This is a genomic window from Paenibacillus sp. GQ49 (genome assembly GCF_059759055.1).
The window spans coordinates 1-57671 of sequence record NZ_JCAXEL010000011.1 but is presented as its reverse complement, the minus strand read 5'-3'; the positions used below and the strand labels follow the sequence as shown (position 1 = coordinate 57671).

Genomic DNA, 57671 nt, shown 5'->3' with positions numbered 1-57671 from the left:
CACTTGTGTTGGCTTTTATCCTGAATGATAAGCTACTCAAAGGACGGGACTTTTTCAGAGCCGTATACTTTTTTCCCAACATCGTTACGGCGGCATCACTTGGATTGCTTGTCAGCCTGATTTTTGACTGGCAGTCTGGCGGACTGAATCATTTTTTGGTGCAGACCGGCATAATACAGGATCCAATTAACTGGAAAAATGATCCCTGGTTTATGCGTCTGATTGTATCATCCATTTTGTTTTTTCAATACTTCGGCTATTCCATGGTCATCTACCTTGCAGGTCTTCAGGGCATTGATCCTTCATTGCTGGAAGCTGCCCAAATGGATGGCGCGAAAAAGAAACATATTTTCATTCATATTATCGTGCCGATGCTCCGTCCAATTATTCTGTTTCAGATGATTACATCCATTATTGGTGGCATCCAGATTTTCGATCAGCCATTTACACTAACCAACGGCAATGGCGGTCCTGACCGGGCAGCCATGACGAGCATTATGTATCTCTATAATGTAGCATTTCAGAGCACACGATTTGGTTACGGTGCTGCCATCGCATTTTGCCTGTTTATTATCATCATATTGTTGTCCGTTGCATCCTTCATCATGACCAAGCGGAAGAGCCGTTCATAGGGAGGGGAGTTCTTATGCAAACTGCAAAATCAGTTGAACAACCAAATGCGGCGATTCAGCAATATGCCAATACAAGGGGGCTGACGGCAGGCAAAATCATCATCTATCTGTTGCTGACAGGTCTTGCCGTGCTCTGCATTATTCCATTTTATCTGATGCTCATCTACTCCACACATAACAATGCAACGATTGCTTCAACGTTCACCTTTCTTCCCGGATCATTCTTGATTGATAACTATATGAACATGGTATCCAAAATCAACATATGGCGTGGGTTTGCCAACAGCATATTTATTGCCGGAACATCGACCGTACTGTCTCTGTATATTGGGGCCTTAACTGCGTATGGATTTGCCAAATTTAAATTCAAAGGACGAAACGGGTTGTTCCTGTTTCTGTTAGCAACCATGATGGTACCGGGTCAACTGGCTTTGATTGGCGTATATCGACTATTCAGCATGATGGGACTTCTGGATAGTTATGCCGCAATTATTTTGCCTGCTGCGGCTAACGCGTTTAATGTATTTTTTATCAAACAGTTCATGGAGAGCAGCATCCCGGATGAGATTATTGAATCTGCTCGGGTGGACAGTGCCGGTGAGTTCCGGACGTTCAATCAGATTGTACTGCCTATTCTGGGGCCGGCAATCGCCGCCCTTGGCATATTCACGTTTATCGGATCATGGAATAATTTCCTGACACCGCTGGTACTATTTTTCTCCCTGGATAAATATCCGCTTCCGGTATTGGTTGCGCTAGTGCAGGGGTACTATGGAATGGATTATGGGCTCTTGTATTTGGGTGTAGCGATCTCAATCCTGCCTATTATCATTGTATTCTCTATATTTTCCAAACAGATTATTGGGAGTGTTGCTTTGGGTGCTGTGAAAGGATAGTTTACAAATAGTAAATAGAGAATTGCAATGAGCAAGATCTCCGGATTCATAGGGAATGAATAGCGTTTTATATCATCAGGGCCGCCCAAGAGGGCGGTTCTTTTGCTATTCAATATTTTGCGTATATATCCCAACTTATAAGTAAAGGATACCTTTAACTGAGAATATCTGGACGGAGCGTTTACGGAAAGGGGAGGCGTCATGGACACATCAACGATAACACAACAGGACCTGCCATTAACCGGAAATCTTGCTATTGATCAAGAAATGTTACGCTCCGTTTTTGCGGGTTGCTCGGACGTTGTATTTCATACATTCCAAACCGCGTGTCTTACATCAGCATTATGCGTATATTGTGTTGGTGTATGCGATACGGAGCGACTGGAACGCCAGGTACTAACGCCCCTTCAGGAAACGGGGATCGAAGCTGCGCAAGTTCCTCTAGCTTCTGTTAAGCATGTTGAAACGACCACTCAAGCAGTACAGGCCATATTTGAAGGAGAAGCTCTGTTACTACTGGATGGTTCAATAGGAGGAACTACATACCCTCTATACCAAGCTGCAAATCGTTCAACGGAAGAACCGTTAGCTGAATCGACCGTGCGTGGTGCACGGGATGGGTTCACAGAATCGTTGACCATGAATATGTCATTACTGCGCAAACGTCTCAAGACACCTGCACTGAAGATTCATACACGTAACATGGGAGATCGTACAAACACCAGTATTTCACTTGTATACATGGAGGGGATTATTGATCCCAAACTTGTAAAGGAAGTGGAGACACGACTTGGCGATTTAAAGCTCCAGGACGTACTGGAGAGTCAATACATTGAAGAAGGCATTATCGATGAGCGATATTCACCATTTCCACAGATGATTGCGACGGAGCGCCCGGATGTCGTTGTTTCCAACTTGCTGGAAGGTCGATTTGCTATTCTCGTTGACGGAACGCCATTTACCCTTATCGCGCCAGTAACCATTTTTTCCATGTTACAATCCCCTGAAGATTATTATCAAAATGTGTTCATGAGTGTTTTTGTACGCTGGCTGCGATACATTTTTTTTGTTTTATCCATGCTGCTTCCATCGGCTTATGTAGCCATAACGACGTTTCATCAAGAGATGGTTCCTACCGTATTACTTCTCAGTATTGCGCGGGCGAGAGAAGAGATCCCATTCCCTGCACTGGTGGAAGCACTCATTATGGAAATTGCTTTTGAAGCACTGCGGGAGGCTGGCGTCCGATTGCCGAAACAGGTGGGGTCAGCGGTCAGTATCGTGGGAGCATTAATTATTGGGCAAGCGGCGACGACTGCAGGTATTGTGTCAGCTCCCATGATTATCATTGTTGCGATTACCGGTATCGCCTCGTTCATGATCCCTCGCTATGCTGCCAGTATAGCAACCCGACTGCTACGTTTTCCCATGATGTTTCTGGCAGGAACGCTGGGACTCACAGGTGTCATGTTGGGCGTCATTTTGGTTGTCATTCATTTGAGTAGTCTTCGTTCATTTGGAACACCTTATCTGTCACCTGTAGCCCCCACGATGAGCAAGGAACTCAAGGATGTATGGTGGCGACCAGCACCAAGGAACAAACCGGATTAGGACAATCTATACTCAAGCAATCAAGGGAGCGGGATTACACATGTTAACTGACAAAGGGAAAATATCGGTGACTCAATTGGCCTTTATGGTCTTTCCCGCCATTTTCGCGACGGCTATCCTGTCTGTGCCGGGAATTACAATGCATTATGCAGGACATGACATGTGGATGACTCCAATTATAGGTTCTATCGTTGGTTTGGCTGCCATTGGTATTTCCGTTGGACTTGATCGTCTGTACCCTGGAAAAACCCTCATACAATCCAGTGTGTTGATTGCAGGTCGGATTCCGGGTAAGTTACTCGGTCTGATCTATATCGCTTTCTTACCTCACCTGACGGGCTTGATTATTCGGGAATACGGTGAATTCATTGTCAATAATGCACTTCCACGTACACCTTTGTTTGTGGTGATGGGTACGATGGTTGTTGTATGTGCGATTAATGTCAGACTCGGGATCGAAGTTGTTGGACGAACCTCTCAGGTGTTTGTCACCCTGCTGATCGTGCTGCTGGCTTTGATCTTTATATTGTTGATTGGTGAACTGAATCCTGCCGAGCTGTTTCCTTTCATGGAGAAGGGTCCAATTCCCATTATTACGGGGGCTGCTGCACCTGCTGCATGGTTTAGTGAATATATCGTGCTGGCTTTTCTGCTACCTTATGTGAATGAAAAAAAACGAATAACCCGGGTCATGCTGGGTTCCCTTGTATTTACGACAACTGCAATGACAGTTACCAATCTGTTTTGCCTGTTTTTAATTGGTGATTTGACGGATACATTTGTATTTCCGGTCATGATCGCAGCAAGATACATAACTATTGCGGACTTTCTGCAGCATATCGAATCCCTTATTATTGCCATCTGGATTTTCGGTATTTTTGTTAAAATTTCCGTCTTTCTATATATCTTTGCTACATCAACCGCAGAATGGTTTGGTTTGCGGGACTACAAACCTGTGGTTGGTCCACTTTCGTTCCTGTGCATGGTATTTGCTTATTGGGTTGTGTCCGGTGGATCCGGTATTTCCAGTTTGGTTAGCGCTTCAGCCAACTTGTATACGATCAGCATTTTATTAATCCTTCCGGCTATGATCTACGGTGTCGCATGGCTGAAGAAAGGGTGGGCACATTTTCGGAAGAATCGAGCGAACACCTGATTGATGGGGGAGGAGCACTTGCGAATATTTAGAGTACTACTAATGCCAATATTGTGTTGTGTGCTTTTAAGTGGATGCTGGGATCGTATCGAGATTAACGATTTGGCTATCGTGCTGGCTACAGGGATAGATTATGAAGATGGTAAAGTACAATTGACTTCACAGATTTTCATTCCGCGGAAGGCGAGTGCAGGAGATAGCAGTGGGAGTGGAGGCAGTCCAAGCGGGGTTACAATGATTCGAACAGCGGAAGGAAGTACAATTGCCGAGGCATTGAATCGGTTACAACGTAAAGTTCCCCGGAATATGTTCTGGGGCCACTGCGAAGTTATCATCATTAGTGAGCAAGCCGGCAAACGCGGTATCCGCGAGTATATCGATTTTTTCCTGCGTTACCCTCAGTTCAGGGAGCATGCATATGTTTTTTCCAGCGAAAAGGCTTCGAAAGATATCCTTGCATTGCTTGATCCACTGGAGCGAAGTTCTGCTGAATCGCTGCGTGAGATGGCCAATCTGAAGTTAGGTACACGTGTTACTGCCCTTGAACTGGCTAAATCTATTGAAGGTCCGAGCAGTTCCGCCATTTTGTCTCGCATGTTAATCTTACCTCCGGAGCCCGATCAGGATAAACTGACGACTACGCCATATGTGAAAGGTCTGAGTATGTATAAGAAGGATCGTTATGTCAAGACGATCAAAGAACCACTAAGCGTAGGTGTATTACTACTTGCAAAAGAACTGAACAACATTATTATGCCTGTTGAGATTAAGCCGTTAAAGGGTTCTTTCTCGATAAGACTCATTGAAAATAAAACCTCCTTGAAACCGCGAATTGTAAACCAACAGTGGAGTATGAAGGTCGACATCCAAACCAGGGGAGAAGTGGTGTTAAATACGACAGATGCCAATCTGACGGATCCCGCAGTATTAACAAAACTGGAAAAGGAATGGTCGGCTAAGCTCACATCTTTGGCTCATGATGCTTTAGCCATGTCCCAGAAAGAGCTGCGCTCCGATTTCTTCAAATTCGCAGTTGAATTCCGCAGATTTTATCCGCATCAATGGAAGGCGCAGGAGAAGAACTGGGAAACCATCTATCCTGAATTGGACGTGGAAGTCAAAGTAGATGCACACGTAGAACGTACCGGAAAATCAACAGGACCACAGGGGATACCTGATGAGGACGAAAGTTGAACACAATTGGCTCCTGTTACAAGCCTGAGAATAGAGGTGATTGCATGAAACTAGGCTCAATCCTTGGGATTTTGATGCTGGCGACTGCGATAGTGTATGGAGAGTGGAAGAATAGCAAAGAGAAGCGAGCCAGAGTAGTAAGCGCGGGAATTACCGCAGTGGCGGCAGTACTTGGGATCATTCTTCTCTTTCAGCCCCGTTTGCCTGGTCCTACCCAGTTTGTGAAGCTTATATTTGGAAGTGTGGATAAATTTATGAAGTGAGATGATGGGAAAAAGAAGGACCGTGTCTCTGCGTACCAGAAGCGCGGTCCTTCTTTTATTTAAGTGAGCTGTATCCAGTCAGAATGTTTACTCTTTAATAACAGAAGCGTTCACGGCATCTTCCATCTTTGTATTGTAGGAACGGAACAGACCCAGACGCCAGAACGCGGCTCCTTTGAGGTTATAACGTTTGGCGAGACCGAGCTTATCATCAACAGAGGACGGCGTTTCACTGCTCAGACTGATACCGAGCAGAAGTTTGTTCTTTGGGACACCGACCTGTATGGCTAATTGGATCGCCTGATCCACAAGACTATTTGGCTCAGGTACCTGAGATTTGGTGCCAACCGGATTATACTGATAGGCCATAATGATAAGATCATCTGCAATAGAGGCGAGTGTTTTGTAATCATAACCTTTATATGCACTATTTAGCGGCGGTACCGCCAGAGATAAAGCTGTGTCCTGGGGCAAGGAACTCTTTAATTGTTTCACGTAAGCATTGAGCAGCTTCTGTTGTTCTACCGCATCCAGTTTAAAGCCCAGTCCTTCAAAATCCAGAATAACTCCGCCAAAACCATGCTCTGCTACAGCAGCAGTTATACCTTCAATCGATTTCTGCCGCAGACTGCTGTCGCTCAGAACTTTGGTTAGTTCGCCGTTTCCATCCAATGCATACACCATGAGCTGTGGTTGGATCTGTTGATCTGATGCGTCAGCAACGATGGACTGCGGTGTAATATCACCTGCAGCAGCAGGGAGACGATACTCATCCCCTTGGAGCGTGAACTGACCTTCACGATCAATGCGGCTCCAGCCAAAGGCCACGGAATTCATGGAAGTAATAAGGTCCTTTTCTTGAAAGGATTGCAATGCATAGAAGGCTCTCAGGTGCATCTCGCGTTGTTGGGAGACAAGGGAGACCGTCTTGGTTGCTGGATTCCAGCTTACTTGTACACCGAATTGGTTACTGAACGAACTTAGTGGAATAAGTACGCGGCCCTCCCGCTGAACGGGTGCTGCTGCGAGTGTAACTTTTTTTCCATTTACGGTCGCTGTGGTGCTGCCAACTTGTAATAGTACCTCGGTAGTTTGTCCTTTCACCGTGTTCGTCGCTTTTACAGTTTGTGATTTGCTGTTCCAGGTAATATCAATACCTAGGGCTTCACCGACTGTCCGAAACGGAACGTAAGTGACACCTCTATCAATACGTGGAGCTGCATCAAATGTCAGGGGAACATCATCCAATTGAACTGAGATGGCCGGGGCAGCATAGGCTCCACCGATATTGGGGGTACTTCCAAGGATAGAGAGAGCAATTACAGTAACCGCAGCGATTTTTCCTGCTCTTTTAATAAGCATCATTTGTGTCCTCCAACTCTGTACATAATAGTAGAATTATATTTTGAACAGAATCTAGTAATCTAACATATGTAGCATAACAAAATTTTCATATTGTTCCAATCCTGTCCGTGTTGGTCCCGAGAATTTTGATGGATTTGTGGTCTCTGATTAATAGCTCTCTCTAAAAATAGTTATGTTAATCGTAAAAACACCCCCATACCTCTAATCTACGGGAAACCGATTAGAGGTATGGGGGTGTACGTGTTTTTTTAATCTGAAACGACATATCCGTCGAAACTCTCGGGTCCCACCCGAGTAGTACCGAGCAGGTTTGTACTGATAAATGCGGTATAGGTTAATTGGGGCATGGGCGGTGGGTTATAGTCAGTGGAAGAGAAGACAATCACTTCAGGGTTAAGCAGACCATTCAGACCATATGTGTAGTTTCCCGAGTAAACTATTGGATCGGTTGCGAATGTTCCTCTTACAACAGTAATCCTCACTATAAAAAGTGCACGCGGCAATTGCACCGTGATGGTTCCTTTTAATGATACTCTTAGATTGGTTCCGGCTCCAGCGGTGATGAGACCAATCTGGCCGAATAATTGTGGCGTAAAAATCACTGGAATCGATATGGAGATAGAATTAAACAAGGCGGCATTTTGCGATGATCTTGCATCCAGAAATTGAGTCAACGTATATACCTCCTATCTGTTTCAGATAGAATAATATATTCACTATTTAGATATTCGTATGGACGTTGGGTGAAGCGCTGGAAATATTAAAGACAAACCGACTGCCCATAGGACTGGACTCTTTAAGCCATACAACGCCACCCATTAATTCAGCGAGTTGTTTACAGATGGACAAGCCCAGCCCCGCTCCGCCATACTTTCCTGAATTACCATGAATCTGGGAATAGGATTTGAACAACAGATCCTGACGATCCTGCGGGATGCCGATGCCTGTATCCTTTATTTCGTAGGATGCATGGAGAGTACCTTTTGTATCAGCAGATACCTCGGTAGAGATGCATACTTCACCTTTCTCCGTAAACTTAAGCGCATTTCCAACGAGATTGATTAGAATCTGACGAACTTTGTGCTGATCGCCCATAAGCATCAGATGATCAGTAATATTATATTCTGCGTACAACTTAATTCCTTTTTTCTGTGCTTCAGAAGAGAATAATTGTAATACATGTTCAACTGTTTCAGTGACACTATAGGGCTTGATCTCCAGAGAGATCGCACCAGCTTCTGCTTTGGAATAGTCCAGAATTTGATCCATCATCGACAGAAGGCTGGTGCCACTTGACTCAATGACATTAACATATAACGATTGATCCTCATTCAGTCTGGTCGATTGCAAGAGATTGGCCATGGCAAGAACACCATTCATTGGCGTCCGGATTTCGTGGCTGAGAACGGCGAGCAGATTTTTCTTTTCTTCAAGCACTTTTGCAGCGGTCTCTTCCGCCTGTTTTAACTGTTGCAGAGTTGTTTCCATCTCAAGAAGACTCGTGAAAAATGAAGATAAGGAGAGTAATAAATCCACGTCCTTTTGTTGATAGGAATAGAAATCCTGATCAAATGAGCAAAGGGAGCCGTAAATTTCTCCGTTCTCATTATGTATAGGCACACCGACAAATGAGCAGCCACCTACGAATTCAGTTGCGTCCATATGTCTGGTTAATGGATGAGTCAGATTATTATTGATCACCAACGGACCTTGGGTATGTTCTGTCACAAGTGCACAGTATGACTCGGCGTTATCAACGACCAGCCCTTCACCCAGGATTAGTTTGTCGCGATTATATACGTTCAGAACTTTGGTGGATAGATGATCCAACTGGGCAATACAAAACGTATTTGCAGGAATTAATCTGCTTGCCGTGTCCATAACGTTAGCAGCCGAATCATATAATTTATGTGAGACAATGGATAGTACATCAATGAATTCTGTTTTTAACATATTGATCTGACTCCTCCTGATTGTAGAAATTCGTTGTGCACTGTATTCAGTATATATGAATTCGAAGAATCGATCATGTATGGTTTTGACAGTGGAAGACGGAAATGAGAAAATATAATGCTGTGGAACATGTATATATTAATAAAGTTTTGGAGGCAAATCAATGAATCAGCGTTTTCGAATTACCCGATCCATGCAAGAAAGCAATGCGGAACAATCCATCTCGCTGGAAGAGTGCAAACTTTACTTTGAATCCCAACCCGATTTTACCTATTCACCGGTTCTTAACATTGTAGGAGCTGAAAGCACCATGACCATCGAGGGGGACTTTTTTATGTGGGACCTTGAGGGTGCACAGATTGCTTTTCGTTTGTACATGGGGGATCTGTATGTAGCTATTTCTAACGAAGCAATTGTACCCAAAATGGTCGAGATTGCAACGGATCTACGTGCAGATATCGTTGAAGGATAAGAAGTAGAGAACTAGAGTTTGATAAAATGTAATGATGTTAGTGGTAGTCTACTTTAGACATTCCTGTAAAAATGAGACTAAAGATTCATTTATATTCCATATGTTAGATTGTAATATATGGAATATAAAACATTTTACAGGAGGGTGAATGAAGTGAAAAAGACCAAATTAATACTTGTTGTATTCATGAGTATGATCCTTGCCTTATCGGTACCTGGAATAGGATCGAGTACAAAGGCTTCTGCAGCTACGGCGCGTACACCTATTGTATTGGTACATGGATTGACCGGTTCAGATAGCAATTTTACAGCAATTGAGAGTTATTTGCGTAGCCAAGGGTGGACAAGAGACGAACTATTCGCGATTGACCTTCCTAGCAAACAAGGAAACCAGCTTTTGAACTCCGCAGCAATTAGTCGATTCGTAGATGATGTTCTAAACCAAACGGGTCATACGAAAGTGAATATTATAGCTCATAGCATGGGTGGTGCTAATAGTCTCTATTACATACTTAACCGTGGAGGCGCTTCCAAAGTGGACAAGTTGATTACCCTTGGCGGGGCTAATCGATTGACCACAACGACAGCTCCGAGTGGAATAAAGGTGACTTCGATCTATTCCACCAGTGACACGATTGTGTCCCCGGTACTTTCCCGCTTGAACGGGGCGAACAACGTTTCGGTTTCCCTCGTATCCCATATCGGTCTGCTGTTTAACTCACGGGTGAATGCCCTGATCAAAACTGCATTGAATGAGTAGCTGAACCTACAAAATGTGCATTCTTTCATAATATTCTGAATGATTGACTTGAACACGACTGACCATTCATGGTTAGTCGTGTTTTCGTATTACCCGGAAATGGCTCGCTGAGGTAAGTTTCAAAAATAGGTACATCCATTCTATAATTAGAAATCAGAATAAAAATGGAACAAGTTAAAGGAGTCTGTATACATGCAACCTCAACCGAATGATCGGATTAAAGTTCATCCAGGCTTTTGGGCTGGATTACATCAATTAGGGATTGGTGCTGATGACATCGCTCGTACAGCACAACTATCTCTTGAGACAATAAATAAACCTGTAGTGACCCAATCTCAGTACTTTGCAATCTGGCAGGCCTACTCTGATCTTATTGGGGACACTGCCGAAGGCATCATCAAACTTGCAACCGGATATGAAATATCGAAGTATCCTCCGCCTGTACTGGCGATGTATCATGCTCGTGATTATCGTGATGCGTTGAATCGCATGGTGCGTTACAAGCAAATGTGTCCTCCCGAAAGTTTGCAGATTACCGAAGCAGGGGAGGAATGTATCATTGAACTCGAATGGTTACATAAGGGTCAACAAGGTCCGCCACTACTGGTCGGTATTACGCTGGCATTTCTAATCGAACTTGGACGGAGGGGCACAGGACAGCCTTTGACTGCAAAACGGGTTGAGTTCTCCCAACCGATGGGTGACGTAGCCACCCTTGAGGCTTACTTCGGCTGCCGAGTCGATACGAATTCCAACTATAATCGGTTGACGCTGGGACGGAAAGATCTGAGTCTTCCATTTCTATCGTATAACGAGGAGTTACTGGAGATTCTGACCCCGGCACTGGATCGGTCGCTGGACGAACAAGAGAGCAATCGTTCCATTACTGAAGTGGTCAAATGGATCATGAAACGCAGCCTCACAGGAAAGCGCCCTGACATCCAGACGGTCGCCAAAGAGCTTCGCATGAGTGATCGTACTTTGCAGCGGCGACTGACGGAGGAGAACACAAACTTCAAGCAATTATTAACCGAGGCCAGACGTGAGCAGGCCCGAGAGTACCTTGCAGATCCTTCGCTTGATATCAAAGAAGTGGCATTTCTGGTTGGATATGAAGACCAGAATTCGTTCTATCGTGCGTTCCGAAATTGGGAAGGGGATACACCTTCCAATTGGCGTGTAAGGCAATAACTCTGGCGCAAAGTGCTAGTTACTAGACCCTTCAGACTGCGTAATATTATATCTATCCGGTGCTGACGGATAGTTGTAATCATGAAGGAGAAATGCAGGATGGATATGGGACTAAAAGAGAAAACAGCCTTAGTTACAGGATCAACAAAAGGAATCGGTAAAGCAATAGCTTTTGAACTCGCTCGAGAAGGTGTTCACGTTCTGATTAATGGACGCAATGATGAAGAGGTGGAACAAACCGTTCGCGAAATCAAGTCCACTTTTCCGGAGACCTCTCCGCAAAAGGTTACCGCTGATCTTGTGGATCTGGCGCAACGCCAAGTTTTATTCGAGAAATTTCCTGAAGTTGATATATTAATCAATAACATGGGGATATATGAAATCATGAGTTATGAAGACATAAATGATGAAGTGTGGGAGAAATATTTCCGTACTAATGTGTTGGCTGCCAATGGCTTGTCCCAATTTTATTTACCTAAAATGGCGAAGAACAATGACGGGCGTATTATTTTCATCGCAAGTGAAGAAGCCCTTATGCCTTCAGGCCAGATGCCCCAGTATTGCATGACCAAGTCAATGCTGCTGTCATTATCCAAAAGTTTGTCCAAACTGACAGCAGGGACCAAGGTTACGATCAATACGATCCTGCCAGGTCCAACACTGTCCGAAAACGTACAAAAAATCATTGAGGGCATATATCCTGATGAGACGTTGACTTTCGAGGAAAAAGAGAAAGATTTTATGAAGAGTAATCTGCCACAGTCCGAATTACAGCGATTCATCAAGCCAAGTGAAATAGGCAGAGTCGCTGCATTTGTATGCAGCCCATATGCTTCAGCCTTCAGAGGCTCTCCCATCCGGATGGACGGGGGCATGATTCCCACCATATTTTGAAATTGTTCAGGATACAGGATAGGTATCCATAAGATGTCGCCAGCATTGGCGACTTTTTTATTTGTAAATGATCTATGCGAGGGCGTCAATCGAGTTTATAATACAGGTATGATTTTCGAAAACGGTTTCTGTCCATTGGAAGCGATTACTTTTTATCGATTATATGACTCTAAAAGGGGACACTATCATGATAGCAGCAATAAATCTGGAAGGCCTATGGAAACTCCAACTCGATGAACATAAGGTGGAACGTGGTCTGAATTTCTCAGACGTTATTACATTGCCAAATACTACATCTCATGCGGCCAAGGGCAAGAAAAACGAGAATGTGTTAATCGGTGCGCTGACGGATGAGTACTTATTTGAGGGTTATGCCTGGTTTTCACGAGAGATTGAAATTCCCGAACACTTGGCTGGAAAATGTTGCTTTTTGCATCTGGAACGAACACGAGTAACCACAGTTTGGATCGATGGCATTGAAATGGGAACACAAAACAGTCTGAACACACCTCACCGTTACGAGATTGAGGCAGGGCTAACCGCTGGGACTCATACAATTACCATTCGAGTGGACAATACCAATTATCCAACCAAAGGTGGTCACCTTACATCCGAAGACACACAGACGAATTGGAACGGCATCACCGGGAAATTGGAACTTCAATTTTTCGAGCGTGTTTTTCTGGATAATGTTCAGGTCTATCCAGATCTTGCGACTCGATCTTTTGAGATCAAGGCAGCACTTGTTGGTGACCTGCAAGAAGTACGAATCGTGGTTTCGGCTGTTGCAGTCAGTGCAGATCCGGTATATACGACCGAGGAACAAATTTTCGTCCCGGATTCGCAGGAAATCCAGCTGACGTACCAGATTGGCGAAGATGTGATGTTATGGAGTGATGATGAACCTAACCTGTATCAACTTCATATTCATCTGCAAGATCAGGACGGCGAAGTGCTGGATTCCACCGAAGTATGGACGGGATTACGGGAATTCCGGGCTGCTGGAGACAAATTCACCATTAATGGTCGCAAAACGTTTCTTCGAGGCAAACATGACGGGCTGATCTTTCCGCTCACGGGATACGCGCCAACAGATGTGGATGAATGGGTTCGTATTCTCGCTATCTCCAAGTCCTACGGTATCAATCACTACCGTTTCCATACCTGTTGTCCTCCGGAGGCTGCTTTTATTGCAGCGGATCTGCTCGGCATCTACATGGAACCTGAACTTCCGTTCTGGGGAACCATTACGGATGAATCATCGGATGGGCATAATCAAGCAGAGCAGGATTACTTGATTAGCGAAGGATTTGCGATGCTGCGTGCTTTTGGTAATCATCCTTCGTTTGTCATGATGTCCATGGGGAATGAACTATGGGGAAGCAAGGACAGATTGAATTCGATCCTGAAGGCATACAAAGCATATGATCATCGTCATCTATACACCGAAGGTTCGAATAACTTTCAGTTTGTGCCGGACATTCTGGAGGAAAGTGAATTCTTCTGCGGGGTTCGTTTCTCCAAAGAGCGCCTGTTCAGAGGTTCATATGCGATGTGTGATGCTCCGCTCGGTCACGTGCAGACCGACCTGCCAAATACATTGAAAGATTACGATTTAAACATTGTACCTGAGCAAGGCAGCGATGCTGACCCTTCTGGTCAGACTGGGGACAAAGAGATTCAGATTCAGTATGGGACAGGTTCCAAAACAGTGCAGGCCGAAGCTGGAAGTGACCAACTTGTCTCACACGTACCAATCATTTCGCATGAAATTGGACAGTACGCCACGTTTCCCAATTTCGAGGAGATCAACAAGTATACGGGTTCTCTCAAAGCCAAGAATTTCGAAGTGTTTCGAGAGCGTCTGAATGCCAAAGGACTGGGACATCTGGCGGAAGCATACTTCAGAGCCTCTGGTAAACTCGCCGTCGCATGTTACAAGGAAGAACTGGAAGCTGCTTTTCGTTCGCAGCAACTAGCCGGGTTCCAGCTGCTGGATCTCCAGGATTTCAGTGGTCAGGGAACAGCGCTGGTGGGTGTACTGGACGCATTCATGGATTCCAAAGGCATGATTACACCTGAGGAGTGGAGAACGTTTTGTTCCGACGCTGTGTTGTTGGCGAGATTCCCCAAATATAATTATCAAGCGGGTGAATTGTTCGAAGCACGCATTGAACTAAGTTACTTTCGGAGACAAGCATTGGATGGACTTCAATTGAAGTGGGAAATTCAAAGCGAGCAGATCGAAGGAAGCTTCCTATTGGAAGGGAAAGCAGACCTGCCAGCGACCCATGGAGAACATTATGTGAATGTCGCGGATCTCAGCATTTGCATTCCTGAAGTCTCCAATATGACCAAAGTGGAGCTTAGACTGTCCATTCCGGGTACGGATATCCGTAAGTCTTACGACCTGTGGATCTACCCGAGTCAGGAGGAAGTGGACCTGACCGGTTTGAATCTATTTACCGAACTCTCGGAACAGGCGTTGGCGCTGCTTGAGCAGGGCGAGGATATTTTACTTTTCCCGAATCCCAATCAGCTTCAACACGCGATCCAAGGTTTCTATAGCACCGATTTCTGGTCTTACCCTATGTTCCGATCCATCTCGGAGAATATGAAAAGAGAAGTTCCTGTGGGCACAATGGGCTTGTTAATTCAACAGGATCATCCGGCCTTCGAACATTTTGTCACAGAGGAGCACTCGACCTATCCGTGGTGGAGCATCGTGTCCGAGTCGTCATCGATCATCTTGGATGAGTTGGATAAAGACTTGAATCCGATCGTGCAGACCATTGACAATTTTGAGCGAAACCACAAGCTCGGCCTGTTGATGGAGTGTCGGGTCCGGAAGGGGAGAGTGCTGATGGGAGCACTGAATCTGGAGCGTCTGATGACTACATTGGAGGGCAGACAGTTGTTATACAGCTTCCAGCGTTATGTACAAAGTTCCGCTTACCAGCCAGTTGCACGTCTGGAAGTAGAGGAACTTCGCAAGTTGTTTAACTAAGATGTAGGGAGAAGAAGTGTCAGGTTTCCCTTCATTATGCCAATGAGCCCCTTCCGCGAATGGAAGGGGCTATAAGACATGCAGATTGAATCGGTTCAATTTCCCATTAAACGTTAGATGAACCTGCACTTTTTAGGATTACATTCCAATCTTCTTCTTCAAAAAGTATGTTGTCTTTATCCTCTGTTACTCCGATCCGGACCTCAAGGATCACCATCCTGGTTTCAGCCAGAATAGAAAAGAGACTCTCCTTGGTAATCACGAACTGATTGCCCATACTCACTTGCATGACCTTTCCGTTGACAAGCACTTGCCCACTGCCTGCAAGCACGGTCCATGCTCTACACCCAGTTCTATGCCAGTTCAACCCGATATGTTTGCCCGGTAGAACCGTTATGTTTAATGTGGTTACAGTTGTATTCTCATCGTCTAACGAACTCTCAATGACACGATAACTGCCCCAGATTGCTTCACCATACATCGGTTTTAATGGCAAGTTACCCAATTGCGCTTTAATTTCATTTGAATTATTTTTGTTGGCAATGAGAATGCCATCCGGACTTGCGGCAGCGATAATACCTGGCACGCCAATGACTTGGATGGGGTAGGGAAGCTCGTTAATAATATAGGAATCGGAGGAAGAACCCGAGATTCCACCGTGTCCGATTACATGGGTATCTAACTGTGCGCACAGCGTATCCCAGCTTCCGATATCCTGCCATACTCCCTTATAAGGCAGGACTACGGCCCGCTGCGCCTTTTCTGCAACATGCTTGTCAAAACTGCGTTCAGGCAACCCTTCATACAAGGAAGACAATTGATCATAATGAACCGGAAGCCCCATTTTTTTAATATGGGATATCATAAACGCGACGGTGAATGCGTACACACCGCAGTTCCATAGTGCCCCACGTTGTAGCAGAGTTTCAGCAATGGTGGCTTCGGGTTTTTCTATAAATTGTGTTATAGGCGCATAAGCATTACGTTCTTCCCCACCCGGCAGGATGTATCCATACTGTTCTGAAGCATGTGTAGGCCTTGTCCCAATTAAAGCGATATCGGCTTGAGAATGTTTCATTATGTCCGGCAGTAATTGGAAGTTGCTGAAAAAATCTTCACCTGCGAATACATCAGCTGGCGCGATACAGATCACATCGTCATCTTTGGCCATTCGGAAGGTTTGCAGATATAACGTCGCTAAGGCCGCCGCAGTAAAAGTGCCTCGTTTATAAGGCTCCCCAATGACTGGTATTTTGCCTTGAGTATGTCGTGCCGTAATATTAGCCTGATCCTGATGTGAAATAATGAGTGTTGAATCCGTTAGGGATGAACTGTCAAGCTGGCGGCATACTCTGCTGATCATGGATTCCCTACCTCCAGCGGGTGATGGAAGTATATCTATGAACAGCTTGGAGCGAAGCTCATTGGATAACGGCCAGAGCCTTTTGCCAGAGCCGCCGCACAGCAGTACGATATGCATGGGCTTCCTCCTTAAGCTCAGGGAGCTTTACTGTAGATTTTCCGTTTATGAAAGGAAAGAGAACGATATTTAAGAGCCAGATTGCGGATTTGTTGCTCTTTTAACGAAGAAGCGTTCACATTCAGACTTTTATTCTTGGAACTTCTAAGGACCATGCTGCCTGGGTTTTTCGTATACATAAAATTGGCATACGTTTCATACTCGGAGAAACCAAACTGTTTCTTCTTATTGATATTGGAGATGATCGCTTTGTACCATGGCAGCTTATGAACCGCTTCAATTTTCTGTTTTAAGGCAGCGAGTTTCGATTTGTCGAACAGCATATAATGGGTGACAAAAGAGCGGGGACGCGGAGCTTTCATACCTAACAACTTGCTGTAGGTATTGAAATATTCCGGCTGGCTCCAGTCACGGCAGTAAAAGACTGTTTTGCCTTCTACAAGAAATGAATGAGGTTTAATCAGTACGGTATCTGCATCCATGACTAGAAAGTACTTTGCCTTCACAATGGAATCTCCGTTCATTTTGAGCAGCTGCTGATATAACCAGCCTGACCGATTCCATCGGGAGGACTGGTAGTGTATGTCGTTTTTGGTTATAGGCAAGACGGATCGCTCATTAACAAAAATGCAGTTTTTAAGGGAACAGAGCTTTCTGATTTTGGTGCTGACCGGAGAAACAATATATATGTTTCCAATGGGATGTTTTACATAACGGCGAATGTTATCGATGACGAGGGGAAGGGTAGCTAAATCTTTCTCGATCGCTGGTATAAGAACATCAATCTTAGGCGCATTATTCAATCGGATTCCAGGCTGGACGGACATCTTCTCAACTCCTTGCACAAATCGTGATGACTCATTATATGGTATGTGTGCAAAAGTGTTTTGGTCAGGGCATGTGCAAATATACATTTTTACCAATAGGGGCTTATGTTGAGGGTTCATTTATCGGTATTACATATAATGCTTGCAGGATCTTGATCAAACAGCAGGCTTTGATGCGGTTGCTGAAGGGAGAGTTTACGACATGGGAGTCGATAAGTTGCAGCCGTTAAGAAGCAAGTGGTTAAAAACAAAATTGATCATTAATAATGAATTAATTAAACCGTTTATCCCCGACACACAGAAATATAACAAGACAAATCTGAAATCCATGATCAGCAAATATGGAATGGTCTATGTCAAACCCGAGAGAGGTACTTTCGGGATGGGTGTTATTAAGGCCGAGATGGAAAGTCATCAACATTTTGTCTATCAGATAGAGCAAAAACGCCTGACGTTTGACAGCTTTGAATCGTTTTATAACAGTCTGACTCGTCTGGTGAATAAAAGAAGTTATCTGATTCAGAGAGGAATCCATCTTCTTAAGCACAATAACAGACGTTTTGACATCCGAGTCATGATACAGCTAAGCCCGACCAAACATTGGGAAGCTACCGGAATCATCGGCCGACTGGGCCATCCAAAGAAAATCGTAACCAATTATCATAGTGGTGGAACACCGATGGATATTCACAAGCTGCTAAAATCACATGCATCCACCAAACGCAGAAATGAACTGGTTCAAGAGATGAATGAGCTTAGCCTGCGCATAGCTCGTCATATGAAAAAAAAGTACCCGTATCTAATGCAAATCGGTGTAGATATCGGCCTTGACCACAGTCTGAAACCCTGGATTATTGAAGTGAATGTCAAACCTGATCCATATATATTCAATCAATTAAAGGACAAGACGATGTATCGCAAGGTAATACGATATTACCGCCATGCTTTCCCCAAAAAAACAAAATAACAGACTGGACTTTTCATAGGAATGCTGGAGAAGGTTACAAGCTCAAGAGTCGCCGATGTGGCGACTTTTTTTGTTGATTTGCGTTTGAAGGTCGGAATAATGCATTTCATCCCAATTTGACTCCGAAACCTATGCTAAAATAGTATATTCGAGAGTGAAATTCAGAGTCGATGTCTATGAAAGGCGGATGTTCCCCCATGTTCAATATTGCAATCTGTGATGATGAGGAGCAGCAACGAGAACGTGTGAAATCCATGCTGGTCTCCTTATCTCTAAAAACCAATTTTGATTTTCAAATTAGCCTATTCACATCTGGTGAACAACTGCTCTCACACTACAGAGAGGTTGGGGACACATTCAATATTCTTATCTTGGATGTGGAGATGGGCGGAATGAACGGAATTCAGACCGCTAAAGAGATCAGGAACATGAAGTTTCTGGATGTACAGATTATGTTTCTGACCAGTTACCCGGAATATATGGTGGAGAGCTTTGATGTCATCACCTTTCAATATCTGATCAAGCCAATCCAGCCGCAAGTTTTCGAGGAAAAGATGATTAAGCTGTGTCAATATTTTCAGGCATTGGACAAAAAGTATGTACTAATCAAATCAGACTATGATGAACTGCTGCTGAAATATGATGATATTCTCTGGATTGAGGTGGTCAAAAGTTTAACGATCAAGAACAAGTTGAATTTTGTGACTCAGGAAAATGTACATGAGACCAAAGGCATTTTATCCAGCTACGCTACCGGTTTGAAAGATCATGGTTTCTTGCAGATTCATCGCTCGATTATCATCAACCTGATGCATGTTCAGAAGTTTTCCGGCACCCAAGTCGTCATGTTGAATGGAACGGAACTGCCCATAGGTCGCTCCAAGGTCAAGGAAGTCAAGGATGCCTATACCAAATACATGATTATGAGGATTCAATAATATGGATGCCTATATGATCTTTTCCATCATCTTCGTGACCTTACTTATGGCATTTCAGGCAAATTTTTATTTTGATTCTGTGTTGGGCAAGTCCAGCCGGAAGCCGCGTAGAGCGATCTATTTCTTGGTATTTGTCATGTTGGGTTATTTTTATTTGGTCTCTTCTTTCTCAGATATCGTTTCTACTGCTGTTGCTCTGTTATTAATCTTCAGTCTGGCACAGTCCTATGAAGTGGAGTTCAAAATCAAGCTTGTTTTTACCATCCTGTATGCGGTTCTGATTACTATGGCAAATGCCATCGCTGTATATATTCTCGGTGTTCTGGAATCCGCGGATTACAGTTCAATGGATCAGTTCAACGGAGAAGACCACTGGATTCTCTCCAAAGTGATGCTGCTTGGTTGCAGCATCATGTTCGTTGTCATTCAAGTTGTCCGTCTCGTCGCCAAACGTAGAAGTTTTGCCGTTCACTATCGGTATTATTTGCTGTTTCTCATCGTACCGATCATTACGATCTATCAGATCAATGTGGCCTCCATATACAGTGAAAAAAACATATTCTACGTCTTTTCTGTACTGGGCTCTCTATTTCTCAACGTGTTCATTGTATATGTATTCGATAATATGGTGGAAAAGGTACAGCTTGCGCATGAAAACACCCAGTTACAGCGTCAGATGGACTACCAGGATGCCAACTATGAAAAGACTGTTCATAGTTTCAAAAATATTAAATCCATCATCCATGATATTAATCAGCAATTTCTGTATATTGATGAATGTATCCAACGTAACGAACTGGCGGCGGCAGGTGACCATATCAAGTCAACATTAAATACCATTGAAGGTGCGTATCAGCGGGTGAACTCCGGCAATCTGGTCATTGATGCTCTCGTTACAAATACGCTTGCTATGGGGCAGGCAAACGGGATCAAAATCGACACCAAAATCCAGCTTCACTCGCAGCATATCCAGATCGATCGGTATGATCTGTGTGTGGTGCTTGGTAACATGCTTGATAACGCAATTGAAGCCTCCAAGAAGGTTAGACAGGCCGAGGATCGATACATCCTGATTGCCATTCACTCCACATCAACTGCACTTGTCATCCAGATTATGAATCATGTGGAGCAACCGATCGTTGACTTGAAAAGTGACAAGCCCAATCCGGAGTACCATGGGATCGGCCTAACCAATATATCGCGAATGTGCGAGAAATATGGTGGACATATGAGTATTGAGCATCAGCATCGGAAATTTAACAACATGGTTGTGCTTCCGTTCCACACCGACAATCCCTGAACCTGCCGTTCAGGGGTTGTTTTTTTCCATTGAGGGTCCGTTTGCGTTCGAACAGTCTCTTCCCGGATATGATGAATTCATTCATAAGAACATTTGAGGGAGGACATGGGATGAAAAAATTAATTAGTCTTTTATGTACAGCAGTGCTTGTAATTACGCCGCTTACAGATGTCAGCGCAGAGGCGAACAACAATGCAACGATCGAGGTACGGGCGGAGCAAATTGCCAAGGAAATGGTACAAAACTACGGTGTCACCAGTGTGCAATATGCGATCATGGATGAAGGGGAATATATTTTATCAGATAGTGTCGGACTGCACGATAAGGCATCACAGAAGCCAATAGACAAGGATAGTATGTATGGCATAGGTTCGGTTAGCAAAATGGTTGTTACGGCAGCCGCCATGAAGCTGGTTGATTCCGGTAAAATAGATCTGGATGAGCCGCTTACTTCGTATATCAAGGACTTTAAAATGGCAGATGCGCGCTATACTCAAATCACACCGCGCATGTTGATGAATCATTCATCCGGTCTTTACGGTACACATTATGGAAACAGCATGTTGTTTGACGATAATGACACCCGCAATCATGATGAGTTATTGCTCAAACTTCAGTCCGAAAAACTGAAATCCAAACCTGGCGCATACTCCGTCTACGCCAATGACGGTTTTCAATTGCTTGAAATCCTGGTTGAACGGGTGAGTGGGTTAAGCTACAGCGAATATATCGCCAAGTATATCAGCGAGCCATTGAAGTTGGAATCAACGAAGACACCACTAGATTCCTTTGATAGAGCGCAGTTATCCGAAACCTATTGGCCTACACTTGAGATGAAGATGCCTACCGAAAATGCTAACATTATCGGCACCGGCGGAGTGTACTCTACCGCAGAAGAATTGAGTCAATTCGGAGAGGTTTTAATGGGGAACAGGCCGGATATTCTGTCCGAATCTGCTGTGAAGGCCATGCAATCTCATGAATATCGTAATGGCATATGGGTATCAGATGAACAAAATACGATCAATTATGGCTTGGGCTGGGACGCGGTTGACCTTGCACCGTTCAGCGATTATGGGATTACCGCGCTTGCCAAAGGCGGGGATACCATGTTGTACCATGCCGTGTTAATCACTATACCTGAACATGATATTTCAATGGCGGTTCTATCATCTGGTGGATCTTCCGTCTACAATCAGATGTTTGCCAGCAAAGTGTTGCTGGACGTTCTGGAGGATCAGGGCATCATCGATGATGTTCAGCCTGATCAGACATTCTCACCACCTGTCAAAGTGAAGATGCCAACAGAATTAAATTCTTACTCGGGTCTCTATGGTACGGTAGGAGAGACATTGGATATAACGATTAAGGATGGTGAGATGCAACTGCCTGCTTTGCTGGGAGGAATTATTCCTGAGCAGACCTATGTGTACTCAGGCGACGAACATTTTACAAGTGAGGATGGCAGTGTAAAAGCTAGCTTTGTGAAGGAACGTAATGACAAGGTGTATGTTAAAGTTCAGGGCATGATTACGTTACCCGGCATAGGCCAAACGGTAATGAACACGTATGATTATCAAAAACTGGATCATAATGCGCTGGACGCAGCAACCAAAGAGAAATGGACAGCTCGTGACGGCTCGAAATATTACGCGTTGGATGAAAAAATAACATCGATCTTTTATCTGCTTCCATCGATGCTGATCAAGAACCTTTCCGTTGATGCCAAAAATGGCTATGCTAATGGCACGCAAATTATGGATGCAAACAACGCAGAGAATATCGCCGAGATTCCTGTGATGAATGGAAGAGACGCGTTTGATCTGCAATTTTACACGAAGAATGGCGCCGAGATTTTGATCCAGGATGGGCATGAATACATTGCCGAGGATGCGATTACTCCAATCTTTGGTGGAAAAAAAGGAATTACGACTATTCCGGCAAACGGTCAAGCCCGGTGGTATGCGATCGACGCCCGATCGGGTAACAAATCCATCACGGTGGATTCTCCCAAGACCGGAGGTTATGCAGTGTATAATGATAAAGGGGAAATGGTTGACTTCTCTGTAGCAACCAATCAGGAATCGACAAAGCTCCCGAAAAGTGGTTTTATCGTTTTTGGTGGGGAAGCCGGTGATGTATTCCAGATTGAATTAAAGTAGAGCAGAAACTTCATTAATGAGTCAGGTTCGCAACTAATCACCGAAAAAATACAGTTATCAAGAAGTCGCCTAGTGGCGGCTTTTTTGATTTTTTATTAGAATAATTTAACAATCCGGTAACAATTCGCATTCACTACTCGTTATATTTATGTAGTTAAATATCAGGCTCATTTTTAACAGGAGGAATTACTATCCATGACCAATAGACATAAATAAACTCATAGGTTGGACCTATGGATTCCTAGTCTCAGCCATGGGTAATAACATGTAAGTACAGAATAAAGACAGGGAGGAATGAACCTGATGTTTCAACCACGTTCTATTATGATGAGTATCTCGTTAATCGTTATAGTTCTAACACTTGCAGCTTGCTCTGGTAGTAATGAACCCTTGCCTAGCCCTCAACCATCAATGCCAGCAGGTGAAACAGAAGAAGCAAATGAAACGGAGCGTCCACAGACGGCAAGTTTTGAAATGTTGACCGCAGATGGCAATCAATCACTAGAGGCGACCTTACAACAAGGAGGAGAATTTTCCTTGTACGTATTCGAGAAATTTACATTTGATGCTGCTCAAGGCCGTCTGTCACTGACTAGTAACGCTGACTATTATGTGGATATTGAACCACTGCCTTCGGATTATAATCTGGCAGAATTGGAGACAGCGGGTAAAGAAGAATTAGAAAAAGCCGGTAAGGTATCTGATTATAGTGGAGAACTGGTAGAACACCCGCTTGGTTATGCCGAGCTCTATCTTCAGGCCTCAGGTGAAGAAGGCATTAGTGATTATATGGTCTGGAAATCAGAAGAAGGGGATGCATTTTTATTCCGTCTTCATAATCCAAAAGGAGAAGAGGCCTCTGATTTCGCCAGTCCGGTCCTTGTTTCGTTATCCACCGTTCAGGGTGATTCGTAACGTGGATGACTATAATCATTTCAACGAAAGTCGCCAACTGGCGGCTTTTTTACTTTTGAAAATTGCACGGAGAAGTTGCGAGATGAAATATTCACTTCCATTTGACTTAGAGCACACTCTAAGGTGTAGACTAGCATCAGCAACGATCCCAAAGGAGATGAATAGAATGACACAGGAAAATAATACTAGAACTTTACAACATAAAATGGGCTCTGGCTTCAACCATAACAGTACAGCGGAGGATGTATTGAGAGATCTGGACTTGTCAGGACAGCTGGCTATTGTAACGGGTGGATATTCCGGCCTCGGGTTAGAGACGACACGTGCGCTTGTTAACGCGGGAGCACGTGTAGTGGTGACTGCGCGTCGTCCAGCGGTTGCGAAGGAAGCACTTTCTGGTCTGGAAGGTGTTGAAATAGTTGCATTGGACCTCGCTGATTTATCCAGCGTTCGTGCTTTTGCCGAGCGGTTTCTGGCGAGTGATCGGAAGATCGACATGCTGATTCTTAATGCGGGTATCATGGCTTGTCCGGAGACGCGGGTAGGTCCTGGCTGGGAAGCTCAATTTGCAACAAATCATCTGGGTCATTTTGCCCTGACTAATCTGTTATGGCCAGCACTAGCAAGTCAAGGGGGAGCACGTGTTATTTCCTTGGCATCAGCGGGACATCATTTCTCACCGATTCGTTGGGATGACATCCAATTTGAACATGGCTATGAGAAATTCCCTGCCTATGGACAGTCCAAAACAGCAACAATTTTATTCAGCGTTGAGCTGGATCGTCGAGGTGCAGAGCACGGCGTACGGGCTTTCTCAGTTCATCCAGGTGGAATTATGACACCACTACAGCGTCATATGCCAAAAGAGGAAATGATTGCTCTGGGCTGGATTGATGAATCTGGACAAGTGGCCAATCCTGCGTTCAAAACGCCTGAGCAGGGGGCAGCGACGCAAGTCTGGGCAGCAACTTCACTTCAGCTTGAGGGAAAAGGCGGTGTCTACTGCGAGGATTGTGACATCAGTGAATTGGCTCCAGAGGATGGAGGTTTCTACGGGGTCAAGAAGTATGCTATCGACCCTGAGCAAGCTATTCGTTTATGGGAGCTATCGGCCAAGCTGACTCAAACAGACATAGAACTCTCATAATCATGTAGTTGCGGCAACAAAGCAACGGCTTGCTTCCATGCAGGAGCTCACGGAAAAGTTCAAAATCTAAAGAGAATACGATTAATTATAATGAAAACAACATAATTTCAAACAAAATCTCCTATTTAGCATATAATAAAGAAGGAGCATCTCATTTTCGGGATGGTGCAATCATTTCTTTATGAATTCAGGGAGAGAAAATCATGAATATTTTTGAGCATCAGATACCTTTGGAAAAAGTGAAATTCAATGAACCACTAAAAAATCACACGTTTATTAAAATAGGTGGCAACGCAGATATTCTCATCCATCCAACAACGATAGACGAAATCACTAAAATCGTGGAAATTGCCAACTTACATCAGTTACCTCTGACGGTCATTGGAAAAGGCTCAAACGTCATTATTAAAGACGGGGGTATCCGGGGAGTAACGATTTCTCTTAGCCACTTTGATCAAATTAAAGTGAATGAGGACAGCATGATTGCGCAAAGCGGCGTTGATATCATTGATGTATCCAGACTTGCTTTGGAGCATAGCTTGACCGGTTTGGAGTTTGCTTGTGGCATTCCTGGCAGCACGGGGGGCGCACTTTACATGAATGCGGGTGCTTATGGCGGTCAGATCGCCGATGTTGTGGAACGTGCGACTGTGATCACCAAAGACGGTGCAGTGTTGGAGATTCCGCGAGAAGAGATGAAGTTTGGTTATCGAAATAGTCTCTTCAAGATGGATCACTATATCATACTGGAGGCCGAATTCGGGCTCAAAAAAGGAAACAAGGAAGATATTGCAAGCAAAATGAAGCAATTAACGTTCCTGAGAGAATCCAAGCAGCCGCTTGAGTTCCCCTCTTGTGGAAGTGTATTTAAACGACCTGAGGGACATTTTGCTGGTAAACTGATTCAGGATTGTAACTTGCAGGGCACTCGCATCGGAGGTGCTGAAATCTCCATGAAGCATGCAGGTTTTATTGTAAATGTGGATCACGCTACTGCCCAGGATTATATGGATCTGATCCAATTTATTCAGAAGAAAGTATATGATACGTTCCAAGTTGAATTGGAAACCGAAGTAATCTTTCTGGGAGAATAGCTTCATTGGAATCATTAGGAGGTCGCCTTTGGCGGCCTTTTTTGCTTGTGGGAATGGTACTGAAACAAGTATCCACATGCTAATTATGGTAATATCAGAGTGATTGTATTTAATATTTCATCGTTATCATAAGGAGTGTACATGGAGATGTTCAAGCGTAACAGGAGAATTCTGCTAATCACTGCAATGGTAATTTTACTATCGCCCCTGTCAATCTTGGCATATATGTATATGAATGAACGAGCTGGCGGGCTAGCCGATCAACGGATATCCAAAGCTTGGGGATTGAATGAACCTATACATATTCCTATAGCGAACAGTCCTCAAGGGGCCGTTCAAGAATTTAGAGGTGAATCTTATACCTCCCAATTCATTCATCAGGAGGCTGTGGACGGGGGCATGATTTTGTTCACGCACAAAAAAGGTCGGGAAAACAACAGTAATCTGCAGATGGAGTATACCCGCAAGAACATTTTCGGATGGAAATGGGTATGGGGTGGAGGATATTCCATTAATGAATCAGTTGAATCCAAGTTTGCGTTGAATTATATGAGCATACCGAAATTGGAAAAAGTCTCGGCCCCGTTACCGATGTTATTTGGTGACATCATAGACTCCACTATCAGACGTGTAACTGTTGAAATCAAGCAAAATGAAAATCTCGCCACTTTCAATGCGAAGCTGGTTGAGGCAGGTGAGAACCAACAAATCTGGTACGCATTCCTGCCTTCATCAGCGACTCCTCCTTATACAATCAAAGCATACGATGAAAAGGAGAACCTCTTAATCAACAAAGACATTGAAGAGGCAGATGGCTTTGGCTCATTATTTGTTGAATAATCTCAAATAGAACCACGCAAAAAACAACGGCATTCGAAGACTTTAGGTACGAGTCTAAGATTGCTGCTGTTTTACGGTTAGAGAATAAATAGTTAACTGGACTTTGGATCATCTGCGGTTCGATTGGCCTTCACATATTTGAGCTGTGCAACGATGATGACACTGATGATGACCAGCAGGAACCACGAACTAATTTTGCTAAAGCTAACCAGTTGCCAGGCATCATGCTGATCAGGATATTTCCAGGCATTGAAGAATGTAGCTATGTTCTCAGCAGTCCATATGAAGAAACCAACAATGATAAAAGCAAGCGATAAGGGCATTCGATAGGTCGTTGCTCGTACCCGGTAAATAATCCAGGTTTTCCAGAAGACAATAAATACAAGCGCCGTCAGCCACCATCGAAAATCGGGCATAAAATGATGAGTGAAAAAGTTAATATAGATGGCTGCTCCCAGCAGCATCGAAGGTGCAAAACCAGGCCATCCGGTCATGTCCATTCGCAGTCTTCGCCACACTTGACACATAAAACTGGCTACACTTGCATACATGAATCCGCTATAAAGAGGGACACCCAGGATTTTGCTGTATGCTTGCTCAGGGTATGACCATGATCCCATCCATACTTTATAAATCTCCAGCACCAGGCCAATAATGTGAAATACACAGATGACCTTGATTTCATCCCGGGTTTCCAAGCCGCTTCGATACATCAGGTACTGCACTGCAAGCAATACGAGCAGAATGGCATCATACCGATGAAGGAAAGGAATAGGAATTACGCTGGACAGTGCCAGTGTTCCAAAGATCGCTACGGGAAATATGCAGCTCATGGCCTGATGATAGCCAAAATGAAGTAGTTGTATTAGAGATTTCAAAGTTGAGTTAAACTCCTTTCCAAACATGTTGGAGCAAGATTCATTTAAGATTTAAGGTTCTTCATCACGGACGTTTTTGCCTACACTTCATAATATAGATATGCTCCATGAATAAAAAGAGAAAAAACCACGCAAATCTGTTCTTGTTTTCAAATTAAAACGAACACCCTTAATTGATAATGATTTTCAATTAGATTAGAATGAAAGAATAAAAAGCTCACTACGTCTCGCATAACGCGAGGCATGTGACTCTACCAGGAGGAATGAATATGTTGATTCAAACTCGAAGTATTATTGTCAAAAAGGGACATAGCGATAAGATTTTGGAACGTTTCAGTGGTCCAACTCCTGTTGTGGACATGCCCGGTCTGATTGATTTTAGTGTCATGGTCAACAAGAAAAGTACAGAGAACGAAGAAGTGATGGTCATCATTCGCTGGGAATCGGAAGAAGCATGGAAAAACTGGGAGAAAAGTGATGTTCATATCAAAGGCCATCGTGAGAAGAGAGCACAGGAGAAACCTGATTATCTAATAAGTACAACCGTAAATATGTATCAGGTACAGACCGTGAAGACAGGTAACGGTTCCGAACAAGGGTCATAATCAGACCGCGATTCTTGCATATGGGCAATTCTATGAGCGGTCAACAGGGTCACTCCATGTATATTCTCTTGTGGTTATGTTAAAATGAAATTCGTACAATTACATTAGACAAGGAGGCCGCTATGCAACCGATTAAACCTCAAGACATTCAGCTCCGGATCAATAATCTTGCTGATCAGGACTTATACGTACATCTAGAACTTACGTCAGGTGCTTACGCACAACATATGGACAGTACAAAACATCCAGCATCGGCATTCATTACTAATGCGGCCATACGATATACGCAGGGGTCCATTTCAGGTACAGGTCCATACCGTGTTGGTCTGAAAACAACGCAGGGATGGCTTTACGCCGAAGGTCTTACACATATTGATGAGCAGGAACAAGAAAGACTGATTCTCGCCGGTCACGACAGCCAAGGTAAACTAGTTGTGGCGTTACAATTAAGCCGAGAGATGTTCTGATGAAAGCGGAGGATTGAATAATCATGAATACTACACACAATGAGCATGAGCGCATCTTGGTGGTATATCCACATCCAGATGATGAAGCTTTCTCTGTATCGGGAACGTTAGCCAAATACATAGATGGCGGTGCCCATGTAACCTATGCTTGTCTAACCCTTGGCGAGATGGGGCGCAATATGGGGATTCCTCCATTTGCCAACCGAGTGACGTTGCCTGGCATCCGTAAAAAGGAACTCATCGAAGCTTCTGAAGCGATTGGTATTCAGGACCTGAGAATGCTGGGTTTCCACGATAAAATGCTGGAGTTCGAAGACCCACAGTTACTGGAAGATACCATCATGTCGCTACTTAAAGAGTTGAACCCCACGCTGGTCATTACGTTCTATCCGGGGTACAGTGTTCATCCCGATCATGATGCAACGGGAGCCGCTGTTATACGTACAATCACTAAACTTCCTGTGGATGAACGTCCGATTGTTCATTGCGTTGCGTTCGCTAATAATCAGGAACAGTACATTGGCAAACCGGATGTATTTGTTGACGTATCCGAATTTTTGGATCGGAAAATGGCGTCCATTCGTGCCCACCGTTCACAATTCCAGGCAGCAGAGCTTGTAGGAAATCGTGAGCTGAATAATGAAGAAATCAAGAAACGTTTTGGCAGAGAAACATTTTGGACCTATCCATTTAAATAAATGATTCATCGGAAGTCGCACACGTTCAAACGGGACGAAGCAGAGGTTTATCCTGCTTCGTCCCGTTTACGTTAATCCATCATTGCGGCCCTTTGCGGGAGTAGATCAAACTATACCCGGATTAAATAGGCAAATCTTTTTTATCAAAAATAATGATTCCTGCAGCATACAGAAGTGCTGCGAGACTGGCGAACACAGCCATTCCCACATACGCAAAGCTGTCACCTGCGAACAAGCGCACCGGATCGAACAAGGAATACAATGACATATTGCCAATCCAGCTCAACGTTTCTCCTGAATCGCCCAACATTTGCAGTAGTACAAACGCTACAGGAACACCGGCTCCGAGTCCAAGGCTATACTTGCTTTCATTTGCCAAACAAGATGCGAAAAAACAGATGCCATTGATGGCGTAATACATCAGAAGGGCGTAAAGATTAAGCCAAATGAAATTGTTAATATCCATAAGCCCCGGAAACATGATAGATGATACAACAAGAGTTAGTACCGTAATCCAGCAAAAGATCGTTGTTATTGAAATCAGACTGTAAACCGCTTGGGTAACAGCAATGCGTTTTCTTGAGTTGGACGTTGAAAGCAGATAGGACATACTTCCTTTATCAACATGAGCGGCCATTATTCGGTGGTTCGTAATGATGGAAACAATCATGGGGAACAAATAGAGAAGAAGACTGTAAAGTGTTCCGGAAAGAAAGGTGAGCAAAGTGGTTCCAACGTTCATTCCCATAGCATTGATGAGCTCAGGAGGAAGCATGTTCAACATTTCTTTTAGTGCATCGACGCTATCCGGATCGAACATACCTATCAGCATAATGGAGTAAAAAGAATAAATGGCTACAATAAGAAACCAAATGAACCGATTGGCCCGCATGTTTGCTTTAAATAATGCCCAAGACATATTAAATTTGCTCCTTCCCATAAAAGCCCATGAAAATTTGCTCAAGCGTTTGGGGAGGGCACTCCATATCAATAACCTTACACTGGGAGAGTACCCTGAGCACTTGGTCATATCCATCCGTAATCTTAATCTCTACACGTAAGTGACCTAATTCAGTATATAGGAGTCCGTTATTTTGAAGGACCTTCATATCCTCCGCATGCGCCAGAGTGACTACAACGCTCTTCGGCAGTGTCCTTTTTAGCGAGTTTATGTTCTCCACGGTTACGATTGACCCTTCTCGTATGATGCCTACACGTTCACAAGTGTGATCGACTTCATCAAAGAGATGGGAAGACATGAGTATCGTTTTGCCCCGGTTTTTTTCCTCAATAATCAATTCGACAAATCTTCTCTGCATCAGCGGATCCAGGCCGCTTGTAGGTTCATCAAGGATAAGCACTGCAGGGTCGTGCATAAAAGCGGCGATCAACCCTACTTTTTGTTTCATCCCCTTGGACATTTTGCGGATCTTCCGACCTGAATCCAACTCGAATCGGTTGATTAATTGATCACGCCGGGATTTATCGTCACGTCCTCTTAAATCATCAATAAATTCCAGAAAATGCATGCCTGTCATGTTATCGTAAAATGCGATCTCACCAGGCACATAACCCAAATACTTCTGTATTTGTGCTGCTTCCCTTCTGCAGTCTAAACCGTTGATACTTGATTTCCCGCTGGAGGGGTTCACAAAACCCATCAGATGACGTAGAGTGGTTGTTTTTCCGGCTCCATTTGGCCCAAGAAATCCAAAGACCTCTCCTTCTTCAACGTCAAAACTTACATCCCGAATTCCCTTGCCATTCGAATAGATCTTGGTTAAAGAGTGGACCTTGATCATTGATCTCAACCTCCATGGATAATTATGTAACAAATATCACCTAAGTTACATAATATTACTGACTTGAATAGAAGTCAATAAAAATATAACATAGAGGTATATTGTTACATAATTCACGGAGGATAGGATGGTAGGTTTCATGAATGGCTTCGAAAAACGCAGAGAACAGAAAAAAAAGCAAATCCTGCAGTCGCTAATCGATATGATCATGACTCGAAATTTTAAAGAAATAGGTGTAAGGGAGATCGCGCAACATGCTGGTGTTTCTCCTGCATCCATATATAACTTTTTTGGAAGCAAAGAAGAATTGGCCAAGGAGATTTTTTACCATCAAATAGAGGAGTCGGGAAAGGAATTCAGTCTTGTAATGAACTCCGATATTCCTTTTGAAGATAAGATGAGTAAAATGTATGAGGTATCCGTAAACAATCAAGAGACGTTGAATAGTGAGGGCATTAAGAATTTTATGTTCGAAGATCCAGCATTCAAAGAGCATGTTGAGGATTATGCCAGAAACGTTGTCATTCCTGAGCTTATGAAGCTGATCGAACAAGGCAAAGCCGAGGGGAAAATAAAAGGAGGCGTATCGGCAGAAGCCATCATGATTTTTATGAATGGAATTATGACCATGTTGAGCGAACCGTCTTTTGTAGAAAAACTTAACGTAAATGTGCGAAAAGACTTGGGCAAGCTGTTTCTTTACGGAATTCTGGGTAAGAGGGAAGAAGAAGACTATTGATCACAATACACCCTCGTTTAGGAAGTCGCCTATATGGCGGCTTTTTTTGATGTACATCACAATATCGACACAAAAATGTTGCGTCTATAGCCTAATTGAGCTATATGGAATAAATATCATTTTAAGTACACTATGATCAGGATTGTGATAACGCTTCATTTTTAGCTTAGCTTTAATGAATTAGAGTCATGAATAGTTGATTTAAGTGGAATGGAGGGATGGTGTGTACAACCAACGTATATTTTGGATTAACGTAAGACCCGTTGAATACATTGCCACAGCAATAAGCAACTGTAACAAGAAGCCGGAATTGCGCGGTTTGAATCATGAGTAATCCTCGGGCAGGCTTGGGTGTATTCAACAGTTGTAAGAAGAGTCGGGTTACGGGTTTAATTTTTCTAATCGGAATGATGATGCTCCTACTATCCCTTCCGCATGGTGCAATTATGGCCTCCTCCGGGCATCGTGAGCTCATTCCCCTTCAGCCTATGATTGACCGTTCTGCACCTGGAGAAGTCATTGAACTTGTATCAGGTCGTTATTCTGGACCGGTGACGATTGACAAAAACATCACCATTCAGGGTGATCCTACGGTCATCGTTGTTAATGCGGAAGCCACCTCTACGATAATGATTCGCTCGGATGGGGTGAAATTGAGCGGTTTTACAATTGAACATGATACGAATGAACAGACTGCAGCGATTCAGGTTGAAGGGAAAAACAGTGAAATTACGGATATGCATATTCAGACCCAAGGGTATGGGATGATCATCCGGAATTCGAGTCATGCAACGATTCAACGGAACAACATTACGTGGGCCGGGGCTGATTCTGCTTCCAGTGGCCAGAAGGGCAATGGCATTGATCTGTACAACTCCCATGATAGCTACATTGAGGCCAATGAGATCACCGGTATGAGGGATGGAATTTATCTGGAGAACAGTCGCAAGTCTACCGTGCAAAATAACAGGCTGTTACATACAAGGTATGGCATCCACTGTATGTACATTGACGGCTCTTCTGTCATGGACAATACCGGAGAGGAGAACATGACAGGTGCCATGATTATGGGTGTCAAGAATACGGTCATATCGGGGAATTCCTTTCGCAAACAAAGTACCAATGTTCACTCCCAAGGGATTCTGTTGTATGACGTACATCAATCTTCTGTTCACAACAATGTAGTGGAGGGTAATCGTGTCGGCATGAATATTGCAGAATCCTCAGGCAATGAGATCCGTGGCAATGCGGTGCTTCGGAATTTTGTTGGAATCCAGCTGGTCCTGGCAGAAGGTAATGAGTTTACACGTAATCGATTGGTATCCAATGTCATTGAGGCTTCCGCGCTGGATAGCCCGAATAATGTCATGATGGAGAACTACTGGGACTCTTTTCAGGGGCTCGATCTGAATCAGGATGGAATCAGTGAAATTCCCTATGCGATCAATCCTTTTTATGAGCAACTGGTCAGTCGAAATTCTGCGTATCAGCTCTTTTTCCAATCACCGGGTATGGTCTTTCTGAGTGACTTGTTTACAGAAGGCAGAGAACAATGGACTACCGACAAATCGCCACGAATGAGCATGGATACGAAATCTGATCTGAACATGTCAGTGGAAAGTGCTACAGGTTCCAAGATGGTGTGGATGTTGGGGTTAGTTCTGTTGGGTATGGCAACTTTTATAATCATCTATATGGGGGTATTACGAAAATGAACAAAGGCTTGAACAGAAGATGGACATTGGTCATGGTACTTATGTTTGGCATGGTATTGTTAACCGCTTGCGGAACAAAATATGCGGCATTGCCGATCAATGAGGACGTGGATATCTGTGCGATCTGTAAAATGCAGGTGAAGGACGACGCATATGCAACACAGCTCACTACGAAAGACGGCCAAAATTACAAGTTCGATGATATCGGCTGCATGAACCAGTGGAAAACAGAAAATGGCACAGAAAACATCGGCATGGACTATGTACGTGATTACAATGACAAGGAATGGATTGAATACAGCAAAGCCACGTATGTATACGACGCTTCATTACGTACGCCTATGGCCTATGGCATTCTTAACTTTAAGGACAAGCCCTCGGCTGAAGCTTTCATTGCAGAGCAAGGAGTGGGAACCATTATGACCGCTGAGGATCTTGCCTCTCATGACTGGAAACAGAACAAAGAGAATATGGACATGATGGGTGAACATGGGCATGGTGAAGAAGGAGACGGTAATGAGATGCATCAGGAAGGTGAGATGAAAGAAGAGTCAGGCCACTAGGAATGACAATAGAAAATGGTGATCAATGATGTCAGATATGATACAGATTGCAAGACGAGAAGTGAAAATGGGATTTCGCAATCCTTGGGCGTATTCGTTTCTGATCCTTTTTTGTACCTTTAGCTTAAGCTTGTTACTTCTGAATTCACAGAATCTGGTTCAAGGATATTCGGGAACCACAGGTTCCATGTTGAATCTCATTCTCTACCTTTTGCCATTAATGACGTTATTCCTCGGTTCCTTCTCACTAACATCCGAAAAGGAAGACGGTAGCTGGCAACTGCTATCCACGTATCCCATCGGCACGATGTCTTTTATTGTTGGGAAGTATCTCGGACTCTCGGTTGTTTTAATCACCATTGTTGCGTTTGGATACGGCCTGATGGGGGTCATTAGCGGAGTAATCGGGAATCCAATGGATGTCATGACATATCTTCTCTTTCTGGCATTTTCCTGTGGACTAGTGTTGTTATTCCTGACACTGGCTCTCTTTATCGGTTCGTTGTCGCGTAATCGGTGGCAGGCGTTGACGATCTCCGTGACCGTATGGTTTTTCGCAGTCATTGGATGGCCGACGTTATTGCTCTCTATGCTGGGACTGATGCCTTATCTGTGGGTGAAACCGCTGCTGGTTATGTTCACGCTCATCAATCCGGCCGAGCTGGTGCGATTGTTTGTAGTCATCAAACTGGGAGGCGGCTCCATTCTTGGACCAGAATATTATCGATGGGTGGAGTGGGTGCAACAACCAAGTGGCAGTTGGATCTTCATCGGGATATGCCTGTTCTGGATTGCCTTCTCTGTCCTGGCGGTATACGCGATCTGGGAGAGGGGGCGTTCTCATGGATAAAGTGGGACTCGAAGTGATGGGATTGTGCAAATCCATTAAAAAGCAACCAATTGTTGAGGATATCTCCTTTCGCATTACTTCAGGCCAAGTGCTTGCCCTCTGTGGAGGGAATGGTGCAGGAAAGAGCACGGTGCTGCGTATGATTGCCGGAATTCTTCGGCCTACCTCCGGTGAGGTTGCGGTGAACAATGTGCGATGGTTGAAGGAGCGCAAGCGTTATTCAGAGCGGATTGGATATATGCCGGACGATTATCAATTTAATCAAGGACTGAGTGCGGAGGAAATGCTTCTGTTCTGGGCTTCTCTGAGGAAAGTTCCCAAGGAGAGAGTACAGGAAGTACTGACCATGGTAGGCTTGGAGGATCAAAAGAAAAACCGGGTTACGACCTTCTCTAAAGGCATGCGCCAGCGTGTGTTATTCGCTCAAGCTGTGCTGTCCAAACCTCCACTGCTCATCATGGATGAGCCAACAAATGGATTGGACCCATTCTGGATGCAGGAATTAACTCAGCTGCTCAAGGGAATCAAACAGGATGGTCACATGGTTGTGTTCTCGACCCATCAGTTGGAGATTGCAGACGATATTGCGGATCAGGTGATATTCATGAACCATGGACGTAATGTTGGAGAGGGCTCGACTCACGACATTCGTGATCAATTCGGTTCGCTCCAAGCAGCATTTCATCAAAGTCTTGGTTTAAAGTGAAGGTGAGTTTATTGCAGAAAAAGAGTTTTAAAAGCAGACGTACACTTACAATTTTGATTGGTATAGTCGCATTGCTCGCAGGTACATGGGCCATTTTCGAAAATGTATCGACACCCGAGTCTCAGCGAGGCAACGCTATTGAAGCAGGTGCAAAAGCCCCTGAGTTCACAGCGGTTAATTCAGCAGGGGAACAGGTCAAGCTGTCCGATTATCAGGGCAAAGCCGTCATGATTAACTTTTGGGCTTCATGGTGCACACCTTGTGTAAGGGAGATGCCGCTTGTTCACCAGATTGCTCAGGACTATAAGAACGATGTGGAAACCCTGTTTGTTAACGTGGGGGAATCGAAGGGCACGATCCGTGAGTTTATGGATAAGCAGGCGTTTGATTTTCCGGTGATTATTGATGTGACGGGCAACATATCAGGTATGTATCGTATTACAGGTTTGCCCGCAACGATGGTTATTGATGGGGATGGAGAGTTCCGTCATATACTGCTCGGCGAACTGACTGAAGATATACCATTGCAGCAATGGCTGGAAGAGAGTATCTAATTGTAAGAGTTGGAATGATGATCAAAAGGGCGGGAACGCCAGAGATTGCCATGTTACAAGTGAAATGAATGTACGTTAAAAGTAACTACAAAAAGTAGCCATAAAAAAAGCCGGACACCCATTTAACGAAGGAGTGTCCGGCTTTACTTTTGAAGTTATGTTGCTTCACAGCCGATTTACAATACAGCAGCTGAAGCGTGATTGTTACGAGCGATTCTGGTTGCGTCAACCATATTACGCAGAGAAGCAACCGTTTCTTCCTGTCCACGGGTTTTTAATCCGCAGTCCGGGTTAATCCAGAACAGCTTCGGATCAAGAACACGCAGGGCACGTTCAATCATGCTGCTCATTTCATCCACACTCGGAACACGTGGACTATGGATATCATATACGCCAAGACCGATACCGAGCTCATACGTATTTTCTTCAAAACTGTGAATCAGTTCACCGTGACTACGGGATGTCTCAATGGAGATAACATCCGCATCCATAGCTTCGATGGAATCAATCATGTCATGGAATTCGCAATAACACATATGTGTATGGATTTGAGTCGTTTCGTGAACCGTGCATGTAGAGATGCGGAATGCTTTGACTGCCCAAGCCAGGTAATCGGCTTGTTCATTTTCTTTCAGCGGAAGCCCTTCACGAACAGCAGGCTCGTCGACCTGGATCATACCAATACCTGCCTGTTCAAGTGCTTCGACTTCCTGTCTCAACGCATACGCCAATTGATAGGCGATCTGCTCACGAGCAATGTCTTCGCGTACGAATGACCAGTTCATGATGGTAATTGGGCCAGTCAGCATGCCTTTGACAGGACGCTCTGTCTGCGATTGGGCATATTTCGTTTCTTCAACTGTCATTTCACCAGTAAACGCAACATCGCCGAAGATAATTGGTGGCTTCACGCAACGTGAACCATACGATTGTACCCAGCCAAACTGTGTAAAGGCAAAACCGGCAAGTTTCTCGCCAAAGAATTCAACCATATCGGTACGCTCAAACTCACCATGCACCAACACGTCAATTCCAATCTCTTCCTGAAGCTTAATCCAGATATCAATCTGTTCCCGGATGAAGGCAGCATATTGTTCGTTGTTCAACTCACCCTTGCGCCACAACTGACGTGCTTTTCTGACTTCAGCAGATTGCGGGAAACTACCAATCGTTGTTGTCGGGAAGAGTGGCAATTGCCATTTGGCCTGTTGAGCTTCATGACGCTCGGCAAAAGGACGGGAGCGCTCTGGCTGTTGAACACTGATGGAAGCAACGGCTTTCTGTACAGCAGTACGATTCCGATCTTCGGATTGCTGTAGCGCCTGAAGAGGAAGCTCTGCTTCGTCTATTTTGGCGGTAATCTCTGCACTTGGTGAAGATAAGGCTGCAGTCAAAAGAACAATCTCATCCAGCTTTTCATCTGCAAATGCAAGAGCATTTTTCAGTTCAGATGTAAGTTTTGCCTCACGGTCTGTCGTAACTGGCACATGCAGCAGGCTGCAAGATGATTGCACGATGATACGTTCAGGTGTCACGAACTCAGTCAATTCATTCAGCAACTTCAGTTTTGCTTGAAGGGAAGCTTTCCAGATCCCACGCCCATCAATAATACCTGCTCCCAACACTTTGTCTGCCGGGAAACCGGATGTCCGAATAGATTGTGTGTTACCAGAGAGTCCGTGTACAAAATCAAGTCCTACACCTTGAACTGGCAGTGCAACAATATCGTTGTAGTTTTCGACAGATTCAAAGTACGTTTGCAGCATGATATTCAGGCCTGGAACGGCTGTGGCAAATGTTTTATATATTTTATTCAGACGCTGTACGTCTTCATCACTTAATTTGGTTACCAGAATAGGCTCGTCGACCTGCACCCACTGAACGCCTTCGCTTGCAAGTTCCTGAAGCAATTGAGTATAGAGTGGAAGCAAGCGGTCCAACCAAGCGTCTGTCTCGGATTTATCATAGCCTTTAGAGAGTTTCAGGAAGGTTAGCGGTCCAACGATTACCGGTTTGCCTTCAATGCCGAGTTTTTCTTTTGCTTCACGATAAGCGAGAAGTGGTTTGTTCTCCGTCAGAGTTGGGGAAGCCCCGTCCAGTTCAGGTACTATGTAGTGATAGTTGGTATTAAACCATTTTGTCATTTCGCTGGCTGCGGCATCTTTTGTTCCCCGGGCAATGCCATAATATACGGACAACGGAACCGACCCACCATCATAAGCAAAACGTTTAGGAATAATGCCAAACATCACGGCCGTATCCAGGATATGATCATAATAGCTAAAGTCATTAACCGGAATGATGTCGATGCCTTTTGCTTGTTGCTTGCGCAAATGATCGATACGGATCTCCTGCAAACGTGCGTGAAATTCTGTTTCCTCCAGCTTACCTGCCCAGAACGCTTCCAACGCTTTCTTCCATTCCCGATCAGCACCAATACGCGGATATCCCAATACACTACTTTTTGTCATCGTTTAAAACCCCTCTGCTTTTATGTTACACAAAATTTATCACAGATCCGGAGTTATAATGTAATTCCATTAAATTATACCCAGTTATAGCTTAGGGCTATATCAAAAAGTGTGTTTAGTATGAAGTATAGAACTTGAAGAGATCATTACGTTTGAAATAGACCCCACTAATGTTACAATGGTGAACTACGTTCATACGAATGATTGAAAGGAAGGCGGTACGCATGAATCTGTATCACATCCAGTCCACCGTGCACGGAGTCAACAGAGTAGCATCATTTCTGGAAGACAATTATATTGGTATTGCTTGGTCAGGTACAGGGGATCTGGAGCAAACGCCCCCGGAGTTATGGAAGGAACAGTTGGTTCAACACTATCCCTTGGAAGAAGCAGAATTGGCGAGCACACTCGCGACATTACATATGTTTGCTAACCTCATGCAGGATGGAGATTATGTAATAATTAGCGATGATGAATGGACGTATGTTGGGGATATCGGGGATTATTATTACGACGATTCCGCTGGCACAGAAAACGACTTGATCTGTCACCGTCGCGGAGTCACATGGTTGGGTCGTATTCCTCTCCCTGAGCTGAATGACAAAGTGCAGGCACTGCAAAATGATTCAGCCATCCTTGCGAAGTTTGAGTATCCCATATCACAAGCACAGCTGGATCGAGGTCTTGCAGTCAGTGTAACAGCCGAAGCAACCAACTCTCTCTCAACAGGGGTAGATGAAGCCACGATTCAGAGAGCTCTCCAGGTGCTTAGAGAAGCGTTACACAGTGAAGAAGAAGAGCTGCGAATTCGTGCGGCTACAGCCATTTTGCAGTATGCCAAATAATAGGAAGACTATGCATAATGATAGAGAATTGTAGTGGCATATACAGGAATTATTCGCGCAACAGCAAATTCAAATACTATAAACCCTTAACTATATAAATTGAACTAAACATGTACACAAATCGAAGAGGACAGAAAGAACCTGAAGAAGCGGAGCGTTCGCCTTTATCCCCAGATTTAACCTTTATAAAAGGAATCAAAAAAATCTGGGGATAACAGCGATCGGAAGGTTGTTCTGTCATCGGAGTGTGCAGTGTAAATATTCGTTAGTTCAATTATATAGCTCTGAGATCTGTTCAATTACATTCCTATGAGTTAGTCCTCCGTGATAACAAACCACAGATGAAATGTCGAGTTCGATATACTTTTTCAAAGAGTATCGAGCTGTCTCTGTATCCAGTGTAGTTGGTTCATGAATGCCTCCAAGCATGCCGTCTACACTGAACATTGAATCTCCGGCGATGAGCGTCTTGCTGTCCGTCATATATAAACTGATATGACCTGGCGTATGACCAGGTGTATGAATAACGCGAATACCACCACAAAACGGCAGTTCCTGACCATCAGTCACCGTTGCATCTACTTTGCCCATTGGAGGATGCTCAAGGTGACCGTCTTTCAGAAGAGGGAGCTGTCCCTCAATATACGGCTTATCCAGCGCATGCGCATATATCTTGACTTGTGAGCCACACTCTTTCAAAATCTCGGGAAGACACCCGATATGGTCCACATCCTGATGCGTCAAAATCACTGCTTTAAGTCGGCTGATCGGCACACCAATCTTTGCGAGTTCGATACATAAATCGTCATATTGTCCTGGGAAACCGGTATCTATTAACACAGCCATATCTTCATCCCATATCAGTACAGGATGAATTATATTCCCCTCAAAATCAAGCTGAAGCATCGCTATTCCCTTTGAAATTTCCATAATATCAGACCTCCGAGAGTTGAAATTCATATACATCGTTGCTCGTTATATTTCTTATGTAAACGAATAAAGACTGCAAAAAGATACGTTCGGATGCTTATAGAAATATTCAATGAATGGGGGAATTGACGCTTGGTGTTGGGAATGATAATTTAGATATATCATTTTAAACCAGTAATTCCAATAAGATAAAGGGGGTATGTGAGATGACACATATCGTGCATGCAGCAGCTGAAGATATTCGGAGCGAGGATTCGCTGTTACTGATCAAGGAACTGAGTGAAGAACTCGGTTTGTTATATGGTGGTGATGGAACTGCGGGATTTCAACTGTCAGATGTTGAGGTGCCACGTGCGGCTTTTATCGTTGCCAGGATCGACGGGTATCCGGTTGGTTGCGGAGCACTTAGACCCCTTGATGAAACATCTGTAGAAGTTAAACGCATGTATACACGCAGTGGTTACCGCCGTAAAGGGATTGCCCAAGCTATATTGGCCGAGGCAGAGCGTCTTGCGAACGAACTTGGTTATACCAATCTGAAACTGCAAACAGGCCCATTGCAACCAGAAGCTGCAGCGCTGTATGAGCGTGTAGGGTATTATCGAATTCCTGTTTTCAGTGGAAATTGGGACAGAGTGTTGGCCTACCAGAAAGATCTGGTACACGAAAAAGTATAATTCTACGAATTACTGCTTTTATTTGCTGAACGGACAGAGGAACACAAGATAAAAGTAAAAAAGTCGCCGATTGGCGACTTTTTGCATTTTAACATACTTCATTTACTTCAATTATTTCATCTGAAAATATAGACAAAAGCGTTCAATCCGTTTCGTTATTATTGATCGAAGGGTCTTGATGTTGGACACCCCATTCACATAGGCCTTCCAAAACGGGCAATAACGTTTCAGCTTTCGCTGTCAGACGGTACTCGACTTTAGGAGGGACTTGGGGATATTCTTTTCGTTCGACCATACCATCTGCTTCCAATTCTTTGAGCTGTGAACTCAGTGTTTTATACGTGATGGCGCCAATCTGTCTTTTTAGTTCATTGAAACGGACAGGCTGGTTATCAGCCAGAAGATACATAATCACCATTTTCCATTTGCCACCAATGACAGACAACGTGTATCCAAAAGGGGTATCTTGAATGTTTTTAACTTTACCGTGGTATTCAGCCATACTCATCATTTACACTATCCTTCCGGGTAGTACCTATCATAAAAGACCGTACTATTTATTTGTTTGGGCTCAGTTTATACTAACCTTACTTTGAAGTAAAGGGGATTTACGATGACTCAAAAAACAATACGTCTGCTTATGCCACAATGGCAAGGTGGAGATAATCCAAACTACTCTTTTGGAGCGGAACTGCTTGCTTGGCTCGCACCTGACAGTAATCAAACTCTCATTCATGTCCCTGTCGAAGCATATGATGGAACACCTCTGGTAAGCGAGAACGGGATAAAAGGCAGAACACAGCTACTTCAGCAATTGCTGGCTGCCCAGCATATTATTCAAGCTCACCAGCCTGATCGCATTGTCATGTTTGGTGGTGACTGTTTGGTTGAACAAGCCCCGTTTGCTTATTTAAATGGACGATATGGCGGAGAACTTGGTTTGATATGGATTGATGCACATGGTGATCTGGTTAGATACGAGGGCTATGACAACGGTCATACTTTACCGCTCGGGAACCTTCTTGGGGAAGGCGATCCGGAGTTTGCCAAACATGTGAGTGTCCCCTTGAAGCCCGAACATGTCTTCATGGCCGGGTTAACAACCCCCACGGAACAGGAAACCGAAGTGATTCAAAGAATGGGTATCCGAACGGCTGGAACTGAAGAATTAACCCATGGCATGGGTTCGATTAAGAAGTGGATTAAAGAAAATGGGTTCAAACACCTGGCAATTCACCTTGATCTGGATGTGCTTGATCCCAACATGTTCCGTTCATTGTTATTCGCCAAACCAGGGGAACCTTATGTGTTTTCACCAGCGGGAACCATGCAAATACCTCACTTGCTTCATCTGATCAAAGAACTGTCTGAAGAAACAGATGTAGTTGGATTAGGGATAACCGAGCATATGCCGTGGGATGCCATTAACTTGAAGCATTTGCTTGGAGAAATACCTATCCTGAACCAGTGATATAGGTTATAAGTCGCAGAATATATCAGAATACTGATATATTAAGTCAATATTGAGGAAGATCATCAATAGAAATATCAATATTATTATATGGGTGGTTCAATGCAAATCAGAATTCAAACAAACTGAGGAGAGTACACCCAGATGGTCACGTTATTGTTAATCATTATTTATCTCGCATTTATAGGGCTGGGATTACCGGATGCTTTACTTGGCAGTGCCTGGTCCGTTATGAAACACGATATACATGCGACAACAGAAATGGCTGGTTACATATCGCTAATCATTTCATTTAGTACAGTAGTGTCCAGTCTGTCGGCCAGTCGATTGTTACACCGATTCGGAACGGGGAGGGTCACGTTATTCAGTATCCTCTCAACAACCTTTGCTCTGTTGGGATTTTCTATCTCCGAGAATTTTGTGTTTTTACTGATTCTGGCGATCCCTCTCGGTCTGGGTGCAGGTTCGGTGGATGCGGCACTAAGTAATTATGTAGCATTACATTTCAAGGCCAAGCATATGAACTGGTTGCATTGTTTCTGGGGAATTGGCGCAGTGACAGGCCCACTCGTTATGGCATATTGGCTGAATCAAGCAAACAACTGGCGTGCAGGATACGTTACTGTGGGGTTGATTTTGCTTGGGATCGCGGTGATCTTATTATCAACTTTGTCTCTATGGAAGATTTTTGAGAAGGGAAGAGTAGAGGGTTCAGGTGATGAGAAGAAACGCGTAAGCAACCGTGAGGCCATACGTATCCCCGGCGTGAAAATGTCGATGCTTGCGATGCTCTGTTATAATGGTTCCGAAACTGCTGCCGGTCTGTGGATGGCTTCTTTCTTCATAGGTAGTAAAGGCGTATCTCCAGGTACTGCGGCAGCGTTATCTTCCTTGTTCTTTATCGGAATCATCGTAGGACGTATAATCTCTGGGTTTCTATCGACGCATATATCGAGCAAACATCTCATCAGGTATGGTGGAATTGTTGGATGTTTCGGATTAGTCATCCTGGTTATGCCGATTCCGTACTGGATTGCAGCAGGCGCGCTGTTTGTGGTCGGATTGGGTGGAGCACCGATCTATCCGAGTATTGTTCACGCGACACCAGAACGGTTCGGAGAGAAGGCCTCCCCAAGTGTAATTGGACTTGAAATGGCCAGTGCCTATACAGGTTCAACACTCATCCCGTTAGGTATGGGACTCATAGCCAGCCAATGGGGAATGTCAATGGTACCCCTGATCCTGCTGATTCTGTTTAGTGTCATGTTCGGGGCTACAGAGCTGGTTAACAGAAGCAACAAGGCTACACGCCTGACTGTCTAGCTCCTGCTATATGTCATTATGGTTCTGCCACTATACAACAAAGGAACAACCATCGCTGGTTGTTCCCTTTGGTGTGTGGACTTTTTTTATAAGAAGATCAGTAACAAAGTACCTGCGGCAAAACAATAATACGAAAAGTATTTCAGGTTGCCTTTGGCCATAATGCCCATAAACCATCTCATGGAGAAATACGTGACGAAAAGTGTCGTGATGAATGCGATCAGATAAGGGATAGCCAGTTGTGACCGATTCGGATCATTGGAAATGTCGGATACCCCCATAATGAGTCCACCAATACTTATGGGAATGTACAGCATAAAGGAGAACTTCAAAGCTGTTTCCTGTTTCATGCCGACAGCGATGGACGCAATTACGGTTGCCCCTGAGCGGCTAATGCCCGGAATAAGAGCGACCGCCTGAGCCAGACCTACCAACAATGCATCTTTCGTAGACAGATCACCGTCTTGCTTGCGACCACGAAGATTACGAATCAGCCATAAGGCAACCCCGGTGATCAATAGCGCGATGGAAACGGTATATACGGACGAGAAGATTTCTTCAATCCGGTCCTTGAACAGGACTGCAACGACAGCAGCAGGGATGGTACCAATAATTATGTATAAGCAAAACATGAAGTCTGCTCGATATTCTTCTTTACGAGTACGCAGGTAACCTAGTGCACCAATAATCAACTTTTTGATATCTTCCCGGTATATAAAAATAATAGCGATAAGTGATGCCGTGTTCGTTAAAATCTCAAATGACAATCCGTTCTGCTTCATGCCCATTAGTCTCTGAGCGATGATCAGATGACCGCTTGAGGAGACGGGAATCGGCTCCGTTGCACCTTGAACAATACCTAAAAACAAATACTTTAACCACAATATAATCTCTTCCATGTTTTCCTCCTTGAATACGTTTTTTTGGCTTTTCAAAACTCTCTCTTATAAAAAAGTGAATGGTTTACTCTATTGATGATAGCTGTTTAACTTGGTGACTTGCAAGTTAGAGTTCGTAGAGGGGTGAAATAAACATAGCTTGTCAAATCCTGCATAGCATGATATCGTTGATAACGATTATCAATATCAATGAAAAGGTGGGTTTATTTTGCGTAAACAGATAAAGTCTATATGGATCATGATGGCAATTATCTTACTGATTGTACTTAGTGCATGTGGTCAGTCTGCGACGACCAATAGTACAACCGGTGATAGCACGAATGCAGCTGCGGAGACAGAAACCAAGACGAACTCGGATTCAGCTTCTTCCGGTGAATCAACGGCAACTGGCGAAGAGGAACTCGTTACATATCAATCAGACGCAGGTGAAGTAGAGGTGCCCAAAAATCCAAAACGTATTATTGATTTGACATCATTTTCGACAGGCTACTTTGTTGCCCTGGATGCACCGGTAGTCGGCGCTTTATCAGGAGCGATGAACAACAAATATATCAAGGATCAACTTGCAGCAGCGGGCACCAGCGATCTGGGTGAAGAGCCTACGCCAGAGAAGCTAATCAGCTTAAAACCTGACTTATTGATCGTGTACACTGGCACAGAGGGCATCGACAAGCTGGAGCAGATTGCGCCTGTCGTACAGATTGCATATGGTAAGCGCAATTTCAAGGATTTAATGCTTGAAATGGGTAAGCTCACCAATAGAGAAGAAGCAGCTAAAGCTTGGAATGCTAAATGGGAAGCGAAGATCAACGAACTAAAGCCCAAGGTTCATGAAGCTGTAGGCGATCGCACTGTTTCCATACTGAATCCGTACGCCAAAGGATTATTTGTATTTGGTCATAACTATGGTCGAGGCGGTGAAATTATTTACGGGGAGTTTGATCTCAAGGCACCAGCCAAGGCCCAAGCTGAAGCGATTGACAGCGGGACTGGATGGGCTTCAATCTCCATGGAACTATTACCGGAGTATGCGGGTGATATCATCTTCACCAGCCCGTGGTCGGGAGATACAACCGATCCAAAGATCGTATATGATAATACATTGTGGAAAAACTTGCCTGCGGTGAAGGCAAATCATGTGTTCCAGCTTGATCCGACCTCAGACTCGTACAATGATCCGTTAACGTTGGAAGGTCAGCTGCAATTTATTTCCGATAGCCTGCTTACCGCGAAGTAAGATTAGACTGCATAAATGGTAGAGTAGTACAGGAGCATTTCCAAACGTCGTTACATGACGGGGAGATGCTCTTTTTAGTTATAAAGGAGCGATATTAGCCAGTAACCAGTCAAGAGATGGTAGTCGTCTCATCGGTTTTACCTCGCAGGCGTTTAATATCTTCTCTGGGCGGAAATCCGAACATGCGTGAATATTCACGGCTGAATTGGGAAGGGCTCTCGTAACCTACCTGAAATGCTACATCTGCTACATCGGTGGACTTGGATAATAACAGGCGGCGAGCTTCTTGCAGCCTCAGTTGTTTTTGAAACTGAATCGGACTCATGGCAGTCACTTCTTTAAAGTGTCTGTGCAGCGAGGCAGTACTCATATTTGCCAAATCCGCCAATTCTTCAACCCGAAAATTCCGCTCAGAATGATTCATAATATATTCAATAACGTCTCTGATTCGATAGGTATGGCTGCCCTCCATGGTAGCTTGTTCCAGGGCAGTCCCATGTGGGCCTTTCAGAACTTTATAGAGAATTTCCTTTTTGAACAAAGGAGCGAGCAGAGGGATATCTTCCGAATGATCTTCCAACAAACGGGCTAACCTGAAGACTGCATCCAGCAGAGACGGCTCAGCTTGGCTGACAAACATGGCACGTCTCGTTGTTTTCCGCGGTCTTGCTGGGAAATCGGAATGGTTCAATACCTCCAGAATCTCACTGGATGTGAATTCAAGCTTCAGGGCCAGATAGGGAGCCTCAGACGAGGCTTGAATCACTTGTCCACTAACCGGCAAGTCAACGGTTGCGACGATATAACTTCCTGGACCATACCGGAAACGATCCTGTCCCAGCAGGACCTCTTTCTCACCCTGAACGATAATGCAAAAGGATGGTTCATTCACTCTAAATATAGGTTCAGTAACGACCGATTCACGGATTAGAAATAATGAAGGGATTGCCGTCAGGTGCACCCCATCCTTGTCAGAATAACGGTCAATGAGTGTGGCTAATTCGTTCTGTTGTTCGTGTATTTGATCAGACATGCAAAGTTCTCCTTTTTCCCTCACAACATAATAATCACATTCTATCGTATATTGACCGAAGGCGGTAGAAAACGGATAGGAATAGGCAAACATTTGATGTGAATGGATAAGACATTCTGATTGCTGGTTACATAATCACAAGTACACAGGTCATGATATACAACAAGTACAGAAGATATACACTTACGGTTCAGCTAATACATGATAAGATGAGAATGAAAAGGGGATCTGCATCTTTTATTTACTGATCGTTCCCGATGTGTTAGATTGATTTTGGGAGGGAAGTCGAATGGCTAGAAGTAAAGAGTTTGAAGTGAATGAAGTATTGGATAAAGCAATGAAGATCTTCTGGGAACAAGGTTACGAGAAAACGTCGATGAGTGACCTGGTTGAGCATATGGGAATTCATCGCAGAAGTATATATGATACATTTGATGACAAACATTCGCTGTTTTTGCAGGCAATGGATCGTTACAGAGGTAAGGTCAGTACCACATTACTTGCAGAAATCAAGGCATCCAAGACGGCAGTGGAGGCACTGCATAAAATTTTCGATGTTCTGATCAGTGAAGCAGAGGATACGCCATCGGGATGCTTGATCGTGAACTCCGCCGTGGAGCTAGGCACACGCGATCCGGACGTGGATACGCGATCTCTTGATTCATTTAATGAAGCAGAGCAGATGTTTGAGCAAATCATTCAATGGGGGCAGCGGGAGGGAGAATTCTCCTCTGATCATGATGCGAAGGAAATGGCAGAGTACCTGCACAATATTTCTGTCGGCATCAGAGCCATGGCAAGAACCTCGACGGATAAGGAGAAATTAAACCGGATTATCCATGTAACGATGAAACTTTTGGAAAAATGATGAGTAGAGACGTATCACAAAAAGTAGCTTGAAATCCGTTAGAGGACTTCAAGCTACTTTTTTTGTGCGCTAATTTTAGAAAATAGAAAGTATGAACCATCAATTGGTGATGGCATTTTCCATCGGTTTAATTTTGTGAATCTCTTCGGTTCCTGCTTCCAAAGCAGTTTCGTAATATGAGCATTTGTGCTCAATGACTTCCATGGTTCTTCTTAGTTGCTCCATTTGTGCTTCCACAATAGCTTTTCGCTCCGTAAACATGTCATATCTTTGCTTCAGCGTGGAGTCCCCTTCAGAGCACCATTCAATAAAGTCCTTAATGTCTTTAATAGGCATGCCGGTCAGCTTCAGACATTGGATGATCTTTAGAAAGTCAATGTCGGAGTCTTTGAACAAACGTGTTCCACTTGTGGTACGTTCCACAAAAGGCATAAGTCCTTCCTTGTCGTAGTAACGCAATGTATATACCGTAAGGTCTAATTTTTTGGCAACTTCACCGATTGAATAGGTCATTTAGAATGAATTCCTTTCTACTAGGGGTAGACTTCGAGTTAACTCTAGGATTGATCCGAGTGAATTCTACCATGCTGCATACAACATGTCAAAGTGAGGTGGAGATAAAAAAAGTAAGATAAACATTTGACCTAGAGTTAACTAGAGGGGGTAAGATTATTTTGAACTTTAAATTACTAGGAGGTTATTCCATTGATTATAGCTAAAGCCAGAGCCGTTGACGGACCAGACCAACAATTCAGAAGTGCTGAAATTAAACGACGTGATCTGGATACCAATGATGTATTAATCGAGATTAAATATGCCGGTATCTGCCATTCTGACATCCATACTGCCCACGGTGAATGGGGGCCTGTGAATTATCCACTCGTTCCTGGACACGAAATTGCCGGAATTGTGACCGATGTAGGAGCCGGAGTTTCCAAATACAAGGTCGGTGACCGAGTAGGGGTCGGATGTATGGTTGACTCTTGTGGTGAATGTGATAACTGCCGCAAAGGTGAAGAGCAATACTGTCTCAAAGGAAATATCCCCACTTATGCTGGGGTAGACAAATACGGTGAGCCTACGCAAGGTGGATATTCAACTCACATTGTTGTCGTAGAGGATTTCATCGTTCGGATCCCTGATAACATTGCACTTGATGCTGCTGCACCTTTGCTCTGTGCCGGTATTACGACATATTCACCACTTCATCACTGGGGAGCTGGCCCAGGTAAAAAAGTTGCCGTTGTAGGTATGGGTGGTCTTGGTCATATGGCTGTCAAAATTGCACATGCGATGGGTGCCGAAGTAACGGTTCTCTCCCAATCCTTGAGCAAAAAAGAAGATGGACTGCAATTTGGTGCAGATCACTACTTTGCCACAAGTGAACCGGAAACATTCGAGAAACTTGCAGGCACATTTGATCTGATGATTAACACAGTAAGTGCGAATATTGACATTAACGCTTATTTCTCACTGCTCACGCTGGATGGTACACTCGTGAACGTGGGTGCTCCTGCAGAGCCTTTAGCCGTAAACGTATTTTCTCTTATCGGTCATCGCCGTTCATTTGCAGGTTCCATGATTGGTGGCATTCGTGAGACGCAGGAAATGCTTGATTTCTGTGCAGAACATGATATTGCACCTAACATTGAGGTCATCTCCGCCGACCAGATTGACGAAGCTTACAAACGTGTATTGGCTTCCGACGTAAAATATCGCTTTGTTATTGATATCAGCACTATGTAAGTGTAAACTCTGCAATAGTGATAGTTAAAGATAGAAGAAAGCAGCTGCCGTCAAGGTCAGCTGCTTTTCTGTTTTGTTCATTGAAGGGGCATTCTAACCCGCGCTCTTCTTATCGCAACGAACAGAAGATACCTGCGTCTAATAACTAGTAACTAGTTGGAAAAATATGAAAGGAGTGGAATGAGAAAGATGACAGCATCATTTTCACATCAGCCTGAAGGGTACGAATGTCCATTTTGTCGTATTTGGGGTATCGAGCGACCTGATCAGGGAACTAAACAAAGGGATATCATCTATCAGAATGAAAAGGTAACGGCATTTATAGCAGGCAAATGGTGGCCAAACAATAAAGGACATGTTCTTATTGTCCCGAATCAACATTTCGAAAACATCTTTGAACTCCCCGCGGAATACGCTGTTGAAATTCACCGCGCGGCTCAGCTTACAGCATTTGCAATGAAAAGTACATATGGATGTGATGGGATTTCGACACGGCAACATAATGAACCTGCTGGCAATCAAGACGTGTGGCATTATCATTTGCATGTTTACCCTAGATACGTGAATGATCAACTGTATCTGTCAAATGGTTCTCAGTCCGATTCAGATGAACGCGCTCTCTATGCGAACAAGTTGCGTTCTTGGATAAAGGAAAACATTTAAAGTCTAGCAGGCGCTCATTTTTTGTTGAGTTATCGGGCAGATAAGGGTTTTTGAATTTGATATTCATGATAGAATGAGTTTGAATGGGGCAAATTAAATAGTATATTTCATGATATAGGGGGAACCAATGGAGACCTTTGCAGAATTTATAGCACGCATCGATAACCCGGAACACCAGGCACGGACGGAAGAAGTTTTGAACTGGGTCACTGAAAAATTCCCGAATTTAAAACAAAAAATAGCCTGGAACCAACCGATGTTTACCGACCATGATACCTTTATCATTGGTTTTAGTGTATCCAAGCAACATTTGGCTGTTGCTCCCGAGAAGGCAGGAATTAATCGTTTTTCGGAAGAGATCACACAGGCGGGGTATGATCACACCAAAGAGTTGGTGCGGATGAAGTGGAAACAGGAGATTGATTTTTCGTTACTTGAGCGAATGATTGAGTTCAATATAAAGGATAAGGCAGAATGTTCAACATTCTGGCGCAAATAAATCGCGATAAAAAAGAAGACCCCCAACTTCCGGATATGGAAAGAGGAGGTCTTCTATATTTTAAGCAAAAGCGATTATTGAGCACCTACTACAGGGTGAGGTACATAGGGCTCTTCAAGGAATGTGACGTCTTCTGGAGTCAACTTAACGGAAAGAGCACCTACCGCATCTTCCAGATGCGATATTTTGGTAGCACCGATAATTGGAGCCGCTACAGTGTCTTTTTGTAGTAACCAGGCAAGTGCAATGTGTGTGCGAGGGACACCGTATTTTTCTGCAATGGATGCAACTCGTTCAACAACAAGCCGATCCGCATCGCTAGTCGCATTGTATTTGGATTTCTGAATTTCGTCTGTCTCGGATCGGAGTGTTGATACGGACCAGTCACGGGTTAATCTGCCTGAAGCAAGAGGACTGTAGGGAGTTACACCAATCTTCTCTTCCTTGCATAAAGGCAACATTTCTCGTTCCTCTTCACGGTAGATGAGGTTCAAGTGGTTTTGCATGGAGACAAACTTGGTCCAACCATGTTTCTCTGCTACATGTAATGCTTTTTGGAACTGCCAAGCAAACATGGCTGAAGCGCCAATATATCTAACTTTACCGGACCTCACCACATCATGTAAGGCTTCCATAGTTTCTTCAATAGGCGTATTGTAGTCCCAACGATGAATGATATACAGATCCACATAATCCGTTTCCAATCGTTTCAAGCTTTTATCAATCTCACTCAGGATGGCTTTTCTGGAAAGGCCAGAACCGTTGGGTCCTTTATGCATTTGTCCGTGTACTTTGGTTGCAATGACAACTTCATCCCGATTTGCGTAATCTTTCAACGCCCGACCAAGGTATTCCTCGCTTGTACCCAGAGAGTATACATTCGCTGTATCGAAGAAATTAATGCCTAGATCCAGTGCTTTTTTGATCACAGGGCGAGAGTCCTCTTCATTCAATACCCATTCATGAACCCATTTACTGGCGTCCCCAAATCCCATACATCCCAGGCAAAATCGAGACACGTCCAAGCCTGTATTACCAAGTTTTGTATATTCCATATCATGTTCAAATCCTTTCTAATTGTTTATTATTGCCACCTGTATGGTGATCTATATACACATTATTATGTCATATCGAATGAACCAATCTGTACCACATTTCTATCAAAGTTTTGCCTATTCCTATCACAATCTCTGAATCTGAATCAGTTGAGTCCATTAAAGTTCTCATATAAAAAGAACAAGCCATTCGTTTCTCTGGTTGGAGATTCAAATGGCTTGGTTCATAAAATATTATTTAATCATTGTTTGATGAATCCAATCGCTTATTTTGGTTAATTTAAGATTGGTTTTGATTTTATCATCCAACTCTTGATATCGAGGAAGAAGATCTGTATGCTCATCAATCCATTGGTACAATCCTTTAAGACCTGCTGCTGTCTCACTTCCCAACAAAGGCTGAATCGCTGCTTCAAAATGATCAAAAGGTAGAGACATGAAGCTGATCTTTTCACCTAATACAGCACTGAATTGTTCCGCTAATTGTGCACCTGTCAGGGCTTCTAATCCGGGTGCTGGGATAATGCTTCCTGCCAATTCCGAATGAGTCAAGGCATAATAGTGGAATTGAGCTGCATCGTTTAAGCTAATCCAGGAGATCGGCTTGTCTGCTGGTACCGGGTAGGCCAAAACGCCATTGTTCAGTATTCCGGGAATCAGGAAGTTTTCCAAGTATACAATGGGTTCCACAATGATATATGGAAGACCACTTTGCTGCAATTCATGGATAACTTCACGTTTCAATTCAATTCCTTTGGAATGGGTGATAGGGTCAGGAACATAGGTACCCGTGTTAACTACAATCAATTTAACGTTTGCCTGTATAGCAGCATCAATTGCATTTTTGGTATATTGTCTGATCTTATCCGGATTGAACTCCACCGGCAGGTTCAGGAAGACTTTACTTACACCTTCATGTGCCGTATGAAGCTGTTCCACATCTGATAGATCCCCGATGAAAGCTTCAATGTTTTGTTCCTTTAGTGTTTTGGCTGTTGCCTCATTTCGAGTAATCGTGCGAACCTCACAACCGTGTTGAACGAGTAATTGAGCGACAGCGCCGCCTTGGGAGCCCGATGCTCCATATACTAAAAATCGATCATTCTGTGTCATAGTGGTCAATAACTTCCTTTCAATATGTCATTGGAATGGATGAGTTAACACTCAGCATTGACCTCAGCATAACGGATTTAGAATAGGAGCGTAAGTACGCACATTAATGATATAAAGTATCCCTTGGGATACTATGGGAAGGCGTTTTACATATGTTTCGATCCCCAATCACCTAGCTGAAACAAGATCGAAGTCAGGCTTTGTCCTTTTTCTGTAAGGGAATATTCGACTTTAGGCGGAACTACAGGGTGGGTAACACGGTTTATTAAACCAGCTTCTTCAAGTTCTCGTAATTGCCTGGTTAACGTGCGATGCGTAATGGGGTCAAGCATTTTCTGTAATTCATTGAAACGAATTGTTGAATGGCGGATGAGCCGATTTATAATTAACAGCTTCCATTTCCCACCAATCATATTGACTGCAAACTCAACAGGACACCGGTCCTCCACAGGTTCTATATTCATATTTATGTATCCCTCCCAAAAGCATCAACTCATGTTTCATATTTTGTTCATTTTATCGAATTTATAAAGGGGTGTATAGCTTACCGCGCATTCAGGGTATGAACCATGCCCAGGACACAAAAAAAGATGCCCCCAGTGTAGCTCGAGGGACACCTTATTTAATATAAATTATTTTTCAAACTCAGACAGAACAGAAAAAAGCATTGAACGTGAAAAAAAGCCATGATATAATCTATAGCGCAATTGACATTAATATTGAATGTAAAGGGTGAATCATTATTTCTCCTAATTTAATTTTACATCCGACATTCCGATTTGTCAATGCTCTTTTTTGGTCCTAATAAATGGAAAAGGGAGTGGACTCATTCATGGATAAAACAGTGGAATGGAAGTTGGAAGAGGAAAGACTAGTGCAGGTGAGGAACAAACTTCAGGCACGACTCGACGAGTTAGAACCGAAGGTTGCCGGACTGCATGAACAGGCTGCCGAAATTCGTAAACGGTTCTGGGAAGAAGTGACAATTAATACGGGTTCGTACACGGATTTTGAAGATGCATTTTATACCATTAATCAGCAGTCCAGAGTGTTGGCCGAGAGGGAGCGCGGACACAAGCTGTTAACACAACAATGGAAAAATACAAAGAGACTGCTTCCAACGCCGTATTTTGGCCGTTTCGACTATAAGGAAAAAGGCATGACATGGACTGAACAGATCTACATCGGTGTATCATCCTTCATGGATGTAGATGGATTGAACTTTCTAATCTATGACTGGCGTACGCCAATTGCGAGTCTGTACTATGATCACTCTCCCGGGCCAGCAAGTTATGACACACCTTCAGGACGAATCGACGGAAAGATGGAGCTCAAGCGTCAGTTCCAGATTCAACATGGGCAGCTTCATAGCATGTTTGATTCAACTGAGACGATTGGTGACGAATTGTTGCAGCAAGTGCTCGCCAAGGGTGCAGACTCACAAATGAAGAGCATTGTAGCAACAATCCAGAAGGAACAAAACGCCATTATCCGTGATGACCGAAGCCGAATGCTTATCGTTCAAGGGGCAGCTGGGAGTGGCAAGACGTCCGCTGCGTTACAGCGAGTGGCCTACTTACTATATAAACACCGCCAGACCGTCAAAGCAGATCAAATTGTACTTTTCTCGCCGAATCCGATGTTTACCAGTTATATTTCCACCGTGCTTCCGGAACTTGGCGAAGAGAACATGCAGCAGACAACTTTCCAGGAATATCTGAATTATTGGCTGGATTCCTCCTTACGACCAGAGGATGCCTTTGATCAGATTGAATATGTGCTGACAGCCCAAGAAGATCCGGGTTATGAAGCTCGTCTGGAGGCGATTAAGTACAAAGCTTCCGAGACATTCCTTGAAGTGCTCCAAAACTACGGTAAGTGGCTGGGGCGGGAGGGCATACGGTTCAACGGCATTCAATTTCGGGGACGTGAATTCATCACTGCGGACCGAATTAAGACTCAATTTTACAGTTTGGATCAAAATCTTACCTTGTCCAACCGTATTCTTCTTTTGCAGGAATGGTTGCTGAGAGAACTTGTTTCGCTGGAACGTCTGGAACGGGAAGCAGACTGGGTTCAGGAGGAATTGAATTATCTGGACACGGATGAGTATGTGGAAGCTTTCCGCATGCTGCACAAAGAAAAGCCTGTGTTTGATGTGGCGGAAAAATACGCAGCTCGAGATAACGGTAATAACAGCGCAGAGCAAGATGAGGGTGCCTTTAACTTTGGAGTGCGGGAAGAGGAGTTGCTTCGTCAGAAACTGGTGAAAGACATGTTTAAACCGTTAAGAAAGAGCGTGCGGAAATTCCAGTTCGTGGATGTGAGAGGGATATACGAACAACTATTTGTAGATGAAGCCGCTTATCGGGAACAAACGAATGGGGCAATCCCCCCACAGCACTGGCCTGAGATTTGTAAACAGACCAAGGCCATGATCCTTCAGAACAAGCTGTTCCATGAGGATGCTACTCCGTATTTATATGTAAAAGAGATGATCGAAGGCGTACGGACGAACACAGAGATTCGTTATGTCTTTGTTGATGAAGGCCAGGATTATTCGGCGTTTCAATACGAATATCTCAAGAAACTGTTTCCTCGTGCCCGCATGACGGTGCTGGGGGATTTCGGGCAAGCGATCTTTATGCAGGCTACGGATTTGGCAGCATCCAACTCGCCACTGGTTCACCTTTACGGAGAAGGCGAAACTACATTGATACGCCTTGTACGCAGTTATCGTTCAACCAAAGAGATTGTTGAATTCACGAGACAGATGTTACCAGGGGGAGAAGAGATAAGACCGTTTGAAAGGGGAGATCAGAAGCCTCTTTTAACAAAATTGAAGGACGAAAATCTGCGTGGTGCACAGATTCTCACAGACATCGCCGCGCTTAAGGCGGAGGGGTTTGATTCCATCGCTGTGATTACGAAAACCGCAGCTGAAAGTCGTGATGCCTATGAAAGGTTGCAAAGTCAAGGCGGCGAAGGGTTACAGCTCATAACAAAGGATACACAGATTTTCGAAAAAGGGATCATGGTTATTCCTGTGTATCTCGCCAAAGGCGTTGAGTTCGATGCTGTCCTGATCTATGATGCTTCACCCGTCGCTTACAGCCAGGAATATGATCGCAAGCTTCTGTATACGGCCTGCACACGAGCCATGCACCGACTTCGTCTATATACAGTGAGTGACTGGTCACCATTTGTGCAGGCGTTACCTGCGAATCTGTATGACATAAAATCATAATCCATATCTAAATCCGTTCTCAATGAAGGACCAAAGAAAGATGCTCGGAGCCTTATTTCAAAGGTTATCGGGCATCTTCTTTTTATAAAGACATGAATCATAAAAGTTATTCTTTACTGATCGTTCCCGATGTGATAGATTGTTATTGAGAGTTATGAGAATGATCATTCCCATAACAGCTCAAAAATAAATACATTCTCAATGAGAGGGAGTAATAATAAATGAATATTTCCAAACAAGTTGCTATTGTAAGTGGGGCTAATCGAGGGTTGGGCAAGGAACTTGCTCTTGAACTGTTGGCGAGGGGAACCAAAGTGTATGCTGGCGCACGAAACCCTGAATCAATTGATCTGCCGGGGGCAATTCCACTGCAACTCGATATTACTGATTCACAATCTGTCATGGCTGCAGCTGAGGTAGCCAGTGATGTAACCCTTCTAATCAATAATGCTGGTTCCGCTACGGGTGCTTCTCTGCTCACGGGTGAGCTGAACGATATTCACTTGGAATTCAATACACATGTATTCGGTACGCTTTCAATGATTCGTGCATTTGCACCGGTAATAGAGAAGAATGGGGGCGGTTCGATACTGAATATCCTGTCCGCTCTATCTTGGCTCAGCCTTGGTAACTCAGGTGCATATTCAGCTGCAAAATCCGCTCAGTGGGGAATTACGAATGCATTACGTCTCGAATTAGCCCCTAAGAACGTTAGCGTTGCCGGATTGCACGTGGCGTTCATGGATACGGATATGACGGCAGGTATCGACGCACCAAAAACGAGCCCAACGGATATTGCCAAAATTGCAATAGATTCAATCGAAGCGGATCTCTACGAGATTATTGCTGATGATACCAGTCGGAATGTACAACAGGGTCTTGCTGGTGGTGTTGCTGCCCTTTACCCGCAATTGTTTCAAAAATAAAGAGGCGTAGATGCATTTTCTCGTTATA

The 57671-nt window shown here is 44.0% G+C and carries 56 protein-coding genes (1 of these 56 running past the window's edge); 39 read left to right on the top strand and 17 right to left on the bottom strand.

What is annotated here, in order from left to right:
- From AC6CIF_RS19135 to AC6CIF_RS19110, 6 genes are all read left to right on the top strand, one after another.
- On the top strand, nt 1–632 hold the 3' portion of the coding sequence (locus tag AC6CIF_RS19135; protein WP_036608160.1) for a carbohydrate ABC transporter permease. The gene continues 259 nt to the left of window position 1, outside the view; 632 of the gene's 891 nt are visible here — the last part of the coding sequence; its start codon lies off the left edge, out of view; its stop codon occupies nt 630–632.
- A gap of 14 nt (nt 633–646) precedes the next feature.
- Complete coding sequence (locus AC6CIF_RS19130; protein WP_083684212.1) at nt 647–1528, top strand: carbohydrate ABC transporter permease; 882 nt, start codon at nt 647–649, stop codon at nt 1526–1528.
- A 201-nt stretch (nt 1529–1729) separates the two neighbouring features.
- The gene (locus tag AC6CIF_RS19125; RefSeq protein WP_498201140.1) at nt 1730–3139 is read left to right on the top strand and encodes a spore germination protein; all 1410 of its coding nucleotides are present in this window, start codon (nt 1730–1732) and stop codon (nt 3137–3139) included.
- Nucleotides 3140–3179: 40 nt separating this feature from the next.
- Complete coding sequence (locus AC6CIF_RS19120) at nt 3180–4295, top strand: GerAB/ArcD/ProY family transporter (RefSeq protein WP_076211934.1); 1116 nt, start codon at nt 3180–3182, stop codon at nt 4293–4295.
- Nucleotides 4296–4313: 18 nt separating this feature from the next.
- Nucleotides 4314–5489 (top strand): Ger(x)C family spore germination protein, encoded by a 1176-nt coding sequence (locus AC6CIF_RS19115; protein ID WP_498201138.1) that lies wholly within the window; start codon nt 4314–4316, stop codon nt 5487–5489.
- A 44-nt stretch (nt 5490–5533) separates the two neighbouring features.
- Nucleotides 5534–5752 carry a hypothetical protein gene (locus AC6CIF_RS19110; RefSeq protein WP_498201136.1) on the top strand — a complete coding sequence of 73 codons (219 nt, stop codon included), beginning with the start codon at nt 5534–5536 and terminating at the stop codon, nt 5750–5752.
- Between the two features lie 87 nt (nt 5753–5839).
- Here AC6CIF_RS19110 and AC6CIF_RS19105 read toward each other — a convergent pair whose 3' ends face one another.
- The 3 genes from AC6CIF_RS19105 to AC6CIF_RS19095 all read right to left on the bottom strand — a co-directional run bounded on the left by AC6CIF_RS19105 (nt 5840) and on the right by AC6CIF_RS19095 (nt 9070).
- The gene (locus AC6CIF_RS19105; protein WP_498201134.1) at nt 5840–7117 is read right to left on the bottom strand and encodes a stalk domain-containing protein; all 1278 of its coding nucleotides are present in this window, start codon (nt 7115–7117) and stop codon (nt 5840–5842) included.
- Between the two features lie 248 nt (nt 7118–7365).
- Complete coding sequence (locus AC6CIF_RS19100) at nt 7366–7791, bottom strand: hypothetical protein (RefSeq protein ID WP_498201132.1); 426 nt, start codon at nt 7789–7791, stop codon at nt 7366–7368.
- 46 nt (nt 7792–7837) lie between these two features.
- Complete coding sequence (locus tag AC6CIF_RS19095; RefSeq protein WP_498201130.1) at nt 7838–9070, bottom strand: GAF domain-containing sensor histidine kinase; 1233 nt, start codon at nt 9068–9070, stop codon at nt 7838–7840.
- A gap of 163 nt (nt 9071–9233) precedes the next feature.
- Here AC6CIF_RS19095 and AC6CIF_RS19090 point away from each other — a divergent pair, with 163 nt between their 5' ends.
- From AC6CIF_RS19090 to AC6CIF_RS19070, 5 genes are all read left to right on the top strand, one after another.
- Nucleotides 9234–9542, top strand: a complete 309-nt coding sequence (locus AC6CIF_RS19090; RefSeq protein WP_498201128.1) for a hypothetical protein — start codon at nt 9234–9236, stop codon at nt 9540–9542.
- A 186-nt stretch (nt 9543–9728) separates the two neighbouring features.
- Nucleotides 9729–10301 carry an esterase/lipase family protein gene (locus tag AC6CIF_RS19085; protein WP_165980272.1) on the top strand — a complete coding sequence of 191 codons (573 nt, stop codon included), beginning with the start codon at nt 9729–9731 and terminating at the stop codon, nt 10299–10301.
- A 192-nt stretch (nt 10302–10493) separates the two neighbouring features.
- Nucleotides 10494–11492, top strand: coding sequence for an AraC family transcriptional regulator (locus tag AC6CIF_RS19080; RefSeq protein ID WP_498201126.1), 999 nt, complete (start codon nt 10494–10496; stop codon nt 11490–11492).
- Between the two features lie 99 nt (nt 11493–11591).
- Nucleotides 11592–12386 carry an SDR family NAD(P)-dependent oxidoreductase gene (locus AC6CIF_RS19075; protein ID WP_498201124.1) on the top strand — a complete coding sequence of 265 codons (795 nt, stop codon included), beginning with the start codon at nt 11592–11594 and terminating at the stop codon, nt 12384–12386.
- A 187-nt stretch (nt 12387–12573) separates the two neighbouring features.
- Complete coding sequence (locus AC6CIF_RS19070) at nt 12574–15393, top strand: DUF8487 domain-containing protein (protein WP_498201122.1); 2820 nt, start codon at nt 12574–12576, stop codon at nt 15391–15393.
- A gap of 106 nt (nt 15394–15499) precedes the next feature.
- On the opposite strand, the gene AC6CIF_RS19065 is transcribed toward AC6CIF_RS19070, so the two are convergent.
- Entirely contained in the window at nt 15500–16873 is a 1374-nt protein-coding gene (locus tag AC6CIF_RS19065; protein ID WP_498201121.1) for a sugar phosphate nucleotidyltransferase, read from the bottom strand.
- 17 nt (nt 16874–16890) lie between these two features.
- Nucleotides 16891–17700: a DUF6492 family protein gene (locus tag AC6CIF_RS19060; RefSeq protein ID WP_498201119.1), complete on the bottom strand. Its 810-nt coding sequence runs from the start codon at nt 17698–17700 to the stop codon at nt 16891–16893.
- Nucleotides 17701–17902: 202 nt separating this feature from the next.
- Here AC6CIF_RS19060 and AC6CIF_RS19055 point away from each other — a divergent pair, with 202 nt between their 5' ends.
- The 8 genes from AC6CIF_RS19055 (at nt 17903) to AC6CIF_RS19020 (ending at nt 27063) form a co-directional block, all read left to right on the top strand.
- Nucleotides 17903–18667: a YheC/YheD family protein gene (locus tag AC6CIF_RS19055; protein ID WP_244988334.1), complete on the top strand. Its 765-nt coding sequence runs from the start codon at nt 17903–17905 to the stop codon at nt 18665–18667.
- 197 nt (nt 18668–18864) lie between these two features.
- Complete coding sequence (locus AC6CIF_RS19050; RefSeq protein WP_498201117.1) at nt 18865–19605, top strand: LytR/AlgR family response regulator transcription factor; 741 nt, start codon at nt 18865–18867, stop codon at nt 19603–19605.
- A 1-nt stretch (nt 19606) separates the two neighbouring features.
- Complete coding sequence (locus AC6CIF_RS19045; protein WP_076211970.1) at nt 19607–20905, top strand: GHKL domain-containing protein; 1299 nt, start codon at nt 19607–19609, stop codon at nt 20903–20905.
- 110 nt (nt 20906–21015) lie between these two features.
- Entirely contained in the window at nt 21016–23067 is a 2052-nt protein-coding gene (locus AC6CIF_RS19040; protein ID WP_498201115.1) for a serine hydrolase domain-containing protein, read from the top strand.
- Between the two features lie 303 nt (nt 23068–23370).
- Entirely contained in the window at nt 23371–23982 is a 612-nt protein-coding gene (locus AC6CIF_RS19035; RefSeq protein WP_498201113.1) for a DUF8580 domain-containing lipoprotein, read from the top strand.
- A 166-nt stretch (nt 23983–24148) separates the two neighbouring features.
- Nucleotides 24149–25129 (top strand): SDR family NAD(P)-dependent oxidoreductase, encoded by a 981-nt coding sequence (locus AC6CIF_RS19030; RefSeq protein WP_498201111.1) that lies wholly within the window; start codon nt 24149–24151, stop codon nt 25127–25129.
- Nucleotides 25130–25314: 185 nt separating this feature from the next.
- Entirely contained in the window at nt 25315–26223 is a 909-nt protein-coding gene (gene murB, locus AC6CIF_RS19025) for a UDP-N-acetylmuramate dehydrogenase (RefSeq protein ID WP_498201259.1), read from the top strand.
- 147 nt (nt 26224–26370) lie between these two features.
- Nucleotides 26371–27063: a hypothetical protein gene (locus tag AC6CIF_RS19020; protein WP_498201109.1), complete on the top strand. Its 693-nt coding sequence runs from the start codon at nt 26371–26373 to the stop codon at nt 27061–27063.
- 92 nt (nt 27064–27155) lie between these two features.
- Here AC6CIF_RS19020 and AC6CIF_RS19015 read toward each other — a convergent pair whose 3' ends face one another.
- Nucleotides 27156–27941, bottom strand: coding sequence for a DUF817 domain-containing protein (locus AC6CIF_RS19015; RefSeq protein WP_498201107.1), 786 nt, complete (start codon nt 27939–27941; stop codon nt 27156–27158).
- Nucleotides 27942–28210: 269 nt separating this feature from the next.
- On the opposite strand from AC6CIF_RS19015, the gene AC6CIF_RS19010 reads away from it, so the two are divergent.
- The 3 genes from AC6CIF_RS19010 (at nt 28211) to bshB2 (ending at nt 29711) form a co-directional block, all read left to right on the top strand.
- Nucleotides 28211–28546 carry an antibiotic biosynthesis monooxygenase gene (locus tag AC6CIF_RS19010; RefSeq protein WP_498201105.1) on the top strand — a complete coding sequence of 112 codons (336 nt, stop codon included), beginning with the start codon at nt 28211–28213 and terminating at the stop codon, nt 28544–28546.
- A 122-nt stretch (nt 28547–28668) separates the two neighbouring features.
- Entirely contained in the window at nt 28669–29013 is a 345-nt protein-coding gene (locus AC6CIF_RS19005) for a YojF family protein (RefSeq protein ID WP_017688572.1), read from the top strand.
- 23 nt (nt 29014–29036) lie between these two features.
- Nucleotides 29037–29711 (top strand): bacillithiol biosynthesis deacetylase BshB2, encoded by a 675-nt coding sequence (gene bshB2, locus AC6CIF_RS19000; protein WP_498201103.1) that lies wholly within the window; start codon nt 29037–29039, stop codon nt 29709–29711.
- A gap of 121 nt (nt 29712–29832) precedes the next feature.
- Here bshB2 and AC6CIF_RS18995 read toward each other — a convergent pair whose 3' ends face one another.
- Both AC6CIF_RS18995 and AC6CIF_RS18990 read right to left on the bottom strand, forming a co-directional pair.
- Nucleotides 29833–30630, bottom strand: a complete 798-nt coding sequence (locus AC6CIF_RS18995) for an ABC transporter permease (RefSeq protein WP_498201102.1) — start codon at nt 30628–30630, stop codon at nt 29833–29835.
- 1 nt (nt 30631) lies between these two features.
- Nucleotides 30632–31513 carry an ABC transporter ATP-binding protein gene (locus AC6CIF_RS18990; RefSeq protein ID WP_498201101.1) on the bottom strand — a complete coding sequence of 294 codons (882 nt, stop codon included), beginning with the start codon at nt 31511–31513 and terminating at the stop codon, nt 30632–30634.
- Between the two features lie 139 nt (nt 31514–31652).
- On the opposite strand from AC6CIF_RS18990, the gene AC6CIF_RS18985 reads away from it, so the two are divergent.
- The 6 genes from AC6CIF_RS18985 (at nt 31653) to AC6CIF_RS18960 (ending at nt 36640) form a co-directional block, all read left to right on the top strand.
- Nucleotides 31653–32252, top strand: a complete 600-nt coding sequence (locus AC6CIF_RS18985; protein WP_179088532.1) for a TetR/AcrR family transcriptional regulator — start codon at nt 31653–31655, stop codon at nt 32250–32252.
- Between the two features lie 326 nt (nt 32253–32578).
- Complete coding sequence (locus AC6CIF_RS18980; RefSeq protein WP_498201099.1) at nt 32579–33967, top strand: right-handed parallel beta-helix repeat-containing protein; 1389 nt, start codon at nt 32579–32581, stop codon at nt 33965–33967.
- A complete protein-coding gene (locus tag AC6CIF_RS18975) occupies nt 33964–34530 on the top strand; it encodes a nitrous oxide reductase accessory protein NosL (protein WP_498201097.1) in 567 nt (188 codons plus the stop codon). Before AC6CIF_RS18980 ends, AC6CIF_RS18975 begins: the two co-directional genes overlap by 4 nt.
- A 28-nt stretch (nt 34531–34558) precedes the next feature.
- Nucleotides 34559–35380: an ABC transporter permease gene (locus AC6CIF_RS18970; protein ID WP_498201095.1), complete on the top strand. Its 822-nt coding sequence runs from the start codon at nt 34559–34561 to the stop codon at nt 35378–35380.
- Nucleotides 35373–36086, top strand: a complete 714-nt coding sequence (locus AC6CIF_RS18965; RefSeq protein ID WP_498201093.1) for an ABC transporter ATP-binding protein — start codon at nt 35373–35375, stop codon at nt 36084–36086. The genes AC6CIF_RS18970 and AC6CIF_RS18965 overlap by 8 nt, the downstream gene beginning before the upstream one ends.
- Nucleotides 36087–36097: 11 nt before the next feature.
- Nucleotides 36098–36640, top strand: coding sequence for a TlpA family protein disulfide reductase (locus AC6CIF_RS18960; protein WP_498201091.1), 543 nt, complete (start codon nt 36098–36100; stop codon nt 36638–36640).
- Nucleotides 36641–36816: 176 nt separating this feature from the next.
- Here AC6CIF_RS18960 and metE read toward each other — a convergent pair whose 3' ends face one another.
- Nucleotides 36817–39111: a 5-methyltetrahydropteroyltriglutamate--homocysteine S-methyltransferase gene (gene metE / locus AC6CIF_RS18955; protein ID WP_498201089.1), complete on the bottom strand. Its 2295-nt coding sequence runs from the start codon at nt 39109–39111 to the stop codon at nt 36817–36819.
- A 224-nt stretch (nt 39112–39335) separates the two neighbouring features.
- Here metE and AC6CIF_RS18950 point away from each other — a divergent pair, with 224 nt between their 5' ends.
- Nucleotides 39336–39956 (top strand): DUF8426 domain-containing protein, encoded by a 621-nt coding sequence (locus tag AC6CIF_RS18950; protein ID WP_498201087.1) that lies wholly within the window; start codon nt 39336–39338, stop codon nt 39954–39956.
- Between the two features lie 270 nt (nt 39957–40226).
- Here the strand turns inward: AC6CIF_RS18950 and AC6CIF_RS18945 are convergent, their stop codons facing one another.
- Entirely contained in the window at nt 40227–40886 is a 660-nt protein-coding gene (locus AC6CIF_RS18945) for an MBL fold metallo-hydrolase (protein WP_498201085.1), read from the bottom strand.
- 206 nt (nt 40887–41092) lie between these two features.
- Here AC6CIF_RS18945 and AC6CIF_RS18940 point away from each other — a divergent pair, with 206 nt between their 5' ends.
- On the top strand, nt 41093–41563 hold the full coding sequence (locus AC6CIF_RS18940; protein WP_091016394.1) for a GNAT family N-acetyltransferase: 471 nt from the start codon (nt 41093–41095) through the stop codon (nt 41561–41563).
- A 142-nt stretch (nt 41564–41705) separates the two neighbouring features.
- Here the strand turns inward: AC6CIF_RS18940 and AC6CIF_RS18935 are convergent, their stop codons facing one another.
- Nucleotides 41706–42071 carry a winged helix-turn-helix transcriptional regulator gene (locus AC6CIF_RS18935; RefSeq protein WP_498201258.1) on the bottom strand — a complete coding sequence of 122 codons (366 nt, stop codon included), beginning with the start codon at nt 42069–42071 and terminating at the stop codon, nt 41706–41708.
- Nucleotides 42072–42176: 105 nt separating this feature from the next.
- On the opposite strand from AC6CIF_RS18935, the gene AC6CIF_RS18930 reads away from it, so the two are divergent.
- Nucleotides 42177–43034: an arginase family protein gene (locus AC6CIF_RS18930; protein ID WP_498201083.1), complete on the top strand. Its 858-nt coding sequence runs from the start codon at nt 42177–42179 to the stop codon at nt 43032–43034.
- Nucleotides 43035–43178: 144 nt separating this feature from the next.
- Entirely contained in the window at nt 43179–44357 is a 1179-nt protein-coding gene (locus AC6CIF_RS18925; RefSeq protein WP_498201081.1) for an MFS transporter, read from the top strand.
- An 86-nt stretch (nt 44358–44443) separates the two neighbouring features.
- Here the strand turns inward: AC6CIF_RS18925 and AC6CIF_RS18920 are convergent, their stop codons facing one another.
- Nucleotides 44444–45256 carry an undecaprenyl-diphosphate phosphatase gene (locus AC6CIF_RS18920; RefSeq protein WP_498201080.1) on the bottom strand — a complete coding sequence of 271 codons (813 nt, stop codon included), beginning with the start codon at nt 45254–45256 and terminating at the stop codon, nt 44444–44446.
- 208 nt (nt 45257–45464) lie between these two features.
- Between AC6CIF_RS18920 and AC6CIF_RS18915 the strand changes: the two genes are divergently transcribed.
- Nucleotides 45465–46493, top strand: a complete 1029-nt coding sequence (locus AC6CIF_RS18915) for an ABC transporter substrate-binding protein (RefSeq protein ID WP_498201078.1) — start codon at nt 45465–45467, stop codon at nt 46491–46493.
- A gap of 109 nt (nt 46494–46602) precedes the next feature.
- Here the strand turns inward: AC6CIF_RS18915 and AC6CIF_RS18910 are convergent, their stop codons facing one another.
- Nucleotides 46603–47526 carry an AraC family transcriptional regulator gene (locus tag AC6CIF_RS18910; RefSeq protein WP_498201076.1) on the bottom strand — a complete coding sequence of 308 codons (924 nt, stop codon included), beginning with the start codon at nt 47524–47526 and terminating at the stop codon, nt 46603–46605.
- A 289-nt stretch (nt 47527–47815) separates the two neighbouring features.
- Here AC6CIF_RS18910 and AC6CIF_RS18905 point away from each other — a divergent pair, with 289 nt between their 5' ends.
- Nucleotides 47816–48394, top strand: coding sequence for a TetR/AcrR family transcriptional regulator (locus AC6CIF_RS18905; protein ID WP_498201074.1), 579 nt, complete (start codon nt 47816–47818; stop codon nt 48392–48394).
- A 99-nt stretch (nt 48395–48493) separates the two neighbouring features.
- On the opposite strand, the gene AC6CIF_RS18900 is transcribed toward AC6CIF_RS18905, so the two are convergent.
- The gene (locus tag AC6CIF_RS18900) at nt 48494–48907 is read right to left on the bottom strand and encodes a MerR family transcriptional regulator (RefSeq protein WP_076212017.1); all 414 of its coding nucleotides are present in this window, start codon (nt 48905–48907) and stop codon (nt 48494–48496) included.
- A 192-nt stretch (nt 48908–49099) separates the two neighbouring features.
- Between AC6CIF_RS18900 and AC6CIF_RS18895 the strand changes: the two genes are divergently transcribed.
- From AC6CIF_RS18895 to AC6CIF_RS18885, 3 genes are all read left to right on the top strand, one after another.
- Complete coding sequence (locus AC6CIF_RS18895) at nt 49100–50140, top strand: NAD(P)-dependent alcohol dehydrogenase (protein WP_498201072.1); 1041 nt, start codon at nt 49100–49102, stop codon at nt 50138–50140.
- 189 nt (nt 50141–50329) lie between these two features.
- Entirely contained in the window at nt 50330–50803 is a 474-nt protein-coding gene (locus AC6CIF_RS18890) for an HIT family protein (RefSeq protein ID WP_498201071.1), read from the top strand.
- Between the two features lie 127 nt (nt 50804–50930).
- Nucleotides 50931–51302 (top strand): iron chaperone, encoded by a 372-nt coding sequence (locus tag AC6CIF_RS18885; RefSeq protein ID WP_124114650.1) that lies wholly within the window; start codon nt 50931–50933, stop codon nt 51300–51302.
- A gap of 74 nt (nt 51303–51376) precedes the next feature.
- On the opposite strand, the gene AC6CIF_RS18880 is transcribed toward AC6CIF_RS18885, so the two are convergent.
- From AC6CIF_RS18880 to AC6CIF_RS18870, 3 genes are all read right to left on the bottom strand, one after another.
- Nucleotides 51377–52357 (bottom strand): aldo/keto reductase, encoded by a 981-nt coding sequence (locus AC6CIF_RS18880; protein WP_498201068.1) that lies wholly within the window; start codon nt 52355–52357, stop codon nt 51377–51379.
- 234 nt (nt 52358–52591) lie between these two features.
- Nucleotides 52592–53470, bottom strand: coding sequence for an SDR family oxidoreductase (locus AC6CIF_RS18875; RefSeq protein WP_498201066.1), 879 nt, complete (start codon nt 53468–53470; stop codon nt 52592–52594).
- 146 nt (nt 53471–53616) lie between these two features.
- Nucleotides 53617–53934 (bottom strand): winged helix-turn-helix transcriptional regulator, encoded by a 318-nt coding sequence (locus AC6CIF_RS18870; protein WP_017688544.1) that lies wholly within the window; start codon nt 53932–53934, stop codon nt 53617–53619.
- 368 nt (nt 53935–54302) lie between these two features.
- Between AC6CIF_RS18870 and helD the strand changes: the two genes are divergently transcribed.
- Nucleotides 54303–56717, top strand: a complete 2415-nt coding sequence (gene helD / locus AC6CIF_RS18865; RefSeq protein ID WP_498201064.1) for an RNA polymerase recycling motor HelD — start codon at nt 54303–54305, stop codon at nt 56715–56717.
- Nucleotides 56718–56938: 221 nt separating this feature from the next.
- Complete coding sequence (locus AC6CIF_RS18860) at nt 56939–57643, top strand: SDR family oxidoreductase (protein WP_036670878.1); 705 nt, start codon at nt 56939–56941, stop codon at nt 57641–57643.
- Nucleotides 57644–57671: the final 28 nt, after the last annotated feature.

Bases quoted from the DNA above. Each gene is read 5' to 3' on its own strand.
- AC6CIF_RS19020 (WP_498201109.1), top strand. From the start codon at position 26,371: ATGTTCAAGCGTAACAGGAGAATTCTGCTAATCACTGCAATGGTAATT.
- AC6CIF_RS19110 (WP_498201136.1), top strand. From the start codon at position 5,534: ATGAAACTAGGCTCAATCCTTGGGATTTTGATGCTGGCGACTGCGATA.
- AC6CIF_RS18925 (WP_498201081.1), top strand. From the start codon at position 43,179: ATGGTCACGTTATTGTTAATCATTATTTATCTCGCATTTATAGGGCTG.
- AC6CIF_RS19080 (WP_498201126.1), top strand. From the start codon at position 10,494: ATGCAACCTCAACCGAATGATCGGATTAAAGTTCATCCAGGCTTTTGG.
- AC6CIF_RS19085 (WP_165980272.1), top strand. From the start codon at position 9,729: ATGAGTATGATCCTTGCCTTATCGGTACCTGGAATAGGATCGAGTACA.
- AC6CIF_RS19030 (WP_498201111.1), top strand. From the start codon at position 24,149: ATGACACAGGAAAATAATACTAGAACTTTACAACATAAAATGGGCTCT.
- AC6CIF_RS18985 (WP_179088532.1), top strand. From the start codon at position 31,653: ATGAATGGCTTCGAAAAACGCAGAGAACAGAAAAAAAAGCAAATCCTG.
- AC6CIF_RS18995 (WP_498201102.1), bottom strand. From the start codon at position 30,630: ATGTCTTGGGCATTATTTAAAGCAAACATGCGGGCCAATCGGTTCATT.
- AC6CIF_RS19055 (WP_244988334.1), top strand. From the start codon at position 17,903: ATGGGAGTCGATAAGTTGCAGCCGTTAAGAAGCAAGTGGTTAAAAACA.
- bshB2 (WP_498201103.1), top strand. From the start codon at position 29,037: ATGAATACTACACACAATGAGCATGAGCGCATCTTGGTGGTATATCCA.
- AC6CIF_RS19120 (WP_076211934.1), top strand. From the start codon at position 3,180: ATGTTAACTGACAAAGGGAAAATATCGGTGACTCAATTGGCCTTTATG.
- AC6CIF_RS19010 (WP_498201105.1), top strand. From the start codon at position 28,211: ATGTTGATTCAAACTCGAAGTATTATTGTCAAAAAGGGACATAGCGAT.
- AC6CIF_RS19090 (WP_498201128.1), top strand. From the start codon at position 9,234: ATGAATCAGCGTTTTCGAATTACCCGATCCATGCAAGAAAGCAATGCG.
- AC6CIF_RS19040 (WP_498201115.1), top strand. From the start codon at position 21,016: ATGAAAAAATTAATTAGTCTTTTATGTACAGCAGTGCTTGTAATTACG.
- helD (WP_498201064.1), top strand. From the start codon at position 54,303: ATGGATAAAACAGTGGAATGGAAGTTGGAAGAGGAAAGACTAGTGCAG.
- AC6CIF_RS19070 (WP_498201122.1), top strand. From the start codon at position 12,574: ATGATAGCAGCAATAAATCTGGAAGGCCTATGGAAACTCCAACTCGAT.
- AC6CIF_RS18980 (WP_498201099.1), top strand. From the start codon at position 32,579: ATGAGTAATCCTCGGGCAGGCTTGGGTGTATTCAACAGTTGTAAGAAG.
- AC6CIF_RS18965 (WP_498201093.1), top strand. From the start codon at position 35,373: ATGGATAAAGTGGGACTCGAAGTGATGGGATTGTGCAAATCCATTAAA.
- AC6CIF_RS19125 (WP_498201140.1), top strand. From the start codon at position 1,730: ATGGACACATCAACGATAACACAACAGGACCTGCCATTAACCGGAAAT.
- AC6CIF_RS18945 (WP_498201085.1), bottom strand. From the start codon at position 40,886: ATGGAAATTTCAAAGGGAATAGCGATGCTTCAGCTTGATTTTGAGGGG.
- AC6CIF_RS18930 (WP_498201083.1), top strand. From the start codon at position 42,177: ATGACTCAAAAAACAATACGTCTGCTTATGCCACAATGGCAAGGTGGA.
- AC6CIF_RS19060 (WP_498201119.1), bottom strand. From the start codon at position 17,700: ATGTCCGTCCAGCCTGGAATCCGATTGAATAATGCGCCTAAGATTGAT.
- AC6CIF_RS18910 (WP_498201076.1), bottom strand. From the start codon at position 47,526: ATGTCTGATCAAATACACGAACAACAGAACGAATTAGCCACACTCATT.
- AC6CIF_RS18950 (WP_498201087.1), top strand. From the start codon at position 39,336: ATGAATCTGTATCACATCCAGTCCACCGTGCACGGAGTCAACAGAGTA.
- AC6CIF_RS18940 (WP_091016394.1), top strand. From the start codon at position 41,093: ATGACACATATCGTGCATGCAGCAGCTGAAGATATTCGGAGCGAGGAT.
- AC6CIF_RS18870 (WP_017688544.1), bottom strand. From the start codon at position 53,934: ATGAATATAGAACCTGTGGAGGACCGGTGTCCTGTTGAGTTTGCAGTC.
- AC6CIF_RS18890 (WP_498201071.1), top strand. From the start codon at position 50,330: ATGACAGCATCATTTTCACATCAGCCTGAAGGGTACGAATGTCCATTT.
- AC6CIF_RS19050 (WP_498201117.1), top strand. From the start codon at position 18,865: ATGTTCAATATTGCAATCTGTGATGATGAGGAGCAGCAACGAGAACGT.
- AC6CIF_RS18970 (WP_498201095.1), top strand. From the start codon at position 34,559: ATGTCAGATATGATACAGATTGCAAGACGAGAAGTGAAAATGGGATTT.
- AC6CIF_RS18905 (WP_498201074.1), top strand. From the start codon at position 47,816: ATGGCTAGAAGTAAAGAGTTTGAAGTGAATGAAGTATTGGATAAAGCA.
- AC6CIF_RS19035 (WP_498201113.1), top strand. From the start codon at position 23,371: ATGTTTCAACCACGTTCTATTATGATGAGTATCTCGTTAATCGTTATA.
- AC6CIF_RS18990 (WP_498201101.1), bottom strand. From the start codon at position 31,513: ATGATCAAGGTCCACTCTTTAACCAAGATCTATTCGAATGGCAAGGGA.
- AC6CIF_RS18920 (WP_498201080.1), bottom strand. From the start codon at position 45,256: ATGGAAGAGATTATATTGTGGTTAAAGTATTTGTTTTTAGGTATTGTT.
- AC6CIF_RS18860 (WP_036670878.1), top strand. From the start codon at position 56,939: ATGAATATTTCCAAACAAGTTGCTATTGTAAGTGGGGCTAATCGAGGG.
- AC6CIF_RS19065 (WP_498201121.1), bottom strand. From the start codon at position 16,873: ATGCATATCGTACTGCTGTGCGGCGGCTCTGGCAAAAGGCTCTGGCCG.
- AC6CIF_RS19105 (WP_498201134.1), bottom strand. From the start codon at position 7,117: ATGATGCTTATTAAAAGAGCAGGAAAAATCGCTGCGGTTACTGTAATT.
- AC6CIF_RS19075 (WP_498201124.1), top strand. From the start codon at position 11,592: ATGGATATGGGACTAAAAGAGAAAACAGCCTTAGTTACAGGATCAACA.
- AC6CIF_RS18975 (WP_498201097.1), top strand. From the start codon at position 33,964: ATGAACAAAGGCTTGAACAGAAGATGGACATTGGTCATGGTACTTATG.
- AC6CIF_RS18935 (WP_498201258.1), bottom strand. From the start codon at position 42,071: ATGAGTATGGCTGAATACCACGGTAAAGTTAAAAACATTCAAGATACC.
- AC6CIF_RS18880 (WP_498201068.1), bottom strand. From the start codon at position 52,357: ATGGAATATACAAAACTTGGTAATACAGGCTTGGACGTGTCTCGATTT.
- AC6CIF_RS18885 (WP_124114650.1), top strand. From the start codon at position 50,931: ATGGAGACCTTTGCAGAATTTATAGCACGCATCGATAACCCGGAACAC.
- metE (WP_498201089.1), bottom strand. From the start codon at position 39,111: ATGACAAAAAGTAGTGTATTGGGATATCCGCGTATTGGTGCTGATCGG.
- AC6CIF_RS19095 (WP_498201130.1), bottom strand. From the start codon at position 9,070: ATGTTAAAAACAGAATTCATTGATGTACTATCCATTGTCTCACATAAA.
- AC6CIF_RS18900 (WP_076212017.1), bottom strand. From the start codon at position 48,907: ATGACCTATTCAATCGGTGAAGTTGCCAAAAAATTAGACCTTACGGTA.
- AC6CIF_RS19005 (WP_017688572.1), top strand. From the start codon at position 28,669: ATGCAACCGATTAAACCTCAAGACATTCAGCTCCGGATCAATAATCTT.
- AC6CIF_RS18875 (WP_498201066.1), bottom strand. From the start codon at position 53,470: ATGACACAGAATGATCGATTTTTAGTATATGGAGCATCGGGCTCCCAA.
- AC6CIF_RS19045 (WP_076211970.1), top strand. From the start codon at position 19,607: ATGGATGCCTATATGATCTTTTCCATCATCTTCGTGACCTTACTTATG.
- AC6CIF_RS19130 (WP_083684212.1), top strand. From the start codon at position 647: ATGCAAACTGCAAAATCAGTTGAACAACCAAATGCGGCGATTCAGCAA.